This is a genomic window from Micromonospora sp. NPDC092111, from assembly GCF_044755745.1.
Lineage (GTDB): Bacteria > Actinomycetota > Actinomycetes > Mycobacteriales > Micromonosporaceae > Micromonospora.
The window spans coordinates 1-57195 of record NZ_JBIVRQ010000022.1 but is presented as its reverse complement, the minus strand read 5'-3'; the positions used below and the strand labels follow the sequence as shown (position 1 = coordinate 57195).

The 57195-nt window shown below is 72.3% G+C and carries 50 protein-coding genes, 2 tRNA genes and 1 other RNA gene (1 of these 53 only partly in view); 25 read left to right on the top strand and 28 right to left on the bottom strand.

Going from position 1 to position 57195, the window contains the following annotated elements; genetic code table 11:
- A protein-coding gene (locus tag ACIQG9_RS27690; protein WP_400407945.1) for a DUF6114 domain-containing protein crosses the window boundary here: on the top strand, nt 1-1428 show its 3' portion. 78 nt of this gene lie to the left of the window's left edge; 1428 of the gene's 1506 nt are visible here — the last part of the coding sequence; its start codon lies beyond the left edge, outside the window; the stop codon is at nt 1426-1428.
- A gap of 138 nt (nt 1429-1566) precedes the next feature.
- Here the strand turns inward: ACIQG9_RS27690 and ACIQG9_RS27685 are convergent, their stop codons facing one another.
- Nucleotides 1567-3237, bottom strand: coding sequence for a DUF885 domain-containing protein (locus ACIQG9_RS27685; RefSeq protein WP_400407944.1), 1671 nt, complete (start codon nt 3235-3237; stop codon nt 1567-1569).
- 52 nt (nt 3238-3289) lie between these two features.
- On the bottom strand, nt 3290-3880 hold the full coding sequence (locus tag ACIQG9_RS27680) for a Uma2 family endonuclease (protein WP_400407962.1): 591 nt from the start codon (nt 3878-3880) through the stop codon (nt 3290-3292).
- Between the two features lie 144 nt (nt 3881-4024).
- On the opposite strand from ACIQG9_RS27680, the gene ACIQG9_RS27675 reads away from it, so the two are divergent.
- The gene (locus ACIQG9_RS27675) at nt 4025-5002 is read left to right on the top strand and encodes a DMT family transporter (RefSeq protein ID WP_400407942.1); all 978 of its coding nucleotides are present in this window, start codon (nt 4025-4027) and stop codon (nt 5000-5002) included.
- 36 nt (nt 5003-5038) lie between these two features.
- On the opposite strand, the gene ACIQG9_RS27670 is transcribed toward ACIQG9_RS27675, so the two are convergent.
- The 3 genes from ACIQG9_RS27670 to ACIQG9_RS27660 form a co-directional block, all read right to left on the bottom strand.
- Nucleotides 5039-6109 (bottom strand): PHP domain-containing protein, encoded by a 1071-nt coding sequence (locus ACIQG9_RS27670; protein WP_400407940.1) that lies wholly within the window; start codon nt 6107-6109, stop codon nt 5039-5041.
- A gap of 73 nt (nt 6110-6182) precedes the next feature.
- Entirely contained in the window at nt 6183-9110 is a 2928-nt protein-coding gene (locus tag ACIQG9_RS27665; RefSeq protein ID WP_400407938.1) for a glycosyl hydrolase, read from the bottom strand.
- A 312-nt stretch (nt 9111-9422) separates the two neighbouring features.
- Nucleotides 9423-10157: a M23 family metallopeptidase gene (locus ACIQG9_RS27660; protein ID WP_400407936.1), complete on the bottom strand. Its 735-nt coding sequence runs from the start codon at nt 10155-10157 to the stop codon at nt 9423-9425.
- A 194-nt stretch (nt 10158-10351) separates the two neighbouring features.
- Here ACIQG9_RS27660 and ACIQG9_RS27655 point away from each other — a divergent pair, with 194 nt between their 5' ends.
- From ACIQG9_RS27655 to ACIQG9_RS27640, 4 genes are all read left to right on the top strand, one after another.
- Entirely contained in the window at nt 10352-10729 is a 378-nt protein-coding gene (locus tag ACIQG9_RS27655; protein ID WP_400407960.1) for a hypothetical protein, read from the top strand.
- 72 nt (nt 10730-10801) lie between these two features.
- A complete protein-coding gene (locus ACIQG9_RS27650; RefSeq protein WP_400407934.1) occupies nt 10802-10969 on the top strand; it encodes a hypothetical protein in 168 nt (55 codons plus the stop codon).
- A gap of 115 nt (nt 10970-11084) precedes the next feature.
- Entirely contained in the window at nt 11085-11615 is a 531-nt protein-coding gene (locus tag ACIQG9_RS27645; RefSeq protein ID WP_400407933.1) for a tRNA adenosine deaminase-associated protein, read from the top strand.
- A 301-nt stretch (nt 11616-11916) separates the two neighbouring features.
- Nucleotides 11917-12546: a nucleoside deaminase gene (locus tag ACIQG9_RS27640; RefSeq protein WP_400407958.1), complete on the top strand. Its 630-nt coding sequence runs from the start codon at nt 11917-11919 to the stop codon at nt 12544-12546.
- Between the two features lie 660 nt (nt 12547-13206).
- On the opposite strand, the gene deoD is transcribed toward ACIQG9_RS27640, so the two are convergent.
- On the bottom strand, nt 13207-13914 hold the full coding sequence (gene deoD / locus ACIQG9_RS27635) for a purine-nucleoside phosphorylase (protein ID WP_400407931.1): 708 nt from the start codon (nt 13912-13914) through the stop codon (nt 13207-13209).
- A 75-nt stretch (nt 13915-13989) separates the two neighbouring features.
- Here deoD and ACIQG9_RS27630 point away from each other — a divergent pair.
- A tRNA-Ser gene (locus tag ACIQG9_RS27630) sits at nt 13990-14076 on the top strand.
- A 993-nt stretch (nt 14077-15069) separates the two neighbouring features.
- On the opposite strand, the gene ACIQG9_RS27625 is transcribed toward ACIQG9_RS27630, so the two are convergent.
- The gene (locus tag ACIQG9_RS27625) at nt 15070-15819 is read right to left on the bottom strand and encodes a TetR/AcrR family transcriptional regulator (protein ID WP_400407929.1); all 750 of its coding nucleotides are present in this window, start codon (nt 15817-15819) and stop codon (nt 15070-15072) included.
- Between the two features lie 110 nt (nt 15820-15929).
- On the opposite strand from ACIQG9_RS27625, the gene ACIQG9_RS27620 reads away from it, so the two are divergent.
- Both ACIQG9_RS27620 and ACIQG9_RS27615 read left to right on the top strand, forming a co-directional pair.
- Nucleotides 15930-17189, top strand: coding sequence for a DUF418 domain-containing protein (locus tag ACIQG9_RS27620; RefSeq protein WP_400407928.1), 1260 nt, complete (start codon nt 15930-15932; stop codon nt 17187-17189).
- 159 nt (nt 17190-17348) lie between these two features.
- Nucleotides 17349-18779 (top strand): YncE family protein, encoded by a 1431-nt coding sequence (locus ACIQG9_RS27615; protein WP_400407926.1) that lies wholly within the window; start codon nt 17349-17351, stop codon nt 18777-18779.
- A gap of 51 nt (nt 18780-18830) precedes the next feature.
- Here ACIQG9_RS27615 and ACIQG9_RS27610 read toward each other — a convergent pair whose 3' ends face one another.
- Together ACIQG9_RS27610 and ACIQG9_RS27605 are read right to left on the bottom strand one after the other, a co-directional pair.
- A complete protein-coding gene (locus ACIQG9_RS27610; protein ID WP_400407924.1) occupies nt 18831-19361 on the bottom strand; it encodes a hypothetical protein in 531 nt (176 codons plus the stop codon).
- On the bottom strand, nt 19358-19972 hold the full coding sequence (locus tag ACIQG9_RS27605) for a hypothetical protein (RefSeq protein ID WP_400407922.1): 615 nt from the start codon (nt 19970-19972) through the stop codon (nt 19358-19360). Before ACIQG9_RS27605 ends, ACIQG9_RS27610 begins: the two co-directional genes overlap by 4 nt.
- A gap of 348 nt (nt 19973-20320) precedes the next feature.
- On the opposite strand from ACIQG9_RS27605, the gene ACIQG9_RS27600 reads away from it, so the two are divergent.
- Nucleotides 20321-20629: a hypothetical protein gene (locus ACIQG9_RS27600; protein WP_400407921.1), complete on the top strand. Its 309-nt coding sequence runs from the start codon at nt 20321-20323 to the stop codon at nt 20627-20629.
- A gap of 233 nt (nt 20630-20862) precedes the next feature.
- Here the strand turns inward: ACIQG9_RS27600 and ACIQG9_RS27595 are convergent, their stop codons facing one another.
- The 4 genes from ACIQG9_RS27595 to ACIQG9_RS27580 all read right to left on the bottom strand — a co-directional run bounded on the left by ACIQG9_RS27595 (nt 20863) and on the right by ACIQG9_RS27580 (nt 23820).
- The gene (locus ACIQG9_RS27595) at nt 20863-21387 is read right to left on the bottom strand and encodes a hypothetical protein (RefSeq protein WP_400407919.1); all 525 of its coding nucleotides are present in this window, start codon (nt 21385-21387) and stop codon (nt 20863-20865) included.
- A 407-nt stretch (nt 21388-21794) separates the two neighbouring features.
- The gene (locus ACIQG9_RS27590) at nt 21795-22016 is read right to left on the bottom strand and encodes a hypothetical protein (protein ID WP_400407918.1); all 222 of its coding nucleotides are present in this window, start codon (nt 22014-22016) and stop codon (nt 21795-21797) included.
- Nucleotides 22017-22217: 201 nt separating this feature from the next.
- Complete coding sequence (locus tag ACIQG9_RS27585) at nt 22218-23417, bottom strand: helix-turn-helix domain-containing protein (RefSeq protein ID WP_400407917.1); 1200 nt, start codon at nt 23415-23417, stop codon at nt 22218-22220.
- 318 nt (nt 23418-23735) lie between these two features.
- Nucleotides 23736-23820, bottom strand: a tRNA-Ser gene (locus ACIQG9_RS27580).
- 82 nt (nt 23821-23902) lie between these two features.
- On the opposite strand from ACIQG9_RS27580, the gene ffs reads away from it, so the two are divergent.
- From ffs to recR, 4 genes are all read left to right on the top strand, one after another.
- An RNA gene (gene ffs, locus ACIQG9_RS27575) (signal recognition particle sRNA small type) lies at nt 23903-23992 on the top strand.
- 107 nt (nt 23993-24099) lie between these two features.
- Nucleotides 24100-27156 (top strand): DNA polymerase III subunit gamma and tau, encoded by a 3057-nt coding sequence (locus ACIQG9_RS27570; protein ID WP_400407915.1) that lies wholly within the window; start codon nt 24100-24102, stop codon nt 27154-27156.
- Between the two features lie 108 nt (nt 27157-27264).
- On the top strand, nt 27265-27573 hold the full coding sequence (locus ACIQG9_RS27565; protein ID WP_400407956.1) for a YbaB/EbfC family nucleoid-associated protein: 309 nt from the start codon (nt 27265-27267) through the stop codon (nt 27571-27573).
- Between the two features lie 6 nt (nt 27574-27579).
- Nucleotides 27580-28173 carry a recombination mediator RecR gene (gene recR / locus ACIQG9_RS27560; protein WP_400407913.1) on the top strand — a complete coding sequence of 198 codons (594 nt, stop codon included), beginning with the start codon at nt 27580-27582 and terminating at the stop codon, nt 28171-28173.
- Nucleotides 28174-28339: 166 nt separating this feature from the next.
- On the opposite strand, the gene ACIQG9_RS27555 is transcribed toward recR, so the two are convergent.
- Entirely contained in the window at nt 28340-28930 is a 591-nt protein-coding gene (locus ACIQG9_RS27555) for a hypothetical protein (RefSeq protein ID WP_400407911.1), read from the bottom strand.
- Between the two features lie 701 nt (nt 28931-29631).
- Here ACIQG9_RS27555 and ACIQG9_RS27550 point away from each other — a divergent pair.
- From ACIQG9_RS27550 to ACIQG9_RS27530, 5 genes are all read left to right on the top strand, one after another.
- Nucleotides 29632-31305, top strand: a complete 1674-nt coding sequence (locus ACIQG9_RS27550) for an ABC transporter substrate-binding protein (RefSeq protein ID WP_400407909.1) — start codon at nt 29632-29634, stop codon at nt 31303-31305.
- Nucleotides 31306-31404: 99 nt separating this feature from the next.
- The gene (locus ACIQG9_RS27545; RefSeq protein WP_400407908.1) at nt 31405-32412 is read left to right on the top strand and encodes an ABC transporter permease; all 1008 of its coding nucleotides are present in this window, start codon (nt 31405-31407) and stop codon (nt 32410-32412) included.
- Nucleotides 32413-32461: 49 nt separating this feature from the next.
- Nucleotides 32462-33418: an ABC transporter permease gene (locus tag ACIQG9_RS27540; RefSeq protein WP_400407906.1), complete on the top strand. Its 957-nt coding sequence runs from the start codon at nt 32462-32464 to the stop codon at nt 33416-33418.
- A gap of 112 nt (nt 33419-33530) precedes the next feature.
- Complete coding sequence (locus tag ACIQG9_RS27535; RefSeq protein ID WP_400407904.1) at nt 33531-34517, top strand: ABC transporter ATP-binding protein; 987 nt, start codon at nt 33531-33533, stop codon at nt 34515-34517.
- Nucleotides 34514-35611 (top strand): ABC transporter ATP-binding protein, encoded by a 1098-nt coding sequence (locus ACIQG9_RS27530; protein WP_400407903.1) that lies wholly within the window; start codon nt 34514-34516, stop codon nt 35609-35611. Before ACIQG9_RS27535 ends, ACIQG9_RS27530 begins: the two co-directional genes overlap by 4 nt.
- Nucleotides 35612-35697: 86 nt before the next feature.
- Here the strand turns inward: ACIQG9_RS27530 and ACIQG9_RS27525 are convergent, their stop codons facing one another.
- A complete protein-coding gene (locus tag ACIQG9_RS27525; RefSeq protein ID WP_400407901.1) occupies nt 35698-36072 on the bottom strand; it encodes a hypothetical protein in 375 nt (124 codons plus the stop codon).
- Nucleotides 36054-36716 carry an HNH endonuclease family protein gene (locus ACIQG9_RS27520; protein WP_400407954.1) on the bottom strand — a complete coding sequence of 221 codons (663 nt, stop codon included), beginning with the start codon at nt 36714-36716 and terminating at the stop codon, nt 36054-36056. Before ACIQG9_RS27520 ends, ACIQG9_RS27525 begins: the two co-directional genes overlap by 19 nt.
- Before the next feature lie 107 nt (nt 36717-36823).
- On the opposite strand from ACIQG9_RS27520, the gene ACIQG9_RS27515 reads away from it, so the two are divergent.
- The gene (locus ACIQG9_RS27515) at nt 36824-38320 is read left to right on the top strand and encodes an MFS transporter (protein WP_400407900.1); all 1497 of its coding nucleotides are present in this window, start codon (nt 36824-36826) and stop codon (nt 38318-38320) included.
- Nucleotides 38321-38419: 99 nt separating this feature from the next.
- Here the strand turns inward: ACIQG9_RS27515 and leuA are convergent, their stop codons facing one another.
- Nucleotides 38420-40171, bottom strand: a complete 1752-nt coding sequence (gene leuA / locus ACIQG9_RS27510; protein WP_400407899.1) for a 2-isopropylmalate synthase — start codon at nt 40169-40171, stop codon at nt 38420-38422.
- A 238-nt stretch (nt 40172-40409) separates the two neighbouring features.
- On the bottom strand, nt 40410-41180 hold the full coding sequence (locus ACIQG9_RS27505; RefSeq protein WP_400407898.1) for a hypothetical protein: 771 nt from the start codon (nt 41178-41180) through the stop codon (nt 40410-40412).
- Between the two features lie 301 nt (nt 41181-41481).
- Here ACIQG9_RS27505 and ACIQG9_RS27500 point away from each other — a divergent pair, with 301 nt between their 5' ends.
- On the top strand, nt 41482-42747 hold the full coding sequence (locus ACIQG9_RS27500; RefSeq protein ID WP_400407896.1) for an aspartate kinase: 1266 nt from the start codon (nt 41482-41484) through the stop codon (nt 42745-42747).
- Between the two features lie 5 nt (nt 42748-42752).
- The gene (locus ACIQG9_RS27495; protein WP_400407894.1) at nt 42753-43814 is read left to right on the top strand and encodes an aspartate-semialdehyde dehydrogenase; all 1062 of its coding nucleotides are present in this window, start codon (nt 42753-42755) and stop codon (nt 43812-43814) included.
- A 149-nt stretch (nt 43815-43963) separates the two neighbouring features.
- Here ACIQG9_RS27495 and ACIQG9_RS27490 read toward each other — a convergent pair whose 3' ends face one another.
- Entirely contained in the window at nt 43964-45385 is a 1422-nt protein-coding gene (locus tag ACIQG9_RS27490) for a diguanylate cyclase (protein ID WP_400407893.1), read from the bottom strand.
- Between the two features lie 1002 nt (nt 45386-46387).
- On the opposite strand from ACIQG9_RS27490, the gene ACIQG9_RS27485 reads away from it, so the two are divergent.
- Nucleotides 46388-48079 carry a bifunctional metallophosphatase/5'-nucleotidase gene (locus ACIQG9_RS27485; protein ID WP_400407891.1) on the top strand — a complete coding sequence of 564 codons (1692 nt, stop codon included), beginning with the start codon at nt 46388-46390 and terminating at the stop codon, nt 48077-48079.
- Nucleotides 48080-48154: 75 nt separating this feature from the next.
- Nucleotides 48155-48631 (top strand): hypothetical protein, encoded by a 477-nt coding sequence (locus ACIQG9_RS27480; RefSeq protein WP_400407889.1) that lies wholly within the window; start codon nt 48155-48157, stop codon nt 48629-48631.
- A gap of 124 nt (nt 48632-48755) precedes the next feature.
- On the opposite strand, the gene ACIQG9_RS27475 is transcribed toward ACIQG9_RS27480, so the two are convergent.
- The 5 genes from ACIQG9_RS27475 to ACIQG9_RS27455 all read right to left on the bottom strand — a co-directional run bounded on the left by ACIQG9_RS27475 (nt 48756) and on the right by ACIQG9_RS27455 (nt 52622).
- The gene (locus tag ACIQG9_RS27475; protein ID WP_400407887.1) at nt 48756-49862 is read right to left on the bottom strand and encodes a calcium:proton antiporter; all 1107 of its coding nucleotides are present in this window, start codon (nt 49860-49862) and stop codon (nt 48756-48758) included.
- Between the two features lie 446 nt (nt 49863-50308).
- On the bottom strand, nt 50309-50497 hold the full coding sequence (locus ACIQG9_RS27470; RefSeq protein WP_400407886.1) for a hypothetical protein: 189 nt from the start codon (nt 50495-50497) through the stop codon (nt 50309-50311).
- Nucleotides 50498-50651: 154 nt separating this feature from the next.
- The gene (locus tag ACIQG9_RS27465) at nt 50652-51863 is read right to left on the bottom strand and encodes a helix-turn-helix domain-containing protein (RefSeq protein WP_400407884.1); all 1212 of its coding nucleotides are present in this window, start codon (nt 51861-51863) and stop codon (nt 50652-50654) included.
- Between the two features lie 283 nt (nt 51864-52146).
- Nucleotides 52147-52446 carry a hypothetical protein gene (locus ACIQG9_RS27460; RefSeq protein ID WP_400407883.1) on the bottom strand — a complete coding sequence of 100 codons (300 nt, stop codon included), beginning with the start codon at nt 52444-52446 and terminating at the stop codon, nt 52147-52149.
- Nucleotides 52443-52622, bottom strand: a complete 180-nt coding sequence (locus tag ACIQG9_RS27455; protein WP_400407881.1) for a hypothetical protein — start codon at nt 52620-52622, stop codon at nt 52443-52445. The genes ACIQG9_RS27460 and ACIQG9_RS27455 overlap by 4 nt, the downstream gene beginning before the upstream one ends.
- A 399-nt stretch (nt 52623-53021) precedes the next feature.
- Here ACIQG9_RS27455 and ACIQG9_RS27450 point away from each other — a divergent pair, with 399 nt between their 5' ends.
- Nucleotides 53022-54443 (top strand): helix-turn-helix domain-containing protein, encoded by a 1422-nt coding sequence (locus tag ACIQG9_RS27450; RefSeq protein ID WP_400407879.1) that lies wholly within the window; start codon nt 53022-53024, stop codon nt 54441-54443.
- Between the two features lie 3 nt (nt 54444-54446).
- Here ACIQG9_RS27450 and ACIQG9_RS27445 read toward each other — a convergent pair whose 3' ends face one another.
- The 4 genes from ACIQG9_RS27445 to ACIQG9_RS27430 form a co-directional block, all read right to left on the bottom strand.
- Nucleotides 54447-55016, bottom strand: a complete 570-nt coding sequence (locus ACIQG9_RS27445) for an NUDIX hydrolase (RefSeq protein WP_400407878.1) — start codon at nt 55014-55016, stop codon at nt 54447-54449.
- A gap of 372 nt (nt 55017-55388) precedes the next feature.
- On the bottom strand, nt 55389-55628 hold the full coding sequence (locus ACIQG9_RS27440; RefSeq protein WP_400407877.1) for a hypothetical protein: 240 nt from the start codon (nt 55626-55628) through the stop codon (nt 55389-55391).
- A 2-nt stretch (nt 55629-55630) separates the two neighbouring features.
- On the bottom strand, nt 55631-56869 hold the full coding sequence (locus ACIQG9_RS27435) for a helix-turn-helix domain-containing protein (RefSeq protein ID WP_400407876.1): 1239 nt from the start codon (nt 56867-56869) through the stop codon (nt 55631-55633).
- A complete protein-coding gene (locus tag ACIQG9_RS27430; RefSeq protein ID WP_400407874.1) occupies nt 56856-57020 on the bottom strand; it encodes a hypothetical protein in 165 nt (54 codons plus the stop codon). Before ACIQG9_RS27430 ends, ACIQG9_RS27435 begins: the two co-directional genes overlap by 14 nt.
- Nucleotides 57021-57195: the final 175 nt, after the last annotated feature.

Sequence of the window (57195 nt, the reverse complement as noted above, 5' to 3'; positions counted from 1 at the left end):
GGGAGCCGGCCGTTCTGGGGCGGCCTGTTCACCGTGCTCGCCGGCGTGGAGATGTTCGCCTCCACCCGGATGACGCTCAACGGACTGAGCTTCCAGTCCGGTGCGACCGGGCTCTACTCGCTGCTCATCCCGATCATCCTGCTCACCTGCGGGCTGCTGCTCTGGCTCAGCCCCGGGCAACGGCTGTTCTACTCGATCGTCGCCGCAGTCACCACGATCTACTCGCTGATGGGACTCAACCTCGGCGGCTTCTTCCTCGGCCTGCTGCTCGGCCTGGTCGGCAGCGCCCTCGGCTTCGCCTGGACCCCGACCCACCGGCCCGCCCCGGCCCGCGCCGGCACGCCGCCGGACACCGTCGACACCTCGCCGGACACCGCCGGCTCCGGGACGGCCGCCGGCTCCGGGGCCGGCCACCCCGGCCCGGACGGCACCGACGCCGGCACCGACGCCGGCCGGCCGACGCTCGCCGACGAGCTGATGCCGGCGGACGGCGGGCACCCGCCCGATGCGGCGTACCGGGAGGGCCCGGCGGCAGCCCGCGACCCGCGTTACCTCGCGGTGGCGCTGGTGGTGCTGGGCCTGACCGCCGGCGGGCTGGTGGCCGCCCGACCGGAACCGGTGCGGGCCGCCCCGCCCCCGGCCGCGACCGCCTGCCCGTCGACGCCACCCACGAAGACCGCCAGCCCGCGCCCGTCGGCCAGCCACACCGTCGCCCCGTCGGCCACGCCGAGCGCCGACCCGGCCCCGACAGCCACCGCCGGCGGCAACATCCTCACCGACCTCCTGCACGGCATCGGTGACCTGCTCACCGGTGGCGGGAAGAACGAGCCGAGCGCCGCCCCGTCACCGAGCGCCAGCGCGACACCGGGCCCGAAGGCGACGCCCACCGCCCGGCCGACACCGACCGCCACCCGTTCCGGCGCCACCTGCACCCCCGGGAGGCCCACCCGGCCCGGCACGGTGCGACCGGGCCGGCTGCTGCCGAGGATCGCCCCCGAACCGGGGCAGCCGAGGGTGGCCCGGCGGCCGTCCAAGCTCACCGGTTCCACGGTCACCATGACCGGCCTGCGGTTCGAGGGGATCGTCGACCTGCCGACCTCGGACGGCCCGCTGGAGGCGTTGAAGTTCAGCATGGACAAGGCGGTGACCGCCGACTTCACGCTGGTCGCGGACGGGCCGGCCGGCCGCCACCAGCAGTACGTCACCGACGAGCTGACCGTGCAGGGTGACGTGGCCTTCTACGCCACCCGGTTCGTCGGCCGGCTGCTCGGCATCAAGATCACGCTCACGCCGGACCTGCCGTTCCCGGACGGCATCCCGATCACCTCGCCGATCCCGATCACCTTCACCGATCCGGCGATCGACCTGGCGTTCGTCGACTCCGACACGCTGACCGCCAAGCCGTCGCTGGCGCTCAGCGTCCCCTGACCTCCGTCCCACCACCAGGTGCGCCGGGGGCGGGCACCCGCCCGCCCCCGGCCCACCCAGCGCAGCGGCGGCCCATCCGGTTCAAGCCCGGCGCAGCGGCCCGGCCCATCCAGCTCCAGCCCGGTGCGGCGGCCCGGCTCAGAGGCGGGCCAGCGCCCGGCGCAGCGGGTCGAGCCCGAGCGAACCCAGGTCGAGCGCCTGCCGGTGGAACTCCTTGAGGTCGAAGTCGGCGCCCTTGCGGGCCTTCGCCTCCTCCCGGGCCTGGAGCCAGATCCGCTCGCCCACCTTGTACGACGGAGCCTGCCCCGGCCAGCCCAGGTAGCGGTTCAGCTCGAAGCGCAGGTTCTCGTCCGGCACCCGGCAGTGCGCCCGCATGAACTCCCAACCCAGCTCCGGGGTCCACCGCTCACCCGGGTGGAAGCCGAACGGGTTGTCCCTCGGGATCTCCAGCTCCAGGTGCATGCCGATGTCGACGATCACCCGGGCGGCCCGGAACGCCTGCCCGTCCAGCATGCCCAGCTTGTCGCCCGGGTCCTCCAGGTAGCCCAGGTCGTCCATCAGCCGCTCCGAGTACAGCGCCCAGCCCTCGCCGTGCCCGGAGACCCAGCAGAGCAGCCGCTGCCAGCGGTTGAGCAGCTCCGCCCGGACCGCCGTCTGGGCGACCTGGAGGTGATGGCCGGGGACGCCCTCGTGGTAGACGGTGGTCACCTCACGCCAGGTGGAGAAGTCGGTGATGCCCTGCGGCACCGCCCACCACATCCGCCCCGGGCGGGAGAAGTCCTCGCTCGGCCCGGTGTAGTAGATCGCGCCGTCGCTGGTCGGGGCGAGGCAGCACTCGATCCGGCGGACCTGCTCCGGGATGTCGAAGTGGGTGCCGTGCAGCTCGCCGATCGCCTTGTCGGCCAGCGCCTGCATCCAGTCCCGGAACGCCTCCTTGCCCTGGATGGTCCGCGCCGGGTCGGCATCCAGGGCGGCCACGGCCTCGTCGACGGTGGCACCCGGACCGACGATGCGGCCCGCCACCACCCGCATCTCGGCCTCCAGCCGGGCCAGCTCCGCGAAACCCCAGGCGTACGTCTCGTCCAGGTCGACCTTCGCGCCGAGGAAGTACTGCGAGGCCAGCTCGTACCGCTCGCGGCCGGCGGCCTGCTTGTCCCGACCGTGCGGGGCCAACTCGTTGCGGAGGAACTGGCCGAACTCGGCGGTCGCCGCGGTCGCCGCCGCCGCACCCCGGCGCAGCTCCGCGCCGAGCGTGCCGTCGGCACCCAGCCGCTGCACCAGACCGTGGAAGAAGTTGTCGCCGTCCGGGTCGGTCCAGACGTCGCACTGCTTGGCCACCTCGACCAACTGCACCTTGGAGCTGACCCGGCCCGCCGCGGCGGCCTCCCGCAGGGTGGTCTTGTAGCCCTCCAGCGTGCCGGCGAAGCGGTTGAGCCGGGCCGCGACGTCGGCCTGCGCCTGCTCGCCCTCGGTCGGCATCAGGTCGAAGACCATCCGGATCTCGTGCAGCCCGCTGGCGATGACGTTCACCTCGCTGGTGACCTCACCGGCGTCGTAGCGGGCCAGGTCCAGGCCGAGGCGTTCCTGCATGGCCTCCTTGGCGGTCCGCTCCGCCTCGGACTCCGGCTCGGTCACCTCCAGGTCGGCGAGGGTGCGCCGGGTCAGTTCCGCCCGCGCCTCGTAGCCGGCGGGCGAGAGGTCGTCGAGCTGGTCGTCGTAGCCGGCGATGCCGACGTAGGTGGCGCCGGTCGGGCTCAGCGGTGCCCAGTCGGCCACGTACCGGTTCGCGAGGTCATCGATTCGTCCCACGCTGCGACCCTACGTGACCGCCCGGCGTGGTTGTCGACCGCGTTTGTCGTGTTCAGGGCAGCAACCGGGCCGGGGCGAAGTCGATCGGGAAGGGAGCCCGGGCCCGCAGCCGTTGCCCGCCGACCGCCCGACCCACGACGGCGTAGCCCGCACCGGCGTCCCGGGTGAGCAGCGTCGCCGTCGTCCGCTGGGGTCGCCGGTCCAGCTCCACCCGCAGGAACCAGGGCACACCCCCCGCCGCGCAGCGGCGACGGCGGTCCACCGGGTCCCGGCGCTCGCCAGGCCGGACGAACTCCACCGCCATCGTGCACAGCGCGGCCGGCACCCAGCGTTCCTGGTCGTCGGTCGCCGGAAGGGCGTGCAGGACGGTCACGTCCGGCTGGATCCAGCAGGTCGGTGTGAAGGTCAGGTTGACCCGGCCGAACACGTGCCGCCCGGCCGCCTCGGCCGCCGGGACGAACGCGCTGGCCAGGGTCGCCGTCGCGACACTCTCGATGGCCGGCGGGAACGGGGTGACCACCAGCCGCCCGTCGAGGCACTCGTGGCGGGCCCCGGCCAGCGCGCCGACCGGCAGGTGGCGTTCCGCGCGCTGGATCGTCCATCGGGAGTCCGGGTCGACCGTCGGGTCGGAACGGCGCGTCACGAGCTTCAACCGGGGACACCTCCGGGCTGGTCAACGAGCCGGCCGCGGTCACGTTCCGCGCCACCGCCGGGGTGCGCCGTGACCCTGACCACGGGGTCCGGAAAACGCGCGACTTCGTCGTACCGCTGGGGCAGAGTGCAAGGGGTGACCTCGCACACCACTCCTGACCGGGCAGCGCTGGGTAGCTGGCTGCCGGGCTTCCTCGCCCTCGCCGCGATCTGGGGTTCCAGTTTCCTGTTCATCAAGGTCGGCATCGAGGAGCTGCACCCGCTGCACCTCACCCTCTACCGGGTGGCCACCGGCGCGGCCACCCTGCTGGTGGTGCTCGTGCTGCTCCGCGACCGGCTGCCCCGCGAGCCCCGGGTCTGGGCGCACCTGGTGGTGGTCGCGGCGTTCGGCGTGGCGATCCCGTTCACCCTCTTCGGCTTCGGTGAGCAGCGGGTCGAGTCGATGCTGGCCGGCATCTGGAACGCCACCACCCCGCTGATCGTGCTGCCGCTGGCGGTGCTGGCCTTCCGTACCGAGCGGCTGACCACGCGGTCGGCCGTCGGGCTGGGGCTGGGCTTCCTCGGCGTACTGGTGGTGCTCGGTGTCTGGGAGGGCGTCGGTGGCGCGCACTTCACCGGCCAGTTGATGTGCCTCGGCGCGGCGGCCTGCTACGGCGTGGCCATCCCGTACCAGAAGAAGTTCATCGCCGGCAGCTCCCACTCCGGCCTGTCCCTGTCGGCGGCGCAGCTACTGGTCGCCACGGCGCAGCTCGCGATCGTCGCGCCGCTGGTGGCCGGGGCGCCACCGGTGCCGACCGGCCTGTCGCTGCCGGTCGTCGCCAGCGTGTTGGCGCTGGGCGCGCTCGGCACCGGGCTGGCCTTCGTGATCAACCTGCGCAACATCCGGCTGGCCGGGGCGAGCACCGCCTCCACCGTGACCTACCTGGTGCCGATCTTCGCGGTGCTGATCGGCGCGGTGGTGCTCGGCGAGCGGCTGAACTGGCACCAGCCGGTCGGCGCGCTGATCGTGCTGCTCGGGGTCGCGGTGGCGCAGGGTGTGGTCGGCCGGCGTCGTCCGGGTACGGCCGTCGCCGGTGTGCCCGCCGTCCCGGCGGCGGAGCCCGCAGCCCGCTGACCCGCCCACCCGCCGGTGGATCCGGCGGTCGGACGGTCAGGAGCGGGTACGGGTCCACTCCAGCAGCCGCTCCGCCGGCCAGGTGTTGACCACCCGGTCGGCGGGTACGCCGCACAGCGCCGCCCGTTCACAGCCGAACCGCTGCCAGTCGAGCTGCCCGGGGGCGTGCGCGTCGGTGTCGACGGCGAACCGGCAGCCGGCCTCCAGGGCTTGCCGGATCAGCCGCTTCGGCGGGTCCTGCCGCTCCGGCCGGGAGTTGATCTCGACGGCCACGTCGTGCTCCGCGCAGGCGGCGAAGACCGCGTCCGCGTCGAAGTCGCTCTCCTTGCGGGTACGCGCCCGGTGCCCCCGGTCGCCCGGCCCGGTCACCCCGGCCGGCCGGGACGACACCATCCGGCCGGTGCAGTGGCCCAGGATGTCCAGGTGCGGGTTGCCGATCGCGGTGAGCATCCGTCGGGTCATCCGCGCCCGTTCGTCGCCCAGCCCGCTGTGCACCGAGCCGACCACCACGTCCAGCCGGGCCAGCAGCTCCTCGTCCTGGTCCAGCGAGCCGTCGGCGAGGATGTCCACCTCGATCCCGGTGAGGATGCGGAAACCCTCGGGCAGCGCCGCGTTCACCGCCGCCACGTGGTCGAGCTGCCGGCGCAGCCGGTCGGCGGTGAGGCCCCGGGCCACCTTCAGCCGGGGCGAGTGGTCGGTCAGCACCAGGTACTCGTGACCCAGCTCGACGGCGGCGAGCGCCATCTCCTCGATCGGCGACCCGCCGTCGGACCAGTCCGAGTGGGTGTGGCAGTCGCCGCGCAGCGCCGCCCGCAGCGCGCCGGCCGCCTCGCCGAGATCGGTGCCCTCGGTGGCGACCAGCCGGCGCAGGTAGACCGGCTCCTCGCCGGCCAGCGACTCGGCGACGCACCGGGCGGTGACGTCGCCCACCCCGGGCAGCTCGGTGAGCGTCCCGGCGCGGGCCCGCTCGGTCACCTCCCGCGTCGGCAGCGCGGCGAGGGCCGTGGCCGCCGAGCGGAACGCGCGTACCCGGTAGGTGGCCTCGTTGGCCCGCTCCAACAGGAACGCGATCCGGCGCAGGTCGGCGACGGGATCTCTGGCGCTCATGGGATGCAACCTACGCGCCCGCGCCGCCGGTCGGGGGACGACCGGCGGCGCGGGTGGGTGATGGTACGTCGGATCAGGAGTACGGCAGCCGCACTACCGACTGGTTGCCGATGCCGAGGGTGGACGGGTTGACCCCGATCGCCGACCAGACCTCCACCTGCACCGTGCCGTTGGACAGGTTGCCCAGCGTGCCGACGCCGGCGACCAGGCCGGCGCCCTGCGTGTAGTGCTCGTAGCCGGGCACCGGGTCGGTGGCGAAGTACCGGTACGTCTCCACCCGGTCGAAGGTGCCGTCACCGGTCAGGTCGTAGGAGACCCGGGCCTGCACCCCGTTGCCGACCGACTGGCCGGCGTCGAGGAACAGGTCGAAGCCGGTCTGCCCCCCGGCGTACGCCAGGTTCAGCCCCCGCGCGGTGAACACCACCGGGTTGTACGGGGTGCCGTCGTGGTTGCCGCCACCGCTGCCGGGCACCGTCGCCGTCGCCGCGCTGCCGGCCGTCCCGAGCCCGCCGCCGGGCAGCAGGTACCGGGTCGGTGAGCCGGCCGGTGGCGTGGTCGGCGTCGGGCTGGGGCTGGTCGGGGTGGGGCTCGGGCTGGTCGGCGTCGGCGTCGGCGACTGCGTCGAGGTCGGGGTGGGGGTCGGGCCGCCGCTGGCGTTGCCGCCGCTCCAGGTGTACGCCCCGGTGGTGGCGGTCTTCCCGGCGGCCACGGTGAGGCTGGTGCCGTCGGAGAAACGCACCGTCAGCGGTGCGGCGGTGATGTTGCTGGCCACGTAGGTGCGGGCGCCGCCCCGGTTGAACACGGCGGCCAGCGGGTGGTTGGCGGTGACCGTGGTGTCGACCTGACCGAGGGCGGCCAGGTTGCGGATCCAGTGGAAGGTGTGCGCCCGGCTCTCGCCCTCCTCCGGGGTGTAGCCGGGGTTGGCCCGGAGCTTGGCCAGCGCCGCGTCCGGGTCGCCGAGAGCGAGGAACTGCCAGAGGACGTCCTGCCACACGGTCGGCTCGCCGCCGTTGTTGCGGACCAGTTCGGCGTAGTTCGTCTTGTTGTACGCCGGGCGGTAGCCCAGGTACAGGTGGCCGCCGGTGACCGGGAGCATGTTGATGCCCTGGATCATCTCCGGCTCGGCGCTGAACCAGGTGGAGTACGCCCCGCCGTCACCCCAGACCATGCCGACCGTGGAGTGCCCGAACGCGGTGGGGAAGTTCTCGTCGTCGACGTCGAACCAGTACTCCTGGATCGCCGCGGCCTGGGTGGTGTAGATGAAGACCCCGGCGTCCCGTACCGCCGTGTTGCCGGTGGCCTGGCCCCACTGGATCAGCGCGTTGGCGAAGTTCATCCCCTCGGACGAGGACTCCTGGTTGTTGCCGGCGTTGAACGAGCCGTGGCCGGCGGCCCAGTCGTGGCCGGCGTAGATGTCGAAGTCGCGCAGGTAGGGGAAGCGGGTGTCGTCCCGGCTGTAGTTGTTGGCGTCCCGGATGAGCAGGTCGACCATGCCGCCGTACTGGTTCTGGCTGGCCCAGGTGGGGTCGAACTTGGCCAGCGTCGCCGCCGCCGCGATGAAGTACCCGTAGTGGAAGTGGTGGTCGTTGAGTTCCTGGTCGGACCCGTACGACGCCGGGTAGCCGATCAGGGTGCCCCAGTTGCGGTCGTAGTAGAAGACCCGGGCGGTCTTGCCCGGCGAGGCGGTGAACCAGTCGGTCAGCGTGCTGCGGATGGCGTTCAGCGCGGCGGTGCGGGTCTCGGTGTCGCCCACCTGGTCGGCGATCTCGGCGATCCGGGCGGCCCGGCCGAGGCCCTTGCCGGTCCAGTAGGTGTCCCCGCCACGCTGGTCCATCGGGTTGCCGCGCACCGCGGCGAGCTGGTCCCGGAGCTGGGTCAGGTCGGCCCCGGAGCCGGTGCCGACGGCGGGCAGCTCCGGCAGTACGCCGTGGAACTTCATCGCGGTGCGGAAGGCGGTCACGCCGGCCAGCACCTTCATCCGGCCCCGCGCCGACGGGTAGGTCGCGGTGAGCGGCGTGCTGCCGGCCAGCGCCTTCCACTGGTGCGGGTAGAGGCTGACCACGGTCTGGGTGGCGGTGCCCTCCCGGGGCGTGGTGGTGAACGAGTACGTGGTGTTCACGGTGCTGGTCGCCGGGTCGTAGGTGTAGCCGACCCGGGTGCCGGTGACGTGCGCGTGGGCGTACCGGCCGTAGCTGGTGGCGAGTTCGGCGCGGGCGGTGGCGTCGGTGGTGGGGGGCAGCAGGGCGACCGAGAAGTAGCCCTTGCCGGCCAGCGTGGAGGTGATCCGTCCGTTCGCGACGGTCCAGCTCGCCCCGGTCGGGGCGAAGGCGACGTAGTCGTGGCCCCGGACGGTGAAGCCGATGGTGGCGCCGCTGTTGGACCAGACCGTGGCGCTGCCCCCGGTCGGGTTGATCTGCGCGTCGCCGCCGGTGGCCTGGAAGTAGGCGAACGGCAGGCCGTGCCCGATGGTGGCCCGCAGGGTCCGGACGCCGTCGCTCCAGTACGGGGTGACCGTCCAGTCGGACCAGCCGTCGACCTTGACGACCGGGACGCCGAGCGCGGCGACGCCGACCCGGATGTCCTCGGCGTAGGCGTACTTGTACTCGCCGACCCCGGTCGGGGTGCCGCTGACGGTGGCGGTGGACGGCGCCGAGAAGCCCAACCCGTCGCCGAACGTCTGGTACGACAGCGGATGGGCGTGCAGCGGCTCGCTGTACGCGCAGTTGGTCTTCTTCCACAGCAGGGACGACCACCAGTCGTTGGTGGGGACCGGCCCGGCCGGGGCGTTGGCGGTGGCGAACTGGCGGGGGTTGGTGGAGAGGGTGCCGCAGCCGGTGGGCAGCGGGCCGACCGGGTCGGTGGTGTAGCTGCCGGCGCCGACGGCGGCGGCCTCGGCGGGGGTGCCGGCGGTGGTGAGGGTGAGGCCGCCGACGAGGACGGCCAGCGCGGTGGTGGTGGCGAGCACCCAGGGGGTGCGGCGGTGGGGTGCGGGGGGTGTCATCGTGCCTCCTCCGCGCGACCCGAACCGGTCGGATCGGCTGGCGCGGTTCGTCGGAATTCCGGAGGTTAGTTCGCTGAGAGAGCGCTCTCTCCAGCGGACGCTAACCGACGAGCAAGACCCACGTCAATGTGTCCATCGGATGACACACCCGTTACCCGCCCCCGGACCTGCCGTGCGACCCATGTTCTCCGGCCACTCCGGCCGCTGCCCGGCCCCGGCTCTCGGGCCCATCCCGGCCGCTGCCCGGCCCCGGTTCTTTGGCCATCCCGGCCGTCGCCCGGCCCGGGTTTCCCGGCCACCCCGGCGGGCAGTTCAGCCCGCGTTCGACGTGCCCTTCGGTGCCCGTGGGCAGCCGTTCTTGCGCTCCCAGGCGGCCACCGCCGCGACCGGCGACCGGTTGCCCTTCCCGCGCCACGAGTCCAGGTACCCCGCCGGCCAGACCACCCCCCGCCGGATCCACCAGTCGTCGTGCCCGGTGCATTTCGGCGACAGTCCGAAGTGCAGGTGGCAGACGTTGTTCGCATTCCCCGTCCGGCCCACCTCGCCGAGCTGCCGACCGGCCCGCACCCGGACCCCCGCGTCGATCCCCGCACTGATCACGCTCAGGTGCGACCCGTAGTACCGCACCCCGTCGTCGCCCAGCAGCGAGACCGACAACCCACCGTTGTACGGCCCCAGCGGCCCCCGCTTGTCGAACCGGTCCACCCGGCTCACCTCCAGGACCGTCCCGTCGGTGACCGCCACCACCGGCTCCCCGCAGTCGGCGAAGATGTCCGTGCCCGGGTAGCCCGAGTGCGTCGGTTGGTAGGCGACGTTCGCCGCCCGTACCGGGAAGACCCGGCGTAGGGCGGCCGGGTCCGGCGCGGGCGACGGCGTCCCCGTCGGTGCCGCCGGCTGGTCGGCGGTCGTCACGCCGCTCGGGCTGTCCCAGACCGGCGCCGAGGCCGGCCGCCCGCCGGTCCCGCAGCCACCCAGCAGCGCCGCCGCGAGCAGCAGGACGGGGTACGCCGGACGCGGGCGACGTAGGTCGGACGATCGGGAGGACATCCGGACATCCTGGCAGACGGATACGGTGGAGGGCGCGCCGACAGCAGCGCCGGACCGGCCCGTTGCCCGATCCGGGTGACCTGCCGGCGGCACCAGGAAACGGCCGACCTGGGCGCCGGTAGCCCGGGGCCCGCCGCCGGTCCGCCGGCCCACCCGGCGCGGCGCCGGCCCGGAGAGGGGGAGCAGTGACGACGGTGAACGGCCAGCCCGGCCACCCGGGTGGACCCGCGCAGCTACCGCACATCCCGTCCGGCCTGTTCCCCTCCGGTCCGCCGCGCCGGCCCACCTGGCGGGAACCGCACCCGATCACCGGTGCCGGGGTGGCCGCGGGCGGTGCGCTGGCCGCCGCCTGGCTGCTGCTCTTCGGCCTGCTCGGCCGGGACGTCCCCGGCTATGCCTGGTGGACCGTGGTCGCCGGGGCGGTCGCCTGGCTCGCCGCGCTGACCCTGGTCCGGTACGGCGACCGGGGGGTCGCCACCGGCGTCGCCATCGTCACCGGGGGTGGCTGGAGCATCGCGTTCGCGATCGTCGTGGTGCGCTGGGCGACCAGCGCCGACTGGCCGATGTGGTGACCCTGGGTCGTTGCGCGGCTCCGTTTCGCGCCCCGTCTTGACGTACCCGCTGCGACTGGGGACGCTCTTCGTATGGCCTGGACCACCCCGCGGCTCGACTCCGAGCGGAGCCGCCGCCGCCTGCAGATTCTCGCCGAGCTGGCGGGAGCCCGCGCGGTACGACAGCGGGAACGGCCGCAGCGGGAACGCACCGAGCGGTTGCGCCAGCTCATCGCCACCCGTCGCCGCGTCGCAGGCTGACGACTTTCCCCGATTGACCGCTCCTTCGGGGCGTTGACCGGTCGCCTGCCGACCCGACCGGTTAACGTGCACGCGTAACGAGTCGGCGTGCTGTGCCGAGGCCATTGGGGGGACCGTGTCGTACTTCGCTGCCGCCGTGGTGCGCGACGAGGGCGGCTGGAACGCCGCCGAGGTGAACCTGCGGGGCACCACCGACCTCGACGAGGTCGCCGAGCGACTGCGTGACGTCGAACCGGACGCCGACCTGTCGCTGCTCTTCGTCGAGGCCGACGACGCCTACCTGGTGATCCTGCGTCTGGACGAGGGGGAGGACCTGCGGGTCTTCGGCTCCGACTCGGCGTACGCCGAGGAGTCCCGGCTGGGGGCGCTGCTGGTCGGCGACCTCAAGACCTCGGTGACCGGCCTGGACGACGTCGACGAGCCACCGTCGGCCACCTCCAGCGGCGACGAGGAGAGCGAACAGCCGGCGGTGGACCCGGAGGCCGACCCGGTGGGCGACGCCGACATCCTCGCCGACCTGGGCATCTCCGCCCAGCGCCTGCTCCGGCTCAGCGCCCACGAGGGAATGCTCCCGGCCGACGTCACCGCCGAGGTGTGCGAGGTGCTGGGCTGCGTCGACGAGGTCGAGGAGCTGCGTGAGGTCTGACCCTCCACCGGCTCCCGGCGGAGCGGCCCCGGAGGGTGACGGGTCCTCCCCGACCCCCACTGGTTCCCCCCGTACGGGTGGCGCACCGGTGGATGGGTCGGCGGGTGGCGGGCCGGCCCTGGCCGGTGGGGGTTCACCGTCGACGGGTGCCGTCGAGCCGGTCGACGCGACCGATCCGGCCCTGGGGACCGTACGACCGGGTCAGCCCACTCCCGGCGCGGCCGGACGGGTCGGCCCCGGCGCGGCGGAGGGCCTGGCCGACCCCGGGTCCGCCGGCCGCCGGCAGCGGCACGAACTGTGGATGCGCCGCGCGTTGGAGATCGCCGTCACCGGCCCGGCACCGGCCGAGGCGGTCGATCGCTCTGCCGGGTTCGGCGCGGTCGGCGGCTCTGCTGGGGCCGGCAATGTCGGCGGCTCTGCCAGGGTCGACGCGGTCGGCGGCTCTGCCGCGCCCAGTGGCTCTGCCGTACGCAGCAGGGTCGGCGGGATCGGCGACGTTGCTGCGGCGGCCGGTGGGGTCGGCGCGGCTGCTGGGGGTGACCTGGCGGTCGAGGATGTGCCGGTGGGCGCGGTGGTCTACGGCCCGGACGGCACCGAGCTGGCCGTCGGACGCAACGAACGGGAGCTGACCGGGGACCCGACCGCCCACGCCGAGGTGGTGGCGCTGCGCCGGGCCGCCGAACGGCTGGGCCGCTGGCGGCTGGACGACTGCACCCTGGTGGTGACGCTGGAGCCGTGCACGATGTGCGCCGGCGCCCTGGTGTTGGCCCGGATCTCCACCGTCGTCTTCGGTGCCTGGGAACCCAAGACCGGCGCCGCCGGCTCGCTCTGGGACGTCCTCCGCGACCGCCGCCTCAACCACCGTCCCGAGGTCTACGGCGGGGTGTTGGAGCTGGAGAACGCCGCCGTTCTCCGCGCCTTCTTCCGCTGACCCATCCCATTTCGCTGACTCATACCCGGCCGCCCTGCCTGACCGCCCCGCCCGGCCCGGCCGCCCCGCCTGACCGCCCGGCCCGGCCGCCCCGCCTGACCGCCCGGCCCGGCCGCCCGCCTGACCGCCCGCCCGGCTGCCCCGCCTGGCCGCCTGGCCCCGCCTGGGCGGCCTGGAGGTGGTCCTGGGATGGCCTTCAGGGTGCTCGCGCGTCTCATGATCGCGCTCGATCATGGATGTAGCGGCCTCACGGGGCGTGGGACACCACTACATCCAGGATCGAGCGCGATCTTGCTGGCTGCACCGGGCGACCGGAAAGGGTCGGGGTGGAGTGGCCGGTCGACCGGAGGGGTCGAGGGCGGGGTGGCCGGGCGATCGGAAGGGGACGGGGTGGAGTGGCCGGTCGACCGGAAACCCCGCCGTCGTCGGCGCCAACACCACCACCCGGGACCGGGTCAGGGCCGGTCGGACCCGAATAGGGCGGAGTGGGCCGGGCTGGGTTGGATGCGCCGGTGCGGTGCGGTGCGGTGCGGTGCGGTGCGGTGCGGTGCGGCGTGGTGCGGTGCGGCGTGGGCCGGCCGGGTTGGAGCCGTGGGATGCGGCGGGTCGCGGTGTCCCTTGGGTGGGGCGCCGCGACCCGCCACAGGTCGGGAAACAGGGTCAGGCGATGGCGGTGTCCAGGGCGATCTCGACCATCTGGCCGAACGTCTGCTCGCGCTCCTGGGAGGTGGTCTTCTCGCCGGTCTTGATGTGGTCGCTGACGGTGAGGATGGTCAGCGCGCGGGCCTTGAACCTCGCGGCGATCGTGTAGAGCGCCGCGGACTCCATCTCGACCGCCAGCACGCCGTAGTCGGCGAGCGTGTCGTAGAGGTCCGGCCGGTCGGTGTAGAAGGCGTCGGCGGCCAGGATCGGCCCGACCCGCATGTTGATGCCGCGCCGCTCGGCCACCTCCACCGAGGTACGCAGCAGCCCGAAGTCGGCGACGGGGGCGTAGTCGATCAGCCCGTCGAAGCGCATCCGGTTCATGTTCGAGTCGGTCGACGAGCCGATCGCCGCGACCACGTCACGGAGTTGGAGGTCCTCGGTGAGGGCGCCGCAGGAGCCGACCCGGATCAGGGTCTGCACGCCGTACTCGTTGATCAGTTCGTGGGCGTAGATGGAGGCGGACGGCATGCCCATGCCGGAGCCCTGGACAGAGACGTCGACCCCGTTCCAGCGGCCGGTGAAGCCCAACATGCCCCGAACCGTCGAGTAGCACGTGGCGTCCTCGAGGTAGGTCTCCGCGATCCACTTGGCCCGCAGCGGGTCGCCCGGCATCAGGACCCGCTCGGCGATCTCGCCCGGCTTCGCGCCGATGTGCGTACTCATGGCAAAGATCCTGCCAGGCCGGCTGCGCGGATACCGGTTCGGCATCCAGACCGGCGGTCCTGTACCCTCGTCGGCGGTGGCGTGTCCGAGTGGCCTAAGGAGCACGCCTCGAAAGCGTGTGAGGGTTTACGCCCTCCGCGGGTTCAAATCCCGCCGCCACCGCTCGTGAACAGCGAGAACGCCCGGTCGATCCGTGAGGTCGGCCGGGCGTTCCGCGTTCCGGTCCCAGTTCCGAAGAGCTGGCAGCGTGAGTGGCGGAGCGTGCCGGGCGTCATGCCACACCGGCCGCCCCGGAGCCGGTTAGTGTCCGCCAGCCAGCCAGCCAGCCAGCCAGCCAGCCAGCCAGCCAGCCAGCCCGCCCGCCAGCCCTGGTTGTGGGCGTGTGTCGCGGCAGTACCTCCCCGGAAGCGGCAGTTCATCGGCATGATCGGCGACGAGTCGACGCTGGCCGACCTGGCGCCTCCGAGGTGCACCGGAGACGCCCCGGCCCGGTCCGCATTCGTTGATCCACTCCGTTTCCCCGATGTGGCGGTGTCCCACTGCCCTGGATACCGCTATATCGGGGAAACGGAGTCGATCATGCGTGGGCTCGTGCCGCCGCCGGGCACTCCGACCCGGCGCCGGCCACCCCGCCGCGCTAAACGCAACGCATCGCGCTCTGCCGGCCCCGCGCCTCCGCACGTGCCCCACCGCTTTCGCGCACGTGTGCCGCACCGTTCTCGCGCACGTGTGCCGCACCGCCTGCGTTCACGTGCCGCGCCGCTTTCGCACGCGGTAGGCGGTGTCGGCGGGCCGCCCGGAGGCGTCCTGTGCCGCGCCGCTCCAGCACGTGCCGCACCGCTTTCGCGCACGTGCCGCACCGTCCTCGCACGCGTGGTAGGCGATGCCGGCGGGCCGCCCGGAAGAGTCCTGTGCCGTGCCGTGCCGTGCCCGCGCGTGCCGTGCCCGCGCGTGCCGTGCCGCGCCGCTTTCGTGCGTGCCGTGCCGCTTTCGTGCGTGCCGTGCCGTTCCCGCGTGTGTCGCGCCGTGCCCGCGCGTGCCGTGCCGTTCCCGCACGTGCCGTGCCGCTTCGCGGGCGTGTGCTCCACCGCCTCCGTGTACGGCCTCGCGACAGCCTGGCGGACGAGGCCGCACCGGTCCCTGGCCGGGTTGAGTTCAGGCTAGCCGCGCCCCTCGGGCGATGAGCGCCTGGATGCCGTCGAGGAGCAGGTCGAGCCCGAAGGTGAAGTCGGCGTCGTCGATCCACTCCCCGGCGATGCCGAACGCTTTCGCTCGTACGGCGGCGGTCAGTTCCGGGTAGTCGTCCGGGTCGAGGACCTGGGCGAGGATGTCGCCGTACTCGGCCAGGCCGGCGATGGAGTCGTCGGTGCCGGTGCCGGCCGTGCTGTTCAGGGCGTGGGCCATGGCAGCCTGCCGGGCGGCGTAGCCGGTGAGGGTGGTCGCGATGTTGATCCGTTCGCCGTGGCCGAGTCCGGTGTCGGCGAGCGCGGCGAGCGCGCGGTCGAGCCAGCGCAGCGACCGGGGTCCGGTGGGTGGGGCGTACTGGCCGAGGGTCAGGAGCCAGGGCCGGCTGAGCAGGAGGTCCCGGTTGGCCCGGGTCCAGTCGGTGAGGTAGGCGCGCCAGGTCCGCCCGTCGAGCGCCGGTGGTTCGGGGGTGGCGGCGTCCGCCATCACGAACAACAGTTCGTCCTTGCTGCCGACGTAGCGGTACAGCGACATTGTCGCCATCCCGACCTCAGTGGCGACGCTGCTCATCTTCACCCCCTCCAGGCCGTCGCGGTCGGCGATCCGGATCGCGGCGTCGACGATTCTGGCCAGGTCGAGGCTGGGTCGGGGGCCGTGTCTGGGGCTGGTCTCGCGGCCCCACATCCGGGCCACCACGGGGGGAAGCCGCTGTTCCGCCACGTTGCAGTCTCCTCGTTCTCCACCCGTGGGTCTTGCGCTCAACTCTAAAGGTCGGTAACTCTGCACCTCGTACGCTGTATCTCATACGCAGTTCGAGTTAGGGGTTGGTTGTGACTTCAGAGAGTCCAGTCAGACGTGTTCTGGACGTCGACGCGCTTCGCGGCTTCGCGCTGCTGGGGATCTTCGCCGTCAACGTCACCTTCATGGCCTCCGGCTACCCGGGGAACCTGGTCACCGACCCCGACTTCGGCTCCTGGTGGGACGACGCCGTCCGCACGTTCTCCTCGATCTTCTTCGACATGAAGTTCTACGTGCTCTTCTCGTTCCTCTTCGGGTACAGCTTCACCCTTCAGATGGAGGCGGCGAGTCGGGCCGGCGCGGCCTTCTCGGCGCGCATGCTCCGCCGGATCGGTGGCCTCTTCGTCATCGGCGTCCTGCACACCGTCTTCCTCTCCGGCGGCGACGTCCTCACCACGTACGCGGTGGCGTGTCTCGCGCTGTTCCTGCTGCACAGGGTGAAGGACCGTACGGCGATCTGGATCGCGGTGGCCCTCTACGCCCTCGTGCTGGCCAGCCTGGTCGCCAGCGCGTTCCTCGTGGACCGCTCGGTGTTCGTGCCCGGCGAGGCCGAGGCGCTGGCCAACGGTGAGGCGGCGACCCAGGCGATGCTCGGCGGGTGGGAGGCGAACATCAGTGGGCACCTCGCCGGCCTGCCGCTGCTGGTCCTCCAGGCGGTGACCCTCCAGGGCCCGACCGCGCTGGGTCTGTTCCTGCTCGGCATGGTCGCCGGACGTCGCCGGTGGCTGGCCCGGGTCTCCGGCAGCGAGCCGGTGCTGCGCCGGATCCAGTGGATCGGGTTCCCGGTCGGGCTGCTCGGGTCGGTCGTCTACGCCGCCAGTGGCGGCAACGGCAACACCCTCGGGGTCGCGGCGAGCGTCGCGACGGCACCGATGCTGACCGCCGCGTACGTGGCGACGCTGCTGCGGATCGTGCACAACCCGCGTACGACGGCGGTCCGGGCCGCGCTCGTGCCGGTCGGCCGGATGTCCCTCACCAACTACCTGGGCCAGTCGTTTGCCTGCCTGATCGCCTTCACCGGCCTCGGATTCGGGCTGGCCGGCACGTTCTCCCCGCTCGCACTCTTCGCCTTCGTGCTGGCGGTGTTCGTGGTCCAGGCGGTGCTGAGCGCACTCTGGCTGCGCCGGTTCCGCTACGGCCCGGTCGAGTGGGCGCTGCGCTGGGTCACGAACGCCCGTCGCCCGGCCTTCGTCGCCCCGTCCGCGGGTTGCCGACCGGAGGTGTCGGTCGTGCCGACGCCCGACGCCGACGCCGTACCCGGTGCGGCACTCCGTCAGCGGGAACGGCGCTGAACGGAACGCCATGGCCCGTGACGGCGCCGATCGGGCAGGCGATCCGTCCAGTTCGGCGCGTAACGTCCCGACAGCGCCACCTGGGCCCCTCGCGCGCCGTTGCGGCCCCTAAGCTTGCTCGGCACGTACTAGCGGATCTTGGCAGGGTGGGAGGTGGAGGTGCGCGTCAAGCAGATCGCCCGCCTCATGGTCGCGGCGCTCGGCGCGACATTCGTCGTCGTGTCGCCGCTCGGTTCCGGTGTGGCGTACGCCGAGAGCACGGTCGGGCTCGGCATCGAGACGTACTCGGCGATGGTCGTCGACCCGGCGCACGGGCGCCTGTTCTTCAGCCCCGGCCGCGGGGGTGCGGGCGTGCGGGTGACGGATCTGTCGGGCGGTTCGCAGACGACGATCCCGGGCCTGCCGGACGCCCACGGCATGGTGCTGAGCCCGGACGGCTCGACGCTGCACGTAGCGCTCCGCGAGGCGGGTGCCGTCGCCGCGATCGACACCACGACGCTGACCGAGACGGCTCGCTACAGCGTGGGTACCGGCACCTGTCCGACCTGGCTGGCGCCGGCCGGGGGCAAGCTCTATTTCGGCTACGGGTGCACGTTCGGTAAGGGCCTGCTGGGGTCGATCGACGTGCGTGGGGGTACGCCGGTGGTGGCCCTGGGGTTGCCGCTCGACGGCACCTTCACCGGGCCCCCGTTGCTGAGGAGCAGCCCGGCCGACCCGGACCTGCTCCTCGCGACGGACCGGTCCTCCGTCACGACCCCCTACTCGAGCAGGGCGACCCGGTACGACGTCTCGTCCGGCACGCCGTCGCTGGTGGCGTCCCTGCCCTGGGACGCCTGTACGGGCCTCCACGACGCCGCGCTGACGCCCGACGCGGGCAAGGTGATCCTGGGCTGCTCGTTCGTGAACGGCCGGACGGTGGCCGCGACCGCCCATGTCGCGTTCTCGACGACGGACCTGTCGGCGGCGGGCGAGTATCCGTCCGGCCGGTGGCCGACCGCCGTGACGACCTCCCCGAACGGTTCCTTCGTCATCGTCGGTTCCACCGACAGGGGGCAGGCGTCGGCGATCCGTGTCGAGCGACCGGACGGCACGCTGGTCCGCAGGTACGACCTCCCGCAGGGCAGTTACCTTGAGCGGCAGGGCCTCGCGGTCGGTGCCGACAACAGCACGCTCTACGCCGTCACCACCGACCAGGACGGGCGGAATCCGACCCTGCGTGTGCTGACGGACATCACCAGGACCGGTTCCACGCTCACGCTCTCCGCGCCGTCGACGAGCACCCACCGGCAGAAGGTCACGGTTACCGGCAGCCTGGCGTTCACCGGCGCGTCCGTGTCGACGCCGTGGACGCTGCGGGTGGCCCGGACGGATCTCACCGGAACCCACCCCCTGCCCGACGTGACGACCACGGCCACCGGGACGTTCTCCTTCTCCGACACCCCACGGTTCGCCGGGGCCAACACCTACACCGTCACCTTCCCCGGCGACGCCGTCTACCTGGGGACGAGCCAGTCCGTCACCGTGCAGGTCTCCTCGTTCAGCGCTGCGACGAGGCAGCAACCCACGACCACGGTCACGCCGCGACGGTGACCGCTGCCGGAGGGCGGAGCCCGGACTCGACCGGGTGACGCCCTCCGGTGTTCAGCAGGGGCTGTGGCCCTCGTCGAAGAGGCGGCGGGCCCACTCGGCGTACCCAGCGATGATCTTCCGGACGGTGACCCCGTCGTGCAGGAAGAGGTACGCGCGGTCGCCGCTGCGGGCAAGCAGCCCGTCGAACCGGTGGGTGCCCGGCGGCGCGGCCAGCGCGGTGGCGTCGGGATGTCGGGTACGGACCTCGTCGACCAGGGTGCCGACGGTGATCCCGTCCGGGGTGCTCATCGGGTCGTCCAGCCAGAGCAGCACCAGCCGGTCATCGACGAAGATCGGGCTGACCGCCTCGTGACCGGCCAGCACCGGGCCGCAGGAGTCGAGTTCCGGGCGCAGCACACCGCGCCGGGTCAGCTCCTGCTCGGTGTCGCCGAACTCGACGCCGCGCAGCCCGTCGAGGTCGACCACCTCGGTGTCGCCGACGGGTCGGGCCGGCACGGTCCACGCCGGTGGAGCGACGCCACTGCCGGCGATCGAGGCAGCGGCGAGCAGCATGGCAATAAAGGCAAATTGTCGCAATTTCATGGAATCCCCCAGTCCCCAACGGGACCGGGGCGTTCAGGTTGCTGGTCAACCGAAGATTGCTGCTCTTCCCATTCCTCAGCCAGCTCGTCCCAGTAGTCGGCGGTCAGCCCGCGCCGGCCGTGCGCGAGCCAGCCGCCGGTGTTCCGCTCCAGGTGCAACCCCAGCTCGGCGAACGGGTCCAGCCACCGGCCAGGCTCCGTGCCGAGCTGGACCAGCGCCGCGTTGATCGGCCACTGTGGACGCGGCAGCGTGAAGGCGTCGTCGAAGCGGGGACCCCAGCTCAGCCGGCCGCCGAGCCACACCGCCGCCGCCTGCCGCCCGGCGCCACCGGCGAACTCCGCCTCCAGGTACGCCACCGGCCCCCGCCGCGACCAGCACGCGAACAGCTCGACCAGGGCCGGCGAGAGGACCAGCTCGAACGGCTGCCCGACGGTCGGCTCCGCCGGATGGAAATCCGGCAGCGCGCCGGTCAGCTCCTCGACCAACTGCGGGGTCACCGGCAGCAACGCGAAGTCCTGACGCAGCGCGGCCAGCACCGCGTGGTCCAGGTCGGCGGTCTGCTCGCGCAGCAGCTCGACGTCCGCCACGACCGCGCTGAGCTGGTAACTCATCCGATCCCCCCGCCATCCACACCCTGTGGATGGAACATGTGTACGACGGGCCTGGTCGTCGTGACTGCCCGCACGGTACCCGTCGGGCCGCCTCCCGGAGGGGCCACTACGGGGGCGACTCAGACCATGCCGCCGTGCGGGCCGACCACGCGTCCGGCCTGCTGGCCCGGGGTGCGGTACCGGCGGACGCTCGACTGACTGCGGGAGTGATCCCGCCCGGCCGCCGTCCGCCGCCGACTGGCGGAGGCGCTTTGCCCGGATTTCAGGTCGGCGCGCTCGGGTGGCGACTGCGGTCTGTGCTGCTCGCCTGACCCTGTGCGACGCTACGGGAGTCTGAGGAGGCTCACCATGACGACAACGCCGGTTCCTGCTCCGAACACCACCCCGACGCAGGTCCGCTATCCGTGGCGGGCTACCGCCCGGACCGTCCTCGCCGCAGGCGTAGGCGCGTTGTCGCTGCTGCCGGTGGCCGCCGCGACCGCCGGAGTGGACACGGTGCCGGCGGTGGCTCAGGCCGTCGTCGTCGCCGGTGCGATCACCCGCGTCCTGGCCCTGCCGGGCGTCGAAGCCTGGATGGGTCGGTTCCTGCCGTGGTTGGCGTCCGCCCCGGCACCAGCGCCCGCGTCCGCGCCGGTGGCGGCGGTGCCATCCGAGTAACGGTCGTCGGCGCGGCGCGGCCGTGCGTCAGCGGCCGGCATCGACGGATACGACGTTTGTGGCCCCTGGTCAGGCCTTGAGACCCTGACCAGGGGTTTCGGCGGGCGGACGGCTCTCCTGTCTCCGGAGGGCGGGGCCGCTTGCGTGCTACACCGTGGGCCTGCCGCTGCCGGGGCAGGTACCCGGGCTCCCTTCGGCCTGGTGCGGCGGGCAGGGGTTGCCGGGGCGAGGGCCTACGCGCGCTCCGCAGACGGAGCACTGACTCTGAGGTGCCATTCGCGGACTCCTTGGGGGATCTGGTAGTCCGGATACGGGTCGGTCTCTGGCTCGCGTCGGTCCCCGGACGTCGCCGTGGACCGCAGGTAGATCACCGTCCGGTCGCGGCAGGTGATCCGTAGCGCGGACGGGGTCGGTTGTCCGTTCTCCGTCCAGCCGACGCCCGGGGTGGCGCACAGTTCCCAGCCAGCGACCGGCTCGGGCCGGGCGATGTCGAGGAGTTGGTGGGTGAACACGAGCAGCCGCCAGAAGCGCAGCCGCGGGGGCGGCATCTCGCCGAGCGGCAGGGGCTGGGCGTCCCGGGGCGGGACGGCCGCCCACAGCATCGAACTGGACCCGCTCTGGTGCCACAGCCGCACTCCCGCGGGGGATTGGCCGCCGGGCTCGGTGTCCCGGCCGTACCGCTGGATCGCGGTGACGTCCGGGTGCTCGGCGGCCTGGTAGAGGGCTTCCATGATGTCCAGGGCCTGGGGTACCTGCACGGGTGCTCTCCCGGTTCGGTTGGGGATCGTGGCAGCTCACGGGCCGGGTCAGTCTACCGGCGGGGCGGTGGGGCTCTGCTCCAGCGCAACGGGGTCACCTCCGGTCGTGTGGTGGGATCCAGCGGCCGCGGCCAACCGTCCGGAGGTAGGCGTAGGCGGACCTGGTCGCCTGGCACGGCCACCGCCAGTGGCACACCGGGCACCAGTCCCGCATGCCGGCCGGCGGCCAGTGATCGGTGATGATCACCCGTGCGGCCAGGATCAGTCGATCGCGCACCTGCTCCGGGGACGCGGTCACCGGTCTGGCCCGACGTAGCGGGCGTAGACGGTGAGCCGGCCGTCCACGCTGCGGCAGACCGCGTCGCGGCGGCTGGCCGGCGGCGGGTCCTCCCACCGGATCACGCCGGTCACCACGGGGCCCCCGCCGGCCGGGCTGGCCGGGCGGCACGGTACTCGTCCAGGGTGCGCCGCCAGGCCAACTGGGGACAGCCGGTGGGGGTGCACTGCCGGCAGACGCCGGGGGCATATGTGGTTTGCCCGGGGTTGTTGCGGTGCTGGTCCACGGTCAGGCCGGCGGCCATGACCAGCACTCTGGGGCTGGGGGACGAATCGTGGGGGATCAGGGTCACCGGTGCTGCCTCCTCGCCGTCGGGCGGGGGTCAGGGGCGGCCGGCCCCGTCCGGCAGCAGCCGCCCCCTCTTCCCCGTGGGCGGCGGCCGGTGCTCGATCACATCGCGTCTGGCCAGGATGGACACCACCGCCGTACCCGTCATCGCGACGTTACGGACGGTGCGCGGTGGTGAGGGGGACAGTCTGTCCCCCGGGCACAGTTACCAGTCCATGCCCATGGCGAGCGCCAGCTCGCGGGCATCCTCGCCGGTGGTGCCGGGCCTGCCGGACAGCTCGATCACCGACGACCGGGCGTACGGGTTGTGCCGCACCGTCTCGACGCTCTCCCGCAGCGCCCGGCCGAGTAGGTGCACGCCGGCGACGTCTTCGCGGGCGAGCAGGTGCGCCCGGGCGGCGTCGATCAGGTGTGCGGCCCGGCGGCTGCGCGATGGCAGCGCCCGGTAGTCGAGGGTGTCGGCGCGGCGTACGGCCTCGCCGGGGCGGCACAGGTCCGTCTCGACGGTCACCCCGTAGGCGTCGACCGCCGCCCGGCCGAACATCAGCCACGGGTGGGCGTACCCGTCGCCCAGGCGGTGGGCGGCGTCGGCGGCCGCGTCCCACGCCCGCCACGCCGGCCCGCTGCGGCCCGCCTTGGAGTGGCCCAGCGCGATGCCGAGCCGGAGCTGTCCCCAGCGTGCAAGCTGCTCCGGCCCGGTGCCGGAATCGATGAGACCGATGGCGTCGGTCAGCACGTGTTCGGCGGCGTCGAGCTGGTTCGCCGACCGGTAGACGTGCCCGTAGTACCAGGCTGCGGCGGCGATCGCGGCGGGGTCGTCGGCGTCCTGGGCTGCACCCATGGCCCGGTCGGCGGCGAGCCACACCAGCTCCGGGTAGGGCTGGTGGGCGCAGTACAACTGGGCGAGGTGGTAGACGCGGGCCAGGTCGACCAGCGCGGCCCGCCGGTCTGCGCCGTCGAGACGGCGGGTGGAGCGGCGGGCGTCGTCGAGCAGGCCGGGCAGCACTGCGGCAACAGCGGTCCGTTCGGCGCTCGACTGGTGCCAGAGTCTCCACGCCTGGTCGACGAGGCCCCGGAGTACGGGTGCGGAGGGTGGCTCGCCGACGGGCAGGATGGTGCGCTTCAGCGCGGCGGCGACCTCGTCGACGGCGGGGTGCCCGGTGCGGGTCACGGAGGCGACCGGGAGGGACTGGTCGCCGGTCAGGTCGGCGAGGTCGGTGATGTCGAGGACTTCGGCAAGGCGGAGCAGCATCGGTAGTCGAGGGGTGAGGAGCCGGCCGGTTTCGACGGCCTTGACCCAGTCGGCGCTCCGGCCGACCATTCCACCGAGGACGGCTCGGGTCTTCCCGGCGCGTTCGCGGTGGGCGCGGAGACTGGCTCCGAAGTTCGCGGTTGGTTCGGCCATGTCGGCTCCCCAGGTAGCGGCTGGGCGGCGGCCCGCCGCCGCTACAACCGGCAAGTCCGCCGCGACCGACGGTACTCCTGCCCGGTCAGATGCCGATCGTTGTCGTAGCCCTCGGCTGCCATCTGATCAATGCGGGTTGGCGCTGTCGCGCCGAGCCGGGTTGCGTCAGCGGCTGACGACCAGAGACAGCGGGAAGTTGGCCCGCCTGCGGGTGACGAGGGTGGTCCGCGAGAACGTCCGCCCCTACCCGGCCCTAAAGATCGTCAGGCCCGGTTGGAGAACCGGGCCTGACCTGCACCTTCATGCCTCTCAGCAGAGCGGAGGATACGAGATTCGAACTCGTGAGGGTTTTATCCCAACACGCTTTCCAAGCGTGCGCCCTAGGCCTCTAGGCGAATCCTCCGCGAGCCAGAATACAGGTCCCCGGCGGGTCGGCCACCCCACCACCCCCTGAAGATCCACCGGAGGTCGGGTAGGGTGGGCGGTACCTCCCGTGCGGCGGTATCTCGTGAACCTCCCCAGGGCCGGAAGGCAGCAAGGATAAGCGAGCTCTGCCGGGTGCACGGGAGGCCTTTTTGTCTCCGGGCGCCGGTACCGTACCTGCGGGTCAGGTCACGGGGTGGTGGGTGGTCACCCGCGCCCGACCGGCGCAGAATGGCTCGGTCGAGAGGAGGCGGGACGAGTGACGCTGGCGCTCTACCGCAAGTACCGGCCGCGCACCTTCGCCGAGGTCATCGGTCAGGAGCACGTCACCGAGCCGCTGTCGCAGGCGTTGCGCAGCGGGCGACTCAACCACGCGTACCTCTTCTCCGGTCCCCGGGGCTGCGGCAAGACCTCCAGCGCCCGGATCCTGGCCCGCTCGCTCAACTGCGAGCAGGGCCCCACCCCGGAGCCGTGCGGGCAGTGCGAGTCCTGTCGGTCGCTGGCCACCGACGGCGGGTCCATCGACGTGCTGGAGATCGACGCGGCCAGCCACGGCGGCGTCGACGACGCCCGCGAGCTGCGGGAGAAGGCGTTCTTCGCGCCGGCCCGCAGCCGGTTCAAGATCTACGTCATCGACGAGGCGCACATGGTCTCGTCGGCCGGCTTCAACGCCCTGCTCAAGCTGGTGGAGGAGCCCCCGGAGTACGTCAAGTTCATCTTCGCCACCACCGAGCCGGAGAAGGTCCTCGGCACGATCAAGTCGCGGACCCACCACTACCCGTTCCGGCTGATCCCACCGAAGGTGGTCCGCCCCTATCTGGAGCAGCTCTGCGAGGCGGAGGGGGTCGCGGTCGAGCCGGCGGTATTTCCGCTGGTGGTGCGCGCCGGGGGCGGCAGCATGCGGGACAGCCTCTCCGTACTCGACCAGCTCATCGCTGGTGCCGGCGCGGAGGGGGTCAGCTACCCCCGGGCCGCCGCGCTGCTCGGGGTCACCGACTCCGCGTTGATCGACGAGATGTGCGACGCGCTCGCCGCCGGGGACGGCGCGGCGGCGTACGCCACCGTCGACCGGGTGGCCGAGGCCGGGCACGACCCGCGCCGCTTCGCCGCCGACCTTCTCGAACGGCTGCGCGACCTGATCGTTCTCCAGCAGGTGCCGGACGCCGCCGCCAAGGGCCTGATCGACGGCCCGGCCGACCAGATCGAGCGGATGGCCGCCCAGGCCCAGCGGCTCGGCCCGGCCACCCTCTCCCGCTGCGCCGACATCGTGCACAACGGCCTGGTCGACATGCGCGGCACCACCGCGCCCCGGCTGCTGCTGGAGCTGATCTGCGCCCGGATGATGCTTCCCGGTGCCGACGACTCCACCGGCGGCCTGCTCCAGCGCCTGGAACGGATGGAGCGTCGGCTCACCCTGGGCGGCGTCGAGCTGCCGTCGGCCGCCGCCGGCTCCGCGCCGGTCGCCACCCAGTCCCAGGTACGCCCCGAGCCTCCCGCCCCGCCCGCGGCTGCCGCCGCGCCCCACCCGGAGACCGCCGGCACGCCGGCGGCTGCGGCCGCTTCTTCCGGGGTGGCCGCCGCGCGTGCCGCCGCTGCCGGTGCCCGCCCCGGGCCGTCGTCGGCGGCATCCGGGGCTGACCCGTCTGACCCGGCCCCGGCCGGTGCACCGGTCTCCGACGGTCCGGCGTCGGGTACCCCCGCGCGTCGTCCGGTGCCGGCGTCGGCGGTGCTGCCCGACCCGGCGACGCCCGCACCGCCCCGGCCGGGCAGCGCCCCGGCGGGCGCGCTCGACGCGGTCGCCGTACGCCGGGTATGGCCGGAGGTGGTCGGCAAGGTCAACCGGACCAACAAGCGGATCGCCGCCCTGATGCGGGACGCCGTCGTCCGGGACCTGGACGACGACACGCTGGTGCTGACGGTGAAGTCGTCGGTGCTGGCCAAGATGATGGCCGACCACGCCCGGGTGCTCACCGACGCGCTCTACGAGGAGTTGGGCGGGCGCTGGCAGATTCGCTGCGAGGTGGCCGGCGAGCGGGGCGGGGTGTCGCTCGGCGGCCCGCCCAGGCCATCGCGTCCGGCCGCCGCGCCCGCCGCCGACGGCCCGGCCGGTCCCGCCGACCCCGCCGGTGCCGACCTCGCTGCTCCCGCCGATGCCGGCGGCCCTGGCTCCGCCGGTCTGCCCGCTTCCGCCGGTCTGCCCGCTTCCGCTGGCTCCGCCGGTCCGCCGGCCGCCGCTGGCTCCGCCGCCGGCCTCCACGCTGTCGCTGGCTCCGACGCCGAGGTCCACGCTGTCGCTGGTTCCGCTGGTCCGCCCAATGGTGTGGCTGCCGGAGCGGCGGGTTCGGTCGACGGCGGTGCGCCCGGCACGGCTCGGCCGGCGGGTGCTGACGGTTGGGCCGATGCTGCTCCGGCCGGTGCCACCAACGGTGCCGCCGGCTGGCCCGACGGCGCGGTCGGCGGGGTGCCCGCTGGCGGGGCAGGCGGCGCGGCGGGTGCGCCCGCCGGGCAATCGGCCGGCGCCGCAGGCTCCACCGACCCGGGCGGCCCGTCCACCCGAGCTGATCATGGGGCCGGCCCGACCGGCGTGCGCGATCGCGGCCACGGGGCCGATCACGGCAACGGGGTCGATCACGGTAACGGAGCCGGCCCGGCCGCCGTACGCGATCATGGTCACCGGGCCGACCAGGGCCACCGGGCCGACCGGGGCGTCGGGTCCGGCCCGGCCGTCGCGGCCGGTGCGGCCGACGACGAGGAGTGGCCCGAGCCGGCTCGCCCCGGTGGGGGCGCGTCGGACGACTGGCCGGAGGCCGCCCGCCCGGGAGCCGCCGCGACCGCCGGCAACGCCGGGGAGTGGCCCGAGCCGGCTCGCCCAGGGGGCGCCACGGCCACCGCGACGGCGGCTCCGGTGGTACCCAGGCCGGACGGGCCGGCGGTGGCGCGGCAGGGCGGATCGCCCGGCACCGGCGGCGCGCCGGTCAGCACCGCGATCGCGGCGGCTCGGGCGGCGGCGGCAGCCGCCGCGGCCGGCACCACCAAGGGCCAGCGGCCCGCGCAGCCGGCCCGGAAGACCGCAGACGCCGACTGGGCCGGCGAACCGCCGTACGACCCGGACTACGACGGCCCGCAGCGCGGCGGTGGGCGGTCGCAGCCGGCGGCGGCCCCGACCCCGGCCTACGAGGGATTCGACCCGGGTGACGAGCCGCTGGACGAGGTGATCGACGAGCGGACCGCCCGGCAGTCCAGCGAGGAGCAGGCGGTGCAGTTGCTCCGCGAGGCGTTCGGCGCCGAGAAGATCGACGAGGTGGACGCGCGCTGACGCGCCGTTCCCCGGACCGGACCACCGGTCGCCCCCGACTAGGCTGGGCGCGGCCGAGCAGACGAGTGCGAGAAGGAGCCATCCGTGCGCCCAGGTGGACAGCCGAACATGCAGCAGATGCTGAAGCAGGCGCAGAAGATGCAGCAGCAGATCGCCAAGGCGCAGGCCGAACTGGCCGAGGCCGAGCTGACCGGGACCGCCGGTGGTGGCCTGGTCACCGCGACCCTCTCCGGTGCCGGTGAGGTCAAGAGCATCAGGATCGACCCGAAGGCGGTCGACCCGGAGGACGTCGAGACCCTGGAGGACCTGGTCGTCGCGGCCCTGCACAACGCCGCCGAGGCGGTCCGGGAGCTGACCGACAAGAAGATGGGCCCGGTGGCCGGCGGCATGGGCGGCCTCGGCCTGCCCGGATTCTGATCCGAGATGTACGAGGGTGCCATCCAGGACCTGATCGACGAACTGGGACGGCTGCCGGGCGTCGGCCCGAAGAGCGCCCAACGGATCGCGTTCCACGTCCTGTCGGCGGACCCTGCCGACGTCAACCGGCTGGCCGGTGCGCTGCGCAAGGTTAAGGACCTGGTCCGATTCTGCACCACCTGCTTCAACGTCGCCGAGTCGGAGCAGTGCCGGATCTGCCGCGACCCGCGCCGCACCGACGAGGTGATCTGCGTGGTCGAGGAACCCAAGGACGTGGTGGCGATCGAGCGGACCGGTGAGTTCCGGGGCCGCTACCACGTGCTCGGTGGGGCGATCAACCCGCTGGAGGGGATCGGTCCGGACAACCTGCGCATCCGCGAGCTGATGACCCGGCTCAGTGGCGGGACGATCCACGAGCTGATCCTGGCCACCGACCCGAACACCGAGGGTGAGGCGACCGCGACGTACCTGGCGCTGATGGTCAAGCCGATGGGGATCGCGGTCACCCGGCTGGCCAGCGGCCTGCCGGTCGGCGGCGACCTGGAGTACGCCGACGAGATCACCCTCGGCCGGGCCTTCGAGGGACGTCGCGCGGTCTGACTCCACCGTCACCTCGTGAGTCGACGACCGCGCTCCTGACGACCGTACCGGCGCGCCGGAACGCGCCGCCCTGGACCGGATCGCCGCCCTCGAATGCGCGCCGTGGTGGCAACGACGAACCGGCCGGCAACCCGTGCGGGTTGCCGGCCGGTGTCGTGTTCCGGGGTCAGCCGTTCCAGTGCTGGGCGACGAGGTCGGCGGCCTGCTGCTCCCACTGCGCGTACGCGTCCGGGTACGCCGACACCTGCACGGTCTGCGCGGCCTCGGTCAGCGGCATGTCCTGCCAGCCGTCGACCTGCTTGAGGCCCTTCTGGAAGGCCATGGTCGAGTAGATCGGATCGGTGATCTGCTCGGGGGTGCCCCAGCCGGAGGAGGGGCGCTGCTGGAACAGGCCCAGCGAGTCGTGGTCGTTACGGTCACCCAGGTGGCCCAGGTTCTCCAACTTCGACTCCTGCAGGGCGGTGCCGACAGAGATCACCGCGGCCCGCTCGTCCAGGCCCGACTTCTTCGTCGCGGCGACGATCGCCTTCACGTTGGCGGTCTGCTCGTCGTTCAGGTCGATCCGCGACTGGGCACCCTGCGTGCCATGCGGGATCAGCTTGGCCGGGTTGGGCTTGTCGGCCTGCACGGCCACGGCGACGGGCTTGGCGTCGATCGTGGGGGCGGCGAGGGCATGGGTGGCCGGGCCGGCGAACACACCACCGGCGAAGGCCAGACCAGCGATACCGAGCACGCTCTTACGCAGCATCGTGTTCATGGGAAAGCTCCATTCGGGGGTCGGCGACGCACCCAGGGGGAACGGTGCGACGCAAGCACCACGACGGGGCGCTCAACAAACAAGGGGGAAAGTCATCGACCGGCGGCGGACCACACGAACCGGGGGCTCGCGGCGCCGGGACCAGATGTAACGACCACCGGCCCACCGTCATTCCGCCGACGGCACCGCCATCGAGCCAGGCAGCGGGGGCCGCTACTGCGGTCGTACGCAGGGTGTAACGCCCCGGGCCCGGCCGGGATTCCAGCCTGAGGGTGCCGCCGGTCACCGCGTACCGGACAGGCGGCCACCGGGCGGACATCCGGGCGTCCCGGCCGTCGGGCCGGAAACGGACACCCGACGCAGACGGGTCGAGACGCGAATGGCCGCATCGGCGGGCCGGTCGGCCCGGCCGGAGTGCGGCGGGGATCAGGTTCGAGGCGGGAGGGATCGAGCCGTGTGACGATGGCTGTCCGGCGGGCCGGGCGCCTCCGGTCGATCGGTCGGTTTCGGGGCCTCCGGCCGCCACGCTGCTGTGACAGTCCTGTTTGTCGGGAGATCCGATGGTGTCAGACCCGACGCTTGGTGTCGGCTTGATAGCGATTGCCTAACGGCAGTTCCGCTTCGGTGTGACGTGTCATAGCCTCCCGCTCACGGACCGAGCCATGGACCGGCGTTGGTCAGGCGGATGACAGAGGTGAGAGATGCAGGCGAGAAGGCTAAGGACGGCCGTGAGCCTTGCGGCCGTTGCTGCCCTGGCGGTCGGCGCGGCCGGCTGCGCGGAGAGCGACCGCAGCAGTGACAGTGGCGAGGCCAAGACGGGCGGCACCTTCATCTTCGCGGGTGCCGGTGACCCCAAGAACTTCGACCCGATCTTCAACGACGACGGTGAGTCGTTCCGGCCCGTCCGGCAGATGTACGACACGCTGGTCCAGCACAAGCCGGGTACGGCCGATCTGGTGGGCGGCCTGGCCGAGAGTTGGGAGCACGACCCCGAGGGCAAGGTCTGGACCTTCAAGCTGCGTCAGGGCGTGAAGTTCCACGACGGCACCGCCTTCAACGCCGCTGCGGTCTGCTTCAACTTCGACCGCTGGTACAACATGAAGGGCGCTGCGGCCCAGTCGCAGATGATCTACTACCAGGACGTCTTCGGCGGGTTCGCCAAGAACGAGGCCGAGGGTGCCGGCCAGGCGGTCTACAACAAGTGCGAGGCCAAGGACGACAACACCGCCGTCCTCACCCTCAACCAGTACAAGGGGGCGTTCCCCGGCGCGTTCGCGCTGACCGCGCTCTCGATCGCCAGCCCGGAGGCCCTCAAGAAGGGCGACGCCGACACGGTCAAGCAGAACGGCGACTCCTTCGAGTACAGCTCGTTCGCCACCACCACCCCGGTCGGCACCGGCCCGTTCACCTTCGGTGGCTGGGACAAGGCCAAGAACGAGATCACCCTGAACCGGAACCCGGACTACTGGGGTGAGAAGGCCAAGGTCGACAAGGTCATCATCAAGGTGATCAAGGACGAGAACACCCGCAAGCAGGAGCTGCGCGCGGGCACCGTCCAGGGCATCGACTTCCCGGCCCCGGCCGACCGCAAGGCGCTCTCCGGCGAGGGCTTCCAGGTCCTCGACCGCCCGGCGTTCAACATCCTCTACCTGGGCATCAACCAGAAGAACCCGAAGCTGAAGGACCTGCGGGTGCGGCAGGCGATCGCCTACGCCCTCAACCGTCAGCAGCTCGTCCAGACCAAGGGCCCGGGTGGCACCAAGGTCGCCGACGAGTTCCTGCCGGACACCGTGCTCGGCTACGCCCCGGACGTGCAGAAGTACGACTACAACCCGGAGAAGGCCAAGCAGCTCCTGAAGGACGCCGGCGCCGAGGGTCTGACCCTCAACTTCTACTACCCGCCGGACGTCTCCCGGCCGTACATGCCGAACCCGCAGGAGATCTTCACCGTCCTCGCCAACGACCTGCAGGCCGTCGGCATCAAGGTCAACGGTGTGCCGCGTCCGTGGAACGGTGGTTTCAAGGACGACGTGCAGCAGTTCGGCAAGCAGGACCTGCACATCCTCGGCTGGACCGGTGACTACAACGACCCGGGCAACTTCGTCGGCACCTTCTTCGGCCGGGGCAAGGTCGAGTTCGGCGACCAGGCCATGACCGAGATGTTCGAGGCCATCACCAAGGCCGACGCCACCGTCGACGAGGCGGGCAAGAAGGCGGCCTGGGAGCAGGTCAACCGGGACATCGCCGCCAAGTGGCTGCCGGGTGTGCCGATCTGGCACGCCCCGCCGGCCATCGTCGTCACCAAGGACGTACAGGGGCTGGTCGCCAGCCCGCTGACCGACGAGCGGTTCAACACGGTCAGCGTCAGCAAGTGACGTTCCTCGGCTGACGTCGTAGGCGTGCATCGGCCCGGGTCGGGAGCAAGTGCCGGCCCGGGCCGATGCCGCGAACATCGAGAGTCTGGTGTGTGAGAGATGTTGCGAGTCATAGTCCGCCGCCTGCTGCAGTTGGTGGTGACGCTGATAGCGCTGTCCGCGCTGATCTTCATCTGGCTGCGGAACCTGCCCGGTGGGCCGGTGGAGGCACTGCTCGGCGAGCGGGCCACCCCGGAGCGTCGGGCGCTGCTGATCAAGGCCCTCGGCTACGACCAGCCGATCCTCGTGCAGTACGGCAAGTTCATGCAGCGGGTTCTCACCGGGGACCTGGGCAACTCGATCCGCACCGGTGACCCGGTCACCGAGGTGATCGGGCGGGCCTTCCCGGCCACCATCGAGCTGGCCCTCGCCGCGATGATCATCGCGGTCGGGCTGGGCGTGCCGCTGGGCTACCTCGCCGCCCGCTGGCGGGGTCGCAGCATCGACAACCTGACCATCGCCGGCACGCTGCTCGGCATCTCGATCCCGATCTTCTTCCTGGGCTACCTGCTCAAGGACCTGCTCACCCAGAACATCCACTGGTTCCCGCCGTCCGGGCGGCTCACCACGGGCCTGGACAACACCGAGGTCACCGGGTTCTTCGTGCTCGACGGCCTGCTCACTCGGGAGTTCGACGTCAGCGCCGACGCGCTCTGGCACCTGATCCTGCCGGCGGTCACGCTGGCCACCATCCCGCTGGCGGTGATCGTGCGGATCACCCGGGCCAGCGTGCTCGACGTGCTCAACGAGGACTACGTGCGGACCGCCGAGGCGAAGGGGCTGCGACACCGGACCATCCGGGGCCGGCACATCCTGCGCAACGCCCTGCTGCCGGTGGTCACCACCATCGGCCTGCAGACCGGTGCGTTGCTCTCCGGGGCGGTGCTCACCGAGAAGGTCTACAACTGGGGCGGCATCGGCACCCTGATCACCGACTCGATCAGCGGCGGCCGGGACTACCCGGTGCTCCAAGCGATCATCCTGCTGGCCGCGCTGGTCTTCGTGCTGGTCAACCTGCTGGTCGACCTTTCCTACGCCTTCATCGACCCGAGGGTGCGTGTGCGATGAGTGAGCGGATCACGCCAGGTACCGGCGGCGAGCTAAGCGAGGCGGCGGCATGAGTGAGCGCAGCATCGGTCTGCTCGGCGACCGGAAGAAGGCGCGGCTGGCGGAGTTGGCCCAGGCGACCGCCGACAAGGGCGGCGTCAGCCTCGTCCGGGACGCGCTGCGCCGGCTCCGCCGTAACCCGGTGGCCATCGTCGGTGCCGTCGTCGTCGGTCTCTTCGTCCTGGTGGCGGTCTTCGCCCCGCTGATCGCCCCGCACGACCCCGTGCAGCGGTTCGACGAGCTGACCAAGAACCTGACCGTCGACAGCATCCCGGGCGCCAGCGCCGAGTTCCCGCTCGGCTCCGACCCGCTGGGCCGTGACTTCCTCTCCCGGCTCATCCACGGCAGCCGGCAGACGCTCTTCGTCGGTGTGCTCGCCACCCTGATCGGTCTCACCCTAGGGGTGCTGTTCGGCGCGCTCGCCGGTGCCTTCGGCGGCTGGGTCGACGTGGTGCTCATGCGGCTCACCGACGTGATGCTGGCGCTGCCCAGCCTGCTGCTGGCGATCACCCTGGTCGCGATGGCCAGCCGGTCCAGCCAGTGGACGGTCATCTTCGCGGTGGCCATCGTCAACGTGCCGATCTTCGCCCGGCTGCTGCGCGGCTCGATGCTGGCCCAGCGGGAGAGCGACCACGTGCTGGCCGCGCGGGCGCTCGGCGTCAAGGAGCGCAACATCGTGCTCCGGCACATGCTGCCCAACTCGCTGACCGCGGTGATCGTGCAGGCCACGCTGACCTTCGCGGTGGCGATCCTGGACGCGGCGGCACTGTCCTTCCTGGGCCTCGGTGACCCCGACATCAACCGGGCCGAGTGGGGCCTGATGCTCGGCGTGGACGGCCAGCGCTACTTCGAGGTCCGCCCCGAGCTGGCCTACTTCCCGGCGCTCGCGATCATCGTGGTCGCGCTCGGCTTCACCCTGCTGGGTGAGGCGATGCGCGACGCGATCGACCCGAAGAACCGGCGGTGACGGCGGTGCGAGGGACCAGCACGGCCGGCGGACGCTGCCGGCGAGCGCGAGGAGTGCGCCTGTCAGCCTCGCCGTCGGGAGCGAAAGACCAGCCCAGTGAGGAAGTGACCCGATGAGCCTGCTCGACGTACGCGACCTGAACGTGGTGTTCCAGCGGCGGGGCGAGCGGCCGTTCACGGCGGTCGACAAGGTCAGCTTCACGGTGGAGCCGGGGCAGACCGTCGGCCTGGTCGGCGAGTCCGGCTGCGGCAAGAGCGTGACCAGCCTGGCGATCATGGGGCTGCTGCCCAGGCGCGGCAACGCGGTCACCGGCGAGGTGCTCTTCGAGGGCACCGACCTGCTCAGGCTCCGCCCGGACGACATGCGGGACCGGCGCGGCCGGGAGATCGGCATGATCTTCCAGGACCCGCTCTCCTCGCTGAACCCGGTCATCCCGATCGGTGTCCAGGTCGCCGAGGTGCTGGAACGGCACCAGGGGATGGACCGGCGCAAGGCGTTGCGGGAGGCCCGGGAACTGCTCGACGCGGTCGGCATCCCGGACCCGGACCGTCGGCTGAAGGAGTACCCGCACCAGATCTCCGGCGGGATGCGGCAGCGCGCCCTGATCGCCATCGCGTTGGCCTGCAAGCCCCGGCTGCTGATCGCCGACGAGCCGACCACCGCGCTGGACGTCACCATCCAGGCGCAGATCCTCACCCTGCTCAAGCAGTTGGTCGACGACACCGGCACCGCGCTCATCATGATCACCCACGATCTGGGCGTGGTGGCCGGTCTCTGCGACACGGTCAACGTGCTCTACGGCGGCAAGGTGGTCGAGCGGGCTGCCCGGCACGAGCTGTTCGCCCGGCCCCGGCACCCGTACACGCACGGGCTGCTCAGCTCGGTGCCCCGGCTGGACTCGGTCCGTGGCGAGCGGCTGCACGCGATCCGCGGCTCGGTCGCCGACAACATCCCGTGGGTCGAGGGGTGCGCCTTCGCGCCCCGCTGCGACAACGTGGTGGATGCCTGCCTGGACGGCCCGCCCCCGCTGGAGCCCACCGCCTCCGGCGGCGACCTGCGTTGCAACAACCCCGTTTCCGAGGAGGTGGCGGTGCCGTGACCGAACGGACGGGACCACTGATCGAACTGCGCGACGTCAAGGTCCACTTCCCGATCAAGAGCGGTCTGCTCTTCGACCGCACCGTCGGCTACGTCTACGCGGTCGACGGCGTCTCGCTGTCGATCAACGCGGGTGAGACGTACGGGCTGGTCGGCGAGTCGGGCTGCGGCAAGTCGACGCTGGGTCGGGGGCTGCTGCGGCTGGTCGAGCCGACCGACGGCGAGATCGTCTTCGACGGCACCGACGTCCGCTCGCTCAAGGGCGAGACGATGCGCCGGACCCGTCGCCGGATGCAGATGATCTTCCAGGACCCGCTGTCCAGCCTGGACCCGCGCCAGTCCGTGGAGTCGCTGCTGGTCGAGGGGCTCAAGGCGCACGGGCTGGCCGGCGACAAGGCCGAGACGGACCGGCGGCTGCGGGAGACGTTGAAGGCGGTGGGCCTGCCCGCCTCGGCGCTGAGCAAGTACCCGCACGAGTTCTCCGGCGGGCAGCGGCAGCGGATCGGCATCGCCCGGGCGCTGGTGCTCGACCCGGAGCTCATCGTCGCCGACGAGCCGGTCTCCGCGCTCGACGTGTCGATCCAGGCCCAGGTGCTCAACCTGCTGGAGGACCTCCAGAACGAGCGCGGGCTGACGTACCTGATCATCGCGCACGACCTGGCGGTGGTCCGGCACATCGCCGACACGGTGGGCGTGATGTACCTGGGCGGCCTGGTGGAGGAGGCGTCCAGCGACGACCTCTACCGGGAGCCGATGCACCCGTACACGAAGGCGCTGATGTCGGCGGTGCCGGTGCCGGACCCGCTGGTGGAGGACCGTCGGGAACGGATCCTGCTCGCCGGCGACCTGCCCTCGCCGACCAACCCGCCGTCCGGCTGCCGGTTCCACACCCGGTGCCCGTGGGCGCAGCCGACCCGCTGTGCCGACGAGCGTCCGGCGCTGCGTGAGGTGGTCGGCGGGCACCGGGTCGCCTGCCACTTCGCCGAGGACATCGCGGCCGGGCGGATCCGCCCGCACGAGGTGGAGCCGGAGCTGGTCCGGCCGGACGACGGCGCGACGCCGGGGGACCCCGGTGAGCTGATCCCCACCCCGTAAGGACGTGACGAGGCCCCCTTCCCGCGCCGGGAAGGGGGCCTTCGTCGTGCTGCCACCGGACCGCACACCAGGCTGTGCCGGCCGGTTCAGCCCTCGGGGCGGTCCAGCAGGGCGACCGCGATGGTGTGCACCGGGTCCAGTCCGGCCGGGTCGGCCAGCGGCGCACGACCGCCGGTGACCTCGTACCACTCGTCGGCGTCCTTGTACTGCACGGAGAGGGCGACCTGGCCGTCGGCGTAGCGGGTCTTCAGGGTCAGCTCGCCGGTCACCACGCCGACCTCGTCGGTCATCACCCCGCCGGGACCCGCGACCAGGTCGGCGGTGAGTTCCCGGGGCGCTCCGGAGCCGCCCGCGTCGGCGGTCATGCCGGCGCCGGGCACCTCGGCGGAGGCCGCCGGGCGGCCGTCGGCGGTCATCCCGGCGGCGGTGGCCCCGGCCCCGGTCACGGCTTGCTCGCCCATGTACAGCCCTCCAACATGTCGCTCAGGGCGGCCTTCTCGGCGCTCGTCACCGTCAGCCGCCAGTGGTGCTTCACCGTCACCCAGTGTTCCGCGTACGTGCACCAGTAGGCGCGGTTCGGCGGTTTCCACTGCGACGGGTCCTGGTCACCCTTCGACCGGTTGGAGGAGGCGGACACCGCAAAGAGCTGCGGTCGGGTCAGGTCGTTGGCGAAGTCGCCCCGCTTGGCGTCGTCCCACTCGTCGGCGCCGGAGCGCCATGCGTTGGCCAGCGGCACCATGTGGTCGATGTCCACGTCGGAAGGGTCGGTGAAGGTCCGGCCGTCGTAGACGCTCTCCCACCGCCCACCGACCACGTTGCAGCCGGAGAGGCGGATGTCCTTCCCGTCCCGCTGGAGCACGCTGTCCCGCACGTCGCAGTTCTTGCCGGTGTCCCGCCAGTGCGGGAAACGGTTCCGGCTGTAGCCCTTCATCGAACCGGCCTCGGCGACGGTCAGCTCCGCGAGCTGCTCACCGACGTTGCCGGAGTTGCCGGGCGGCGCCTCCGGTTCGTCGACCGAGACGTCGCAACCACCCACGCCGATGGCGAGCAGCGCGGCGAGAGCCGCCGCCACCACCGCCGCGCGGCCTCCTGATCTGGTACGCACAGACGACACCTCTCCAGCTTGCGGGCTTCCGGCGATCCCGCACAGTACCCAAGGGCGGTTTCTGCATTTCGTGGCGTGCCCGATGGGGGACAGGCACATTGGTACCCATGACGACACCCGCTCACGCGCTCCGCACCGGCACCGCCGCCGGGCGGGGGACGCTGCTCGCGGCGATCCTCGCCTCCGGCATGGTGTTCCTGGACAGCACCGTGGTCAACGTGGCGCTCCCCCGGTTGGGTGCGGAGCTGCACGCCACCGTGGCCGGTCTCCAGTGGACGGTGAACGGGTACGCCCTGATGCTGGCCGCCTTCGTCCTGCTCGGTGGGTCGCTGGGGGACCGGTTCGGCCGGCGCCGGGTCTTCCTGATCGGGGTGGTCTGGTTCGCGGTCGCCTCCGTCCTGTGCGGGCTGGCCCAGGACACCAACCAACTCGTCGCCGCCCGGTTCCTCCAGGGCGCGGGCGGGGCGCTGCTCACCCCGGGCTCGCTCTCGGTGCTCCAGGCCAGCTTCCACCCGGACGACCGGGGTCGGGCGATCGGTCTGTGGTCCGGGCTGTCCGGGGTGTCCACCGCCCTCGGCCCGTTCATCGGCGGTTGGCTGATCGACGCGCTCTCCTGGCGGTGGATCTTCTTCATCAACCTGCCGCTCGCCGTCGGGGTGCTGCTGGCCGCGCTGCGCTGGGTGCCGGAGAGCCGGGACGAGAACGCGTCGCGGACCGCCGGGCGGCGGTTCGACATCGCCGGCGCGCTGCTCGGCGCGCTGGCCCTGGGCGGGCTCACCTACGCCCTGATCGACGCCCCGGCCCGTGCCGCCAGCTCCTGGCCGGTGCTGGTCGCCGCCCTGGTCGGCGTCCTCGCCGCGGTGACGTTCGTACTGGTGGAGCGGCGTCGAGGTGAGGGGGCGATGCTGCCGACCGGGCTCTTCGGCAGCCGGCTCTTCACGGTGCTGAACATCTTCACGGTGCTGGTGTACGCCGCGCTGAGCGGGTTCACCTTCTTCCTCTCCGTCTACCTGCAGAACGCCATCGGCTGGTCGGCGCTGCGTACCGGGCTGGCCACCGTGCCGATGACCGTGCTGCTGCTCCTCGGCTCGGCCCGGGCCGGTGCGCTGTCGGCGAAGATCGGCCCCCGGCTGCTGTTGACCGTCGGCCCGGTCGTCGCCGCCGTCGGCCTGCTCCTGCTGCGCCGGATCGGTCCGGGCGCGTCGTACTGGCTGGACGTGCTGCCCGGGGTGGTGCTCTTCGGCGCCGGCCTGACCCTGGTGGTGGCCCCACTGACCGCGTCGGTGCTGGCCGCCGTGGCGGACCGGTTCGCCGGGGTGGCCAGCGGGTTCAACAACGCCGCGTCCCGCACCGGCGGGCTGCTCGCGGTGGCGGCGCTGCCGCTGCTGGTCGGGCTCTCCGGCACCGGCTACGAGCAGCGCGGCGCACTGACCGGCGCGTTCCGGGGAGCGATGCTGTGGTGCGCGGGTCTGCTGCTGGCCGGCGCGGTGCTGGCGGCGCTGCTGGTGCGCCGGCCGCCCCGCACGGCCCCGCCGTCGCAACCCTGTCACTCCCTCCCGGCGGCCACCCCACCCGACCCCGGACCGGCGCGTCGACGGCGCTGAGGCCACCACCCCGGCGATCCGGGACCTGCTGTCGTGGCCTGAGCTCACCTCGTGAGTGCAGGCCCGGATCGCCGGGGGTGGGACGTGCGGCGCGGCGGGTCAGTGCCGGGCGCGGTTGGCGGCGCTGGTGACCGCCTTGATGGAGGCGGTGACGATGTTCGCGTCGGTGCCGACGCCCCACACCGTACGGCCGTCGACGTCGCACTCCAGGTACGCGGCGGCCTGCGCGTCGCCGCCGGAGGAGAGCGCGTGCTCGTGGTAGTCGAGCACCCGTACCGCCACCCCCACCGACTGGAGCGCGTTGACGTACGCGTCGATCGGGCCGTTGCCGACGGCGGTCAGCGTGTGCTGCGCGCCGCCGACACCGACCCGGGCCTCGATCTCGACCTTGCCGTCGACGGTCCCGATCGTGTAGCCGGCCAGCGTGAGGGCCGGGTCGACCTGGTGGTCGACCAGGTAGTTGCGGGCGAAGATCTCCCACATGGTGCCCGGGTCGACCTCGCCGCCGTCGTGGTCGGTGACCTGCTGGACCACGCCGGAGAACTCGATCTGGAGCCGGCGCGGCAGGTCGAACTGGTGCTCCGTCTTCATGATGTACGCGACGCCGCCCTTGCCGGACTGCGAGTTGACCCGGATGACCGCCTCGTAGGTGCGGCCCAGGTCCTTCGGGTCGACCGGCAGGTACGGCACCGCCCAGGTCTGCGCGTCGATCGGCACCCCGGCCGCCTCGGCGTCCTTCGCCAGCGCGTCGAAGCCCTTCTTGATCGCGTCCTGGTGCGAGCCGGAGAAGGCGGTGTAGACCAGGTCACCGGCGTACGGGTGGCGCTCGTGCACGGGGAGCTGGTTGCAGTACTCGACGGCCCGCTTGACCTCGTCGATGTTCGAGAAGTCGATCATCGGGTCGATGCCCTGGGAGAACAGGTTCAGGCCCAGCGTCACCAGGTCGACGTTGCCGGTGCGCTCGCCGTTGCCGAACAGGCAGCCCTCGATCCGGTCCGCGCCGGCCAGCAGGCCCAGCTCGGCGGCGGCCACCCCGGTGCCCCGGTCGTTGTGCGGGTGCAGGCTCAGCACCAGGCTGTCCCGGCGGGGCAGGTGCCGGTGCATCCACTCGATCGAGTCGGCGTACACGTTGGGCGTGGCCATCTCGACGGTGGCCGGCAGGTTGATGATCAGCTTCCGGTCCGGGGTCGGGTCGATCACCTCGATGACCTTGCCGCACACCTCCAGCGCGTACTCCAGCTCCGTGCCGGTGTACGACTCGGGCGAGTACTCGTAGTGGATGTCGGTGTCCGGGGTGTGGATCTCGGCGTACTTGCGGCAGAGCCGCGCGCCCTGGGTGGCGATGTCGGCGATGCCGTCGCGGTCCAGGCCGAAGACCACCCGGCGCTGGAGCGTCGAGGTGGAGTTGTAGAAGTGCACGATGGCCCGGCGCGCGCCGCGCAGCGACTCGAAGGTCCGCTCGATCAGGTGCTCCCGGCACTGGGTGAGCACCTGGATGGTGACGTCGGACGGGATCAGGTCCTGCTCGACGAGCTGCCGGACGAAGTCGAAGTCGGTCTGGCTGGCCGACGGGAAGCCGACCTCGATCTCCTTGTAGCCCATCTGTACCAGGAGCTGGAACATCCGGCGCTTGCGCTCCGGGGACATCGGGTCGATCAGCGCCTGGTTGCCGTCGCGCAGGTCGACCGCGCACCAGCGGGGCGCGGCAGCGACCTGCCGGGTCGGCCAGGTGCGGTCCGGCAGGTCGATCCGGAACTGCTGCTGGTACGGCAGGTAGCGCTGGAACGGCATCCGGCTGGGGCGCTGCCGGGCGATCGGATCGGTCTCGGCGTCGGTGACAGGTTGAGCCATGACGGAGTGCTCCCGTGGGTCATGTGGGTCGTCAGCAATCGGAAGGTGTCGGCGGTGCCGGGCGACGGTGCCCGGGCGGTGCCGAGGAGAAGTTCGGATGTGCTGGACGGCGCGGTTCGACTCCGCGACGAGGTGCCGGCCGGTCAGGCCCCGTCGCGGCGACCAAGGAGAAGGTACGCCCGCCACATGACAGAGTGACCCTACGTGATGAGACCGGGGGTGGGAAGGCGGGTCCGGACTATGAGATCGGAGTCGCAGCCGCCGTCTCGGTGGGCTCGGGCGCGTCCGGCCCCAACGGCTCGCCGGTCACCACCGGCCCGGCCAGCGGCACCGTGGCCGGCCCCGGGCCGGGCGGTCCGGCCAGGGTCAACGTGCCGAGCGCGGCCTTCACGAAGGTGGGCGTGCCGTCCGGCTGGTAGCAGTAGATGCCGACGTCCAGCGGCGGGTTCAGCGACGCGGAGGTGGTCTCCACGGCGTAGCACTTCCCGGGCACCCCGGCCGGCGCGCTCGCCGCCGAGACGGACAACGGGGTACGCCGGTCGGTGAGCACCGCCAGCCAGTCGGTGAACGGGTGCTGCACCCGGGGGTCCAGCCGGCGGGGCACCGTGTCGTCCCGGTCGCCCAGCCGGACACAGGTGGCCGCCCCGGGCCGCCCGGCCGACGGCAGGCCGCACTGGAAGAGCCCGTCCGGGGTGGCGGCGAGCGAGACGTCGACGGTCCCGCCGAGCGCGCCACCGGGCACGTCGACCCGCCAGCTTCCGTCGTTCGCGCTGGTCACCGTGATGTCCCGGGTCGGGCCGTCGGTGCCGGAGAGGGCGTACCGGGCGGTCAGGCGCCGGTCCCGCGCGGCGGCGGCCAGCGCGGCCAACTCGTCCCGGGCGGCGTCCACCTGGGCCGGGACCGGGTCGGCCGCCGTGCTGGTCGGTGGCGCGGCCGGCCCGTCGGCGGAGCAGGCGGCGAGCAGCGCCGGCAGGAACAGGGTCAGGGCGCCGGTCGACCGTCGGGTCACGCGCGGATGGGCATGCACCGGGCCATTCTGCGCCGCGCGGACGTCCGGGACCGGCCCGCGCCCGGCATCGACCGGACCGGCGTGTCGTGGCCCGGGGCGGCACCGCTCCCGGTACGCCGGGCCGACCGACCCGTCCCGCTCCGCCACACCGCTGTGACCAGCGGCTTCCGCCGGATGGTGGGATCACCCGACCCGCGCTCGCGTACCGCCCGATACCCTGGGGTGGTCTGACACGCGCCGCCGGACTCCAGCCGGCGGCGTCGGCACGCTCAGGGTCGTCGCTGGGAGGGAGTGCGCCGTCGTGGCACTCGTGGTGCAGAAGTACGGCGGGTCCTCCGTCGCCAACGCCGAGCGGATCAAGCGGGTGGCCGAGCGCATCGTCGCCGCCCGCAAGGCCGGCGACGACGTCGTGGTGGTGGTCTCCGCGATGGGCGACACCACCGACGAGCTGCTCGACCTGGCCAACCAGGTCAGCCCCCTGCCGCCGGGCCGCGAGCTGGACATGCTGCTCACCGCCGGGGAGCGGATCTCCATGGCGCTGCTCGCCATGGCCATCCACAACCTGGGGTACGAGGCCCGCTCGTTCACCGGCTCGCAGGCCGGCGTGATCACCACCTCGGCGCACGGCCGGGCGCGGATCATCGACGTCACCCCGGGCCGGCTCAAGGGCGCGCTCGACGAGGGCGCGGTGGTGATCGTGGCCGGCTTCCAGGGCGTCTCGCAGGACACCAAGGACGTCACCACCCTCGGCCGGGGTGGCTCGGACACCACCGCCGTGGCGCTCGCCGCCGCGCTGCACGCCGACGTCTGCGAGATCTACACCGACGTGGACGGCATCTTCACCGCCGACCCGCGGATCGTGCCCAACGCCCGGCACATCAAGCAGATCACCTACGAGGAGATGCTGGAACTGGCCGCCTGCGGCGCCAAGGTGCTGCACCTGCGCAGCGTCGAGTACGCCCGGCGCGCGGGGTTGCCGATCCACGTCCGTTCGTCATACTCGACCAACACCGGCACCATGGTCACCGGATCGATGGAGGACCTTCCCGTGGAACAGGCACTGATCACCGGGGTTGCCCACGACCGCAGCGAAGCGAAGATCACGATCGTCGGGGTACCCGACGAGCCGGGTGCCGCCGCCAGCATCTTCGACACCGTGGCCGGCGCCGAGATCAACATCGACATGATCGTGCAGAACGTCTCCACCGAGGGGACCGGCCGCACGGACATCTCGTTCACGCTGCCCAAGGCCGACGGCCCGACCGCGATGGCCGCGCTCAGCAAGATCCAGGAGTCGGTCAAGTTCAAGGGCCTGCTCTACGACGACCACGTCGGCAAGGTGTCGCTGATCGGCGCGGGCATGCGCTCGCACCCGGGCGTCGCGGCCGGCTTCTTCGCCGCCCTCGGTGCCGCCGGGGTCAACATCGAGATGATCTCCACCTCGGAGATCCGGGTCTCCGTGGTCTGCCGGGACACCGACCTCGACAAGGCGGTCCGGGCCATCCACGACCAGTTCGAGCTGGGCGGCGACTCCGAAGCCGTGGTGTACGCGGGGACAGGACGGTAGCGCCGGTGACGGCGCAGCCCACCCTGGCCGTGGTCGGGGCGACCGGTGCCGTCGGCACCGTGATGTGCGAGCTGCTCTCCTCCCGGCGCAACGTCTGGGGCGAGATCCGACTCCTCGCCTCGGAGCGTTCGGTCGGGCGCACGGTGCGTTGCCGGGGTGAGGACCTGATCGTCCAGGCGCTCACCCCGGAGGCGTTCGACGGCGTCGACGTGGCCATGTTCGACGTGCCGGACGACGTCTCCGCGCAATGGGCGCCGGTCGCGGTGGGCCGGGGCGCGATCGTGGTCGACAACTCCGGCGCGTTCCGGATGGACCGGGACGTCCCGCTGGTGGTGCCCGAGATCAACCCGGAGCAGGTGCGCAACCGCCCGAAGGGGATCATCGCCAACGCCAACTGCACCACCCTGGCCATGATCGTGGCGATCGCCCCGCTGCACCGCGAGTACGGCCTGCGCGAGCTGGTGCTCGCCTCGTACCAGGCGGTGTCGGGGGCGGGGCAGGCCGGCGTGGACGCGCTGCACCTCCAGCTCGGCAAGATCGCCGGGGATCGGGTGCTCGGCTCCCGTCCGGGCGACGTCCGACAGGCGGTCGGTGACGAGCTGGGCCCGTTCCCGGCACCGCTCGCGCTCAACGTGGTGCCCTGGGCCGGATCGCTCGCCGACGGGGGCTGGTCCTCCGAGGAAATGAAGATCCGCAACGAGTCCCGCAAGATCCTCGGCCTGCCCGACCTCAAGGTCTCCACCACCTGCGTACGGGTGCCGGTGGTGACCGGCCACTCGGTCGCCGTGCACGCGGTCTTCGCCACCGAGGTGGACGCCGAGGGCGCCCGGGAGGCGCTGCGCAACGCTCCGGGCGTGATCCTGGTCGACGACCCTGCCGCCGGCGAGTTCCCGATGCCCATCGACGCCGTCGGCACCGACCCGTCCTGGGTCGGCCGCATCCGTCGCGCCCTGGACGACCCCCGGGCCCTCGACCTCTTCGTGACCGGCGACAACCTCCGCAAGGGCGCCGCTCTCAACACCGCCCAGATCGCCGAACTCCTCGCCAAGGACCTGACCCGCCCCTGACCCCGCCCCACCGCCCGGCTCACACCACCCCCACCTCGCGGCTGGCCCTGCCCCTCCCGGGCCGGGTCGAGCCGGGTCGAGCCGGGCAAGGTCGGGTCGGGTCGGCGGGGCGGGCGAGGTCAGGGCAGCGGCTAGGGCGGGGCGGGTGGTCAGGGGGTGGAGAGGTGGACGGTGTCGCGGCCGTGGTGTTTGGCGGCGTAGAGGGCCTGGTCGGCGCGGTGGAGGGTGGTCTCGGCGGGCTCTCCGGGGTGGGGGAGGGCGACGCCGACGCTGATCGTGCGGCCGACCCGGCGGGCGGCCTCGGTGAGGCGTTCGGCGATCCGGACCGCCTCGTCGGGCCGGGCCACCTCGATCACCGCGACGAACTCGTCGCCGCCGGTGCGGTACAGCTCGTCGCCGTGCCGCAGCGCCCCTTCCAGGGCCCGGGCCAGCCCCACCAGCAGCCGGTCCCCGGCCTGGTGGCCGTAGGTGTCGTTGACCGCCTTGAAGCCGTCCACGTCGATCGCCAGTAGGGCGGTACGTCCCGGCGTGGCCGCCGCGATCCGCCGCCCGAACGTGCCGGTGTGCCGCAGCCCGGTGAGCGGGTCCAGGCTGGCCTGTTCGCGGAGCTGGGCCAGGGTGCGCAGCCGCTCCAGCGTGCCCCACGCCTGCCCGGCGAGCAGTTCCATCAGGTTGACCGTCGTCGGGTCGGGCTGGAGCAGGCGGTCGTCGGCGACCAGCAGCACCCCGCCGCCCTCGGGCGTGCCGACCGGCACCGACACCAGGGTGCGTACCCCGGCCCGGGCCAGGGGGAGGTGTTCCTCGGTGGGCGGGTGTCCCGCCTCGCCCAGCGTGTACGCCGAGCCGTACCGGTGTGCCCGGGCCACCAGCCGACCCAACTGGCCGGGCCCCGCCTCGGTCAGCTCGGCCCGGATCCGGGCCTCCAGCTCACCCGGGGTGCCGGTCGGTGCGCCGAGCCGGGGGTCGTGTCGGCCGGCGAGCACCAGCACGGCGGCGGAGAGGGTGGAGACGTCCCGGGCGGCGGCGATCGCGGCGGCCATCAGGTCCCAGTCGGTGGGGGCGGTGGTCATCGCGGTGGCGTGCCGGAGCAGCTTCTCGCTGCGGCTCTCGGCGGGCGGCCCACCCAGCGCCGTGATCCGGGCACCGAGCCGGGCGGCCAGCCGTTCGGCGGTCGCCCGCCACGGGGCCAGCTCCACCGGCTCGCACCACTGGAGGTCGAGCACGCCGATCGGCCGGCCGGCCGGGTCGAGCACCGGCACGCAGACCTCGGCGGTGACGTCGGGGCGGAGCGGCAGGTAGTCGGGGTCGGCGGCGACCTCGGGGACGGTGCTGCCCTCGCCGGAGGCGTACACCCGCCCGACGATGCCGGACTTCGGCGGGACGGTGGAGAAGACCTGCCACGACCCGGTCGCGGCGACGCAGCGGAGCCGGTCGTGGACCTGGAGCAGCACGGAGATCGTGGCGGGGGCGTACCGGGCGAGCGCGGTCACCGTCCACCGGCACGCCTCGACGGCGGTCGACGCCATCGGCAGGCGGACCGTGACGTCCCGGACTACTCGCTCGTGATCCACGTTTTTCCAGGTAGGGGAGGGCCCGGCGGGGTGCCGGGTGCTGCGATCAAGCGTACTCAGCGGGTGTCGTCCCGGCATCTGCAAGATCATTTGGTTCGTACACATGTTTCATCCACAGGGTGTGGACGCGGCCTGTGGGCGGCGGTCCGCCCTGCCGCGTCGCGCCGCCGGCAGCGGGCGTCCACCGCTCGTGCCGGTGGCCGGGCGGGGTGGTGGGTGATCGTCGCCCGGCGGGGGAGTGCGGATCGGCGGAAGAGGTGCCGCCGGCCGGCCGATCGCGTCCCCCATGATCGCCGTTAGGGTCCCGTCGCCGGGACTGCCGGTCCGGGTCGCCGGGACTGGCGGTCCGGTTTGCCGGCGCGGCGCTGTTCCGGGTCCACACACGTCGCCGGCATGGATAGCCTCGGCCCACTTTCCGTGGCCGGTGGATGCGAACGCCGGCCCGTGGACTCGTGGGGGTACGTGTGAACAAGAGACGCAACGGCAGCTACACGTACTGCTGACTCGCCGGAGCCGGTGACGGCCCGGCAGCGTGGTACCCGCGGTGGCCGGAGCGCTGAGGGGCAGGTCCGACCGCCGTCCGACCGTTCCGCGGGAACGGCGTCGGCTCCCCGTGCACCGGGAGCCGACGTCCGGTCCCCCGGGACGGTCGGCCCGCTTCCGCTCCCGGTCGGCCCCGCAGGTGTCGACGCAGCTCGGGGGCCCGCCGTTCCGCCGGCACCTCGGGGGAAACCACTCGGCAGACATCGTCCCGACCCTCGTCACCTGCCCGTCATGTCTGACTGGTCCACCCGTACGGCCCGGTACACCCCGCGTATTCGCAGGTCTGATCCCATTGCCCGGTCGCCCCCGGCGGCCGGGGATGAGAGGCTGTCCCCCGACGCGAGCGGCACCCCCCGAAACGCCGCCCACCGAGATCGACCCCTGTCACGGCACGGATCAGGGTCGCCGGGGCGAACCACGCCCCGGCAGCGTCCCACGCCGAACCTCATGAGGAGTTCCATGTCCGTCCCCGGGATGCGTCGGGCCGCCATCGGCCTGACCGCACTCGCCGCGGCCGCGCTGAGCACGGTCGCCGTCCACCCGAGCCAGGCCGAGGCCGGTCCCAAGCCGGTCGACGTCAAGCTGCTCGCCATCAACGACTTCCACGGCAACCTCGAACCGCCCACCGGCTCCAGCGGCACCATCGCCGGCCAGCCCGCCGGCGGCGTGGAGTACCTGGCCACCCAGCTCGCCGAGCTGCGGAAGGCCGCCAAGAAGAAGCACACCATCACGGTCGCCGCCGGCGACCTGATCGGTGCCTCGCCGCTGCTGTCGGCCGCGTTCCACGACGAGCCCACCATCGAGGCGCTCTCCATGGCCGGGCTGGACTTCGCCAGCGTCGGCAACCACGAGTTCGACGAGGGCGCCAACGAGCTGCTGCGGATCCAGAAGGGCGGCTGCCACCCGGTCGACGGCTGTGCCGACGGCACCCCGTACCGGGGCGCCGGCTTCCAGTACCTGTCAGCCAACGCGTTCAAGACCTCGACCGGCCAGCCGCTGCTGCCGCCGTACGCGGTCGAGAAGGTCGACGGCGTCGAGATCGGCTTCATCGGGATGACCCTGGAGGGCACCCCGCAGATCGTCAGCCAGCAGGGCGTCGCCGGGCTCACCTTCGCCGACGAGGCGGAGACCGCCAACCGGTACGCCCGCATCCTGCGCGCCAAGGGTGTGCAGACCATCGTCGTGCTGCTGCACGAGGGCGGCGTGCAGACCACCGGCACCGACATCAACGGGTGCGCCGGCTTTACCGGGCCGGTCGTCGACATCGCCAACCGGATGGACCCGTCCATCGACGCGATCGTCAGCGGCCACACCCACCAGGCGTACAACTGCGAGATCAACGGCAAGCTGGTCACCAGCGCCAGCTCCTTCGGCCGCCTGGTCACCGACATCGACCTGAAGATCGACCGGCGGACCGGTGACGTGCTCACCGCCACGGCGAACAACGTGGTGGTCAACCGGAACGTCGCCAAGGACCCGAAGCAGACCGCGCTGATCGGGCGGTACCGGGCCGCGCTCGGCCCGGTCGCCACCAAGGTCGTCGGCCAGACCACCGGGATCCTGGACCGCAACCAGGAAACCCTCTTCGGTACGGCCAGAGGCGAGTCCGCCCTGGGCAACGTGATCGCCGACGCGCAGCTCGCCGCCACCGACAACGAGCAGAACGCGGTCGCCGCGTTCATGAACCCCGGCGGGGTCCGGGCCGACCTCGACGCCGGCCCGGTCACCTACGAGGAGGCGTTCACCGTCCAGCCGTTCGCCAACAACCTGGTGACGCTGGACCTCACCGGCGCGCAGCTCTACTGCGTGCTGGAGCAGCAGTTCGTCGTCGGCCGGACGCTGTACCCGTCGTCGACGGTGCGCTACACGGTCGACGTGAACGGCACCACCGGCACCACCACCGCCCCGTGCGCCGGCACCCGGGTGGTCCGGGGCAGCCTGACCCTGGGCGGCGTCGCGGTCACCGACGGCGGCACCTACCGGGTCACCGTGAACAACTTCCTGTCCGGCGGCGGCGACGGTTTCACCGCCCTCACCGCCGGCACGAACCAGGTCACCGGCATGATCGACCTGGACGCGTTCGTGGCGTACCTGACCGCGTCCTCGCCGGTCTCCGCGCCGGCCCTGGACCGGATCACCACCACCGGCTGACGGCACCGACCTGACGGGCCCCGGAGCGACCGCTCCGGGGCCCGTCCCCGTCCCCGGCTCTGCCATGCTGGCCCGGTGACGGTGACCTGGCGACACCTGCCCGCGCCCGCCCGCGAGATCGCGGTGGCCGCCACCGACGCGGTGGACGCCGCGCGGGCCCGCGACGACGAGGCGTACGACCGCGCGGTGCTCCGGCTCGCCGGCGCCGACCGGGCCGGGCTGGTCCTCGGCGGGGTGGTGCGGCTCCTGCTGGAGCGGGCGCACCCCGACGGGCTGGATGGCGACGACGTCCGGCAGGTGCTGGAGCGCTGCGTCCGGGCCGCCGCGACCTGGCGGCCCGACGTCGACCCGCACGTGGTGCTGGTGCTGCTCGCCGGGGCGCTCGGGGTCTACGACCCGGGCCAGGACGACACCCCGCCCGACCCGGCGGCCGTCGCCCGGCACGCCCCGCTGCTCGTCGCCGACCTGCTCGCGGTGACCGGTGTCCCGCTCGCCGGCCCGCTGGAGGCGGCGTTCGCCGAGGTCGCCCGCACCGAGCGGCACGACGACTGACCGGCTTCGCCACCGGGCGGCACCGACGGCCCGCCCCGGCGACGCGTCCCGCCGTGCCGACGCCCGCCTGGCGGGCGGCCCGGACCCGGGCCCGATGCCGCCGGCACCGGCCGTCCGGTGCGGGTCAGGGGCTGGCGGCGAGGAAGACGAACGCCGCGAGCAGCACCAGGTGCACGCCACCCTGTAGGACGGTGGCCCGCCCCGGCACCACGGTCAGCACACCGGTGACGGCGGTCAGCGCCAGCAGGGTCAGTTGGGTGCCGCCGAGGCCGAGCAGCAGCGGCCCCTCCAGCCAGATGGAGGCCAGCGCGATCGCCGGGATGGTCAGCCCGATGCTCGCCATGGCGGAGCCGAGCGCCAGGTTGAGGCTGATCTGCACCCGGTCCCGGCGGGCCGCCCGCGCCGCGGCGAGGGTCTCCGGCAGGAGCACGAGCAGGGCGATGACCACGCCGACGAAGGACTGCGGCAGGTTCGCCGCGGCGACCCCGGCCTCGATGGTGGGCGAGACGGTCTTCGCGTCGCCGACCACCGCCACCAGCGCGACCAGGAGCAGCACCAGACTGGTCACCGCGGTACGCGTCGTCGGCGGGTCGGCGTGCCCGTCGCCGTCCGAGTCGGCCACGCTGCCGTCGCTGGTGACCGAGAGGAAGTAGTCCCGGTGCCGACCGGTCTGCACCATCACGAACAGCCCGTAGAGCGCGAGTGACGCCACGGCGGCGAAGGTGAGCTGCGCCGGGGAGAACTCCGGGCCGGTCTTGCTGGTGGTGAAGGTCGGTACCACCAGGCTCAGGGTGGCGAGGGTGGCCACGGTGGCCAGCGCCCCGCCGGTGCCCTCCGGGTTGAACACCGCCACCCGCCGCCGCAGCGCGCCGAGCAGCAGGGACAGCCCGAGGATGCCGTTGCAGGTGATCATCACGGCGGCGAAGACGGTGTCCCGGGCCAGCGCCTGGGTCTTGTCCCCGCCGCTGATCATCAGGGTGACGATCAGGGCGACCTCGATGACGGTGACCGCGACCGCCAGCACCAGCGAGCCGTACGGCTCACCCACCTTGTGGGCGACCACCTCGGCGTGGTGGACGGCTGCCAGCACCGCGCCGGCCAGGAACGCGGCGACCACCGCCACCACGATCCCGGGCAGCTCGCGGCCCCAGGTGAGGGCCAGCAACACCACCGCGAGGACGGGTACGACGGACGTCCAGTCGGACAACCGGGGGCGGATCAGCGCGGCCATGCCGTTCACCTTGCCAGGTAAACCGGTCGGACGCCCCGCGCTCACCCCCGGCGGCCGGGCGTGGCGACCCGCTTCGGCCGCCGCCCGCTGTCTGCCGTCGACCAGCACGCCGTGGAGCAGGCCGCCGGTGGCCTGCCGGGCGTCGACCCCTGGTCAAGTGGCCCACCGAGGTGCTTCTCGGTCGGGTTGGGCTGGCACGGTTGCTGCACTTCGCTGCTGTGCTTCCGGCGGCTGCCTGGTCCAGCCGATGAAGCGGCGGTGCAGGGTGCCGGCCGGCGCCCAGGGCATGTCCTCGGCGGCCTGGATGAGGTAGGCCCCGAGGTAGAGGGCCAGCGACACCGGCGCGTCCGCGTACTCCGCGCGCAGTTCCCGCCGCCGCGTCGGACACGGCCACGGTAGGTCGCAGCCGCCGCAGCTCCAGATCGGCAGTACCGGGCCGTGGGTCGTCACCGCTGATCATCCGCCTGCGGCCAGTGCCCTCGGTTGATCGGTATCCGGTGCCGTGCCCGGCACGGCAGGTCGGCTCCGCAGCCGCAGATGCGCCGCCAGCGCTGCCAGGACCACACCGGCCGATGCCGCCGGGCGAAGGTCAACGCGGTGGCGGACAGGTAGCCGTCGTACGAGACGCGCCGCACGTACCCCTCCCTCGTCGCTCACGAGGGCGGCTGCTTCGTCGCCCTCTGGGTGAGGGACACGGCGACCGGGCGTGACTCGCACCGACCTCCGCATCCCGTGAGCGAGAAGCTACGGTCGGTGGCGGAGTGGAACGGGTAAGGTTCCTACCCTGACTCAGGAGACGAGTCCGACCCTCATCGCCAGGTCACGGGCGTCATCCCGGGTGGAGCGCGGCCCGTCGAGCAGGTCCACGGTGATCTGGCGGGCGTATCCGTTGAAGCGGATCGTCTCCGGAGCCGACTCGTACGCCTGCCGCAGCGCCGCCACGGTGGCTTCCTTGTCGTCCTTGCCGTAGTGCGCCCGCGCGACCTCGATGAGATGGCGTGCCCGACGCGGCCTCGACGGTATCGCCGCCGCATCATGCCGACGGGCCTGCCGCACCGCCTCCCCCGGCTTCTGCAACTCCACCGCCACGGTCACCGCATGAGCGCCCATGATGACTCGGGAGAAAGACGTCTGCGGCTGGTAGAAGTCCTCCGGCAGGCGCTGCGCCACCTGGTCAGCGCGGTCCCAGTACCGCCAGGCACGACCTTCCTCACCAGCACGAGCAGCCGTGTACGCAGCCTCGAAGTTCAGCGCACCCCACAACGCCAGCAGATTCGTGCTCCCGTCAGCCGCTCGCGACTCCAACGCCGACAGCACCTCCAGCGTTACCCTCATCGCGGTGTCCCAGTCGCCGGCCTCCCGATGCGCCTGGCACAGGAACCACCCCGCACGGGCGATCGCCTCCGGATCACCGGACTCCTGCGCCGCCACCATCGCCCGATCCGTCACCCGCCACAGCAACTCGGCGGCAGGCTGGTAGGCGATGAACATCTGTGCCAACCCGAGCGTCTCCGCCCACAGTGCCTGCGCCTCCCGCCGCTGGTCACCCTCGTACGCCAACACGGCGCGCTGCCCGTCCCGCAGCAACCCCGGCAACAAACCACCCAGCACCGTACGGTGATCCGCCGCCTGATGACGCGCCCGCCACCCTGCCGCAAGTCGCTGCCCCAGACCGGACAACGACTCCGGCGGGGCGTCATCGGGAAGCGCGACATGATTCAGGGCCGCACGGACCGACACCAGCGCCGGATGCTCCGGCCCGTTGACCGCAGCGGACCGGTCGCCCAACTCCGCCGCCAAGGCAGACACGTCGATCTTCAGAGCACGCGCGATCCGATCCAGCATGTGAATGCGCGGCGGCAGGATCCGATCCGTCTCCACCGCCTTGACCCACTCGGCGCTGCGGCCCACCAACCCACCCAGCACCGCCCGAGACTTCCCGGACCGCTCCCGATAGACCTTCAACCGCTGCCCGAACGTCAACTCCGGCAAGGAATCCACCCGGAACCTCCTCGCGTAGCGCGGGACGCAACACCGACCTATCGGCCGCCGCCACGGCCAACGCTACCGACCAGCTCGACGCCTCATAACCCCTCACATGCCGGCGACCCCCGCGCCCGGCCAAGGGGCTTCCGACCTCGCGCAAGCACCCCACCACCACTGCTGCCATCCCGTCTGCCGCCGACCCACACCTGGTCGGGGTGGCTGGATTCGAACCGACGACCTCTTCGTCCCGAACTGGCGACGAGCCGGCCGGATGAGGCGTCGTCCGAGGTCATTGGGCCTACTGACGGCTGTCTCGGTCTGGTTCGGCTGGCACGGTTGCTGTACTTCGCTGCTGTACTACTGGCGTTGACCGGTTGGCGTCTCTGGTCCAGCCGAGGAAGCGGTGGTGGAGTGCTCCGGCTCGCGTCCAGGGCATGTCCTCGGCGGCTTGGACGAGGTAGGCACCGAGGTAGAGGGCCAGCGATACGGGGGCTCCCCCGTATTCGGCTCGCAGTTGGCGCTTCCGGGTCGGGCAGGGCCAGGGAAGGTCGCAGCCGCCACAGGTCCAGATCGGCATGATCGGACCATGGGCGGTCACCGGGCTCCCGCCAGAAAGCGGGCGGTGATCGTCCACGCCCGCCGGCTGGTCGCCCAGTTGACCTGCGAGCACGGGTACGGCGTCAACCGGGACCACCACGCGCGGCAGCCGACACACATTCCGTCGACTCCCCGAATGTGGACCGCGAGGATCGTCCGCTCCTGGTCGTCGTTCACTCGTCCTCCTGTACCGGCCAGTGACCGCGGTTAATCGGGATTCGGTGGCGGGCGCGGCAGGGCAACTCGGCTCCGCATCGGCATACCCACCGCCACCTTCGCCAAGACCAGGCCGACCGATGTCGGCGTGACAGGGTCAGCGCAACGGCGAGCAGATACTCCTCGTACCGGACCCGGCGCGTTGATCCGACGGAGAACGTCTCCGTGCCGCGGATTGATCGGCTATGGGAGGGGGATCACGGTTGACAGGCATACCGGCACTGTCCCGTTCCGGCCCAGGTCGAGCCCATGTCTACGGGCCATGTCACGGTGACATCGGGGGCCTCGATCAGGGTCGATCGGCGGCATAGGCTGCGGAACAGCACCTTGGGTAGTCGATCCACAACGCTAGGGGCCGGTGTGCTGTTCGATCCGCTCCAGATACCCGACGAGGCATGGTCGGACGCTGCCGTCCACGACGCTCTGCGCCGCCGTGACATCGGGGCGATGTTCCGGCGGATCGCTCGGCTGACCGGTGCCAGCCAGACCCGCATCGGCGCGGCGGTGGGCCTGGAGCAGGGATACGTCAGTCGCGTCATGGCGGGCCGGAAGGTCACGTCCATCGAGGTGCTGGAACGCGTCGCCGAGGGATGCAGGATGCCCAACAAGGCGCGGATGCTGCTGGGCCTGGCACCCCATGATCATTCATGTCGGATGGACATGGCGTCGCCGGTCGAGCAGCGGCAGAGTGAGACGCCGGCCCACCGGTCCTGGCGGCACGACGCCCGTACCGCCGTACAGCTCTGGGAAGGCGATGTGAACCGGCGAGACATGGTGCGGCAGATGACGTTCAGCGCCGCCGGATACACGCTTCCCGCACTACGGTGGTTCACCGCCTGCCATGAGCAGGCAGTGGAGCAGCCGGGCCGCCGCGCCGTCGGTCAACCCGACATTGACACCATCCGAGAGGTGACCGAGACCTACCGCCGGCTCGACAACCAGTACGGCGGCGGCCACGCCCGGACCGCAGTCGCGCGCTTCCTCCATCACGAGGTCACACCATTGTTGACCGACGGACGCTACGACCCGAAGACCGGACGCCGACTGCTGACCGCCGTCGCGGAACTGACGCAACTCGCCGGCTGGCAGGCGTACGACATGGCCGAACACGGCATCGCCCAGCGCTACCTGATCCATGCGCTGGACCTCGCCCGCGCCGCCGACGACGCCGGCCTCGGCGCAGAGATCCTCGCTGCCATGAGCCACCAGGCCACTTACCTTGGCCACCACAGCACCGGTGTCGACCTCGCCCACGCCGCCCGGCAGACCGCACAACGCGCGGGCCTGCCCGTACTGATGGCCGAAGCGCTCGTCATGGAAGCCCACGCCCACGCGACCGCCGCCGACGAACGCGCCTGCGCCACCGCCCTGCACAAGGCCGAACAGACCCTCGACCTGGCCGACCGCAGTAACGCCCCACACTGGCTCGGCTACTTCGACGAGGCGTATCTGTCCGCCAAGTTCGGCCACTGCTTCGCGGCCCTCGGCAAGCCTGTACCCGCCGAACGCTTCGCCACCCGCTCACTGCGCATGGACGATCGATACGTACGCGGCAAAGCCTTCAACCTCGCACTGCTCGCCACCGTGCAGGTACAGCGGGGAGAACCCGAAAGGGCCTGCGCCATCGGAGCCGAGGCGTTGACGCTGACCACGCAGCTCCGCTCGGCGCGGGCCACCCGCTACCTGCGTGACCTTCAGGACCAGCTCGGCCCGCACCGCCGACGGCCCACCGTCCGGCACTTCATCACCCGAGCCGACGCCACACTCGGCAACCGACGCTGACCCTTACGACAACTCGCCCCGCGCCTGCCGGGCGACCAACTCCAGCACCGCGATCACCGTGCCCGCCCCGACGATCTCACCCCGCGTCACCAACTCACGAGCCTCGACCAGTGGAATCCAGCCGACCCGCTCAGCCTCGTTCACATCCACCGCCGCACCCGTGTACCGCGCACTTCGCGCCAGGAACAACAGGTTCTCGGCGTCCGCAGTGCCCACCCACGGCTGAAACGACAGCAGCGGCTCAACCTCATCCGGACGCCAGCCCGTCTCCTCCTCCGCCTCCCGCACCGCGCAGGCCGCCGGATCCTCCTGGCCGTCGACGTACCCGCCGGGCAACTCCCACACCCACCGGTCGAACACGAAACGATGCCGCCGCATCAACAACAGACGCTCCCGGTCGTCCAACACCGCGACCATCGCCGAACGCGGCATCCGCATCACGTACTGCTCGAACCGCACGCCATCCGGCAACTCCACCTCGGCGATGCTCAACCGCGCCCGCCGGGTGTCATCAACAACCCGCTCGCCGTGGATCACCCACCGCGTCAACTCCGCCGCCCGATCCTGCGCCATCCCGCCAGTATCGACCCGCCAACCAAAGGACCCCACTCGACCTCACCAGAGAACTCCGGCACCCCGACCGACTCCTTGGTACCCCGGCAGCCCTGAGGGGCACGTCGTCGGCCTGGAAATCCTCGATGCTGGCAGACGGCTGCCGCCCACGCTCCTGCGGGCAATCGTGAATCAGACCCGGCAGCGGTCCGAGCCCGAGTGAGCCTGATCCAGCCAGGCCGGTGCGGTGCTCGCCCGCCGTACGAATGCACTAGGGGCCACTCTCATCGATGGAGAGTGGCCCCTGACCTCTGTCGGGGTGGCCGGATTCGAACCGACGACCTCTTCGTCCCGAACTGGCGGCGAGCGGGTCGGATCGGGTGTCGTCCGAGGTCATCCGGCCTGCTGAGGGTCGTCGCGGTCGGGTGTGGTCGGCTCGGTTGCTGTACTCCGCTGCTGTACTTCCTCGGCGGCGTCGATGACATCGCGGGCGGCGGTCGCCACCGGGCAGTCCGGTGTCCGGCAGATCGGACAACGGGCGTCGGCTCCGGGTTCGTGGTCGCGGAGGATCACTCGGGCGGTGAGGATAAGCCGGTTGCGGATCTGGGCCAGAGACAGGAACGGCGCGGTCATGGTCAGGTCACCCCGAGGGCGGCGGCAAGCTGGATGATCGTCGCTGGGGCGTGCGGGTCGCGGGCGACCTGGGCGAGCACCGACCGGGCGGTGGGTCGTTGGCGTACCTCGGCCGGTGCCATGCGATCGGCGTCGACCAGGATCCGGCCGGCCTTGATCGGGTCGTCGGCCTGGAGGTAGGCGCGGGCAGCGTCGACCAGGTGGGCGGCGCGGTGTTCGACCGGTAGCCACCGCCAGGCGTCTCGCTTCGTGACCTTCTCGTGCCAGGCGATGGCGTCATGTGCGTCGCCCACTTCGAGGGCTGCGGCGACCCGTGCCAGGTCAACCGCCGTCGGCCCGAACGCGGTGCGGTGGTGGTCGTGGCCGTCACCGACGCGGGCGGCCATGGTGGCGGCCTCGTCGATGAGTTCGGCGCTGCTGTGGTCGTCGCCGTGTCGGGCTGCGGCCAGGGCGGCCTGAATGAGCAGGGCTCCGCACAGCGACAGCTCGGGTGCTCGCGCGTCGTCGGGGTCAGGCGGGGCGATTCGGTACGCGGCGGCCAGTGTCGTCGACAGGGCCGCCCGTACTCTCCCCGAGGCGCGGAGCACCTGGCCGAGTTGCACGGTGGCGGCGGCCATCAGCACCGGATCGCCGGTCGCGGTGACCATGGCCCGGTCGGCGGCCAGCCAGGCCAGGTCGGCCTCGGCCCGGTCGGCGGCCAGCCAGGCCAGGTCGGCCTCGCCGAGCTTGACCAGCAGCGATGCGGTCACCCGGTACGCCTCCACCAACGGCACCCGCCCCGCCACCGGGTCGTCGGCGTGGGCGCGCTGCGCGCCGGCCAGCAACTCCGGCACCAACGCGATCACCTGCGGGTACCGGGCGTGCTGGAACGCAATCCACGCGTGTGCGGCATCCCGCGCCAGCCGATCAGCCGGCAACACGGGACAGCGCGCCGTCGACCGACCCAGAGCAATGTCGTACGTCGACAGGGCCGCCCGGACCCGCTCGACCCCCTCGGCCCGCTCGGTCACGTCGGCCGGCTGGGCATCCCGCCCCAGCAGTACCGCCGTGTCGATCCGCAGGACGGCGGCAATGTCCTGGAGGGTGGACACCTTGTCGAGCGACCGGACACCGCGCTCAACCTTGTCCACCCAGCTCTTGGATTTGCCCAGCCGATCGGCGAATACCTGCTGGGACAGCTTGCGCCGCCCCCGCCAGTACGCCACCCGCCGACCGATGGGTAGGAGGTCACTGCTGTCCACGACGCCACCGCCGGTCCGGCACCACCCGGGTCGTCTCCTCGGCCGGTATTCGCTCCGCCTTGGCCTGCGCGAGAAGCCGCTGCCTCGCGGCTTCCCGTTCCGCCGCTTGGATCGGCTCGCCTCTGTCCTCGACCGGAACAGCGTCGCTCATCCCTACCTCCGCTGGGGAGGGACGCGACGGCGGGTGCTCTTGGAAGGACCGCCACCGCCGCGCCCCGGCTCAAGGGACGCGACCGCAGCGGGCACTGAAGCCGGTAGTGCTCAATCGCGTCCTTGCTCGGACCATAGAGCGGTCGGCGTAACAGGAAGCTAACCGTCAGTTAGAT

Bases quoted from the DNA above. Each gene is read 5' to 3' on its own strand.
- ACIQG9_RS27545 (WP_400407908.1), top strand. From the start codon at position 31,405: ATGTTGCGAGTCATAGTCCGCCGCCTGCTGCAGTTGGTGGTGACGCTG.
- ACIQG9_RS27660 (WP_400407936.1), bottom strand. From the start codon at position 10,157: ATGTCCTCCCGATCGTCCGACCTACGTCGCCCGCGTCCGGCGTACCCC.
- leuA (WP_400407899.1), bottom strand. From the start codon at position 40,171: ATGGCTCAACCTGTCACCGACGCCGAGACCGATCCGATCGCCCGGCAG.
- ACIQG9_RS27430 (WP_400407874.1), bottom strand. From the start codon at position 57,020: ATGAGCGACGCTGTTCCGGTCGAGGACAGAGGCGAGCCGATCCAAGCG.
- ACIQG9_RS27515 (WP_400407900.1), top strand. From the start codon at position 36,824: ATGACGACACCCGCTCACGCGCTCCGCACCGGCACCGCCGCCGGGCGG.
- ACIQG9_RS27555 (WP_400407911.1), bottom strand. From the start codon at position 28,930: ATGAACACGATGCTGCGTAAGAGCGTGCTCGGTATCGCTGGTCTGGCC.
- ACIQG9_RS27585 (WP_400407917.1), bottom strand. From the start codon at position 23,417: ATGGCCGAACCAACCGCGAACTTCGGAGCCAGTCTCCGCGCCCACCGC.
- ACIQG9_RS27605 (WP_400407922.1), bottom strand. From the start codon at position 19,972: ATGAGTTACCAGCTCAGCGCGGTCGTGGCGGACGTCGAGCTGCTGCGC.
- ACIQG9_RS27540 (WP_400407906.1), top strand. From the start codon at position 32,462: ATGAGTGAGCGCAGCATCGGTCTGCTCGGCGACCGGAAGAAGGCGCGG.
- ACIQG9_RS27665 (WP_400407938.1), bottom strand. From the start codon at position 9,110: ATGACACCCCCCGCACCCCACCGCCGCACCCCCTGGGTGCTCGCCACC.
- ACIQG9_RS27565 (WP_400407956.1), top strand. From the start codon at position 27,265: ATGCAGCAGATGCTGAAGCAGGCGCAGAAGATGCAGCAGCAGATCGCC.
- ACIQG9_RS27535 (WP_400407904.1), top strand. From the start codon at position 33,531: ATGAGCCTGCTCGACGTACGCGACCTGAACGTGGTGTTCCAGCGGCGG.
- ACIQG9_RS27525 (WP_400407901.1), bottom strand. From the start codon at position 36,072: ATGGGCGAGCAAGCCGTGACCGGGGCCGGGGCCACCGCCGCCGGGATG.
- recR (WP_400407913.1), top strand. From the start codon at position 27,580: ATGTACGAGGGTGCCATCCAGGACCTGATCGACGAACTGGGACGGCTG.
- ACIQG9_RS27445 (WP_400407878.1), bottom strand. From the start codon at position 55,016: ATGGCGCAGGATCGGGCGGCGGAGTTGACGCGGTGGGTGATCCACGGC.
- ACIQG9_RS27610 (WP_400407924.1), bottom strand. From the start codon at position 19,361: ATGAAATTGCGACAATTTGCCTTTATTGCCATGCTGCTCGCCGCTGCC.
- ACIQG9_RS27485 (WP_400407891.1), top strand. From the start codon at position 46,388: ATGTCCGTCCCCGGGATGCGTCGGGCCGCCATCGGCCTGACCGCACTC.
- ACIQG9_RS27650 (WP_400407934.1), top strand. From the start codon at position 10,802: ATGGCCTGGACCACCCCGCGGCTCGACTCCGAGCGGAGCCGCCGCCGC.
- ACIQG9_RS27475 (WP_400407887.1), bottom strand. From the start codon at position 49,862: ATGGCCGCGCTGATCCGCCCCCGGTTGTCCGACTGGACGTCCGTCGTA.
- ACIQG9_RS27440 (WP_400407877.1), bottom strand. From the start codon at position 55,628: ATGACCGCGCCGTTCCTGTCTCTGGCCCAGATCCGCAACCGGCTTATC.
- ACIQG9_RS27600 (WP_400407921.1), top strand. From the start codon at position 20,321: ATGACGACAACGCCGGTTCCTGCTCCGAACACCACCCCGACGCAGGTC.
- ACIQG9_RS27670 (WP_400407940.1), bottom strand. From the start codon at position 6,109: ATGAGCGCCAGAGATCCCGTCGCCGACCTGCGCCGGATCGCGTTCCTG.
- ACIQG9_RS27550 (WP_400407909.1), top strand. From the start codon at position 29,632: ATGCAGGCGAGAAGGCTAAGGACGGCCGTGAGCCTTGCGGCCGTTGCT.
- deoD (WP_400407931.1), bottom strand. From the start codon at position 13,914: ATGAGTACGCACATCGGCGCGAAGCCGGGCGAGATCGCCGAGCGGGTC.
- ACIQG9_RS27640 (WP_400407958.1), top strand. From the start codon at position 11,917: ATGCGCCGCGCGTTGGAGATCGCCGTCACCGGCCCGGCACCGGCCGAG.